At 65.9% G+C, this 42,167-nt stretch carries 31 protein-coding genes and 2 pseudogenes; 20 read left to right on the top strand and 13 right to left on the bottom strand.

The window, feature by feature from the left end; all coding sequences use genetic code 11:
- The 4 genes from BST40_RS30860 to BST40_RS15240 all read right to left on the bottom strand — a co-directional run.
- On the bottom strand, positions 1-80 hold an 80-nt coding region (locus tag BST40_RS30860), incomplete at its 3' end, for a PPE domain-containing protein (RefSeq protein WP_142276736.1).
- A gap of 173 nt (positions 81-253) precedes the next feature.
- Complete coding sequence (locus tag BST40_RS15250; protein ID WP_075548570.1) at positions 254-997, bottom strand: glycine-rich domain-containing protein; 744 nt, start codon at positions 995-997, stop codon at positions 254-256.
- 246 nt (positions 998-1,243) lie between these two features.
- Entirely contained in the window at positions 1,244-2,125 is an 882-nt protein-coding gene (locus BST40_RS15245; RefSeq protein ID WP_131808341.1) for a hypothetical protein, read from the bottom strand.
- An 803-nt stretch (positions 2,126-2,928) separates the two neighbouring features.
- Positions 2,929-3,213: a 4a-hydroxytetrahydrobiopterin dehydratase gene (locus BST40_RS15240; protein WP_075548572.1), complete on the bottom strand. Its 285-nt coding sequence runs from the start codon at positions 3,211-3,213 to the stop codon at positions 2,929-2,931.
- Here BST40_RS15240 and BST40_RS32880 point away from each other — a divergent pair.
- From BST40_RS32880 to BST40_RS15195, 9 genes are all read left to right on the top strand, one after another.
- On the top strand, positions 3,098-3,820 hold the full coding sequence (locus tag BST40_RS32880) for a DUF3761 domain-containing protein (RefSeq protein WP_306770979.1): 723 nt from the start codon (positions 3,098-3,100) through the stop codon (positions 3,818-3,820). The genes BST40_RS15240 and BST40_RS32880 overlap by 116 nt on opposite strands.
- Complete coding sequence (locus BST40_RS15230; protein WP_075548573.1) at positions 3,708-4,124, top strand: (deoxy)nucleoside triphosphate pyrophosphohydrolase; 417 nt, start codon at positions 3,708-3,710, stop codon at positions 4,122-4,124. The genes BST40_RS32880 and BST40_RS15230 overlap by 113 nt, the downstream gene beginning before the upstream one ends.
- Before the next feature lie 262 nt (positions 4,125-4,386).
- Complete coding sequence (locus BST40_RS15225; protein ID WP_075548574.1) at positions 4,387-8,094, top strand: nitrate reductase subunit alpha; 3,708 nt, start codon at positions 4,387-4,389, stop codon at positions 8,092-8,094.
- 2 nt (positions 8,095-8,096) lie between these two features.
- Positions 8,097-9,686 carry a nitrate reductase subunit beta gene (narH, locus tag BST40_RS15220; protein ID WP_075548575.1) on the top strand — a complete coding sequence of 530 codons (1,590 nt, stop codon included), beginning with the start codon at positions 8,097-8,099 and terminating at the stop codon, positions 9,684-9,686.
- On the top strand, positions 9,683-10,345 hold the full coding sequence (narJ, locus tag BST40_RS15215) for a nitrate reductase molybdenum cofactor assembly chaperone (protein ID WP_075548576.1): 663 nt from the start codon (positions 9,683-9,685) through the stop codon (positions 10,343-10,345). Before narH ends, narJ begins: the two co-directional genes overlap by 4 nt.
- On the top strand, positions 10,338-11,069 hold the full coding sequence (narI, locus tag BST40_RS15210; protein WP_075548577.1) for a respiratory nitrate reductase subunit gamma: 732 nt from the start codon (positions 10,338-10,340) through the stop codon (positions 11,067-11,069). Before narJ ends, narI begins: the two co-directional genes overlap by 8 nt.
- A 172-nt stretch (positions 11,070-11,241) precedes the next feature.
- Complete coding sequence (gene typA / locus BST40_RS15205; protein WP_075548593.1) at positions 11,242-13,116, top strand: translational GTPase TypA; 1,875 nt, start codon at positions 11,242-11,244, stop codon at positions 13,114-13,116.
- A gap of 97 nt (positions 13,117-13,213) precedes the next feature.
- Positions 13,214-15,103 (top strand): ABC transporter family substrate-binding protein, encoded by a 1,890-nt coding sequence (locus BST40_RS15200; RefSeq protein WP_083154625.1) that lies wholly within the window; start codon positions 13,214-13,216, stop codon positions 15,101-15,103.
- A gap of 226 nt (positions 15,104-15,329) precedes the next feature.
- Positions 15,330-17,039, top strand: a complete 1,710-nt coding sequence (locus tag BST40_RS15195; protein ID WP_083154619.1) for a PE family protein — start codon at positions 15,330-15,332, stop codon at positions 17,037-17,039.
- Positions 17,040-17,071: 32 nt separating this feature from the next.
- Here BST40_RS15195 and BST40_RS15190 read toward each other — a convergent pair whose 3' ends face one another.
- The gene (locus BST40_RS15190) at positions 17,072-17,668 is read right to left on the bottom strand and encodes a TetR/AcrR family transcriptional regulator (RefSeq protein WP_075548579.1); all 597 of its coding nucleotides are present in this window, start codon (positions 17,666-17,668) and stop codon (positions 17,072-17,074) included.
- A gap of 367 nt (positions 17,669-18,035) precedes the next feature.
- Here BST40_RS15190 and mshB point away from each other — a divergent pair, with 367 nt between their 5' ends.
- Together mshB and BST40_RS15180 are read left to right on the top strand one after the other, a co-directional pair.
- The gene (gene mshB, locus BST40_RS15185; protein ID WP_075548580.1) at positions 18,036-18,932 is read left to right on the top strand and encodes an N-acetyl-1-D-myo-inositol-2-amino-2-deoxy-alpha-D-glucopyranoside deacetylase; all 897 of its coding nucleotides are present in this window, start codon (positions 18,036-18,038) and stop codon (positions 18,930-18,932) included.
- Positions 18,933-19,024: 92 nt separating this feature from the next.
- Positions 19,025-19,489 (top strand): hypothetical protein, encoded by a 465-nt coding sequence (locus BST40_RS15180; protein WP_075548581.1) that lies wholly within the window; start codon positions 19,025-19,027, stop codon positions 19,487-19,489.
- A gap of 13 nt (positions 19,490-19,502) precedes the next feature.
- Here the strand turns inward: BST40_RS15180 and BST40_RS15175 are convergent, their stop codons facing one another.
- A complete protein-coding gene (locus BST40_RS15175) occupies positions 19,503-20,375 on the bottom strand; it encodes a PE family protein (protein ID WP_075548582.1) in 873 nt (290 codons plus the stop codon).
- Between the two features lie 183 nt (positions 20,376-20,558).
- On the opposite strand from BST40_RS15175, the gene BST40_RS15170 reads away from it, so the two are divergent.
- Positions 20,559-23,153, top strand: coding sequence for a bifunctional FO biosynthesis protein CofGH (locus tag BST40_RS15170; RefSeq protein ID WP_075548583.1), 2,595 nt, complete (start codon positions 20,559-20,561; stop codon positions 23,151-23,153).
- A gap of 57 nt (positions 23,154-23,210) precedes the next feature.
- On the opposite strand, the gene BST40_RS15165 is transcribed toward BST40_RS15170, so the two are convergent.
- Both BST40_RS15165 and BST40_RS15160 read right to left on the bottom strand, forming a co-directional pair.
- Positions 23,211-23,543, bottom strand: coding sequence for a hemophore-related protein (locus BST40_RS15165; RefSeq protein ID WP_075548584.1), 333 nt, complete (start codon positions 23,541-23,543; stop codon positions 23,211-23,213).
- Between the two features lie 239 nt (positions 23,544-23,782).
- Positions 23,783-25,807, bottom strand: a complete 2,025-nt coding sequence (locus BST40_RS15160; protein WP_075548585.1) for an NADPH-dependent 2,4-dienoyl-CoA reductase — start codon at positions 25,805-25,807, stop codon at positions 23,783-23,785.
- A gap of 277 nt (positions 25,808-26,084) precedes the next feature.
- Here BST40_RS15160 and fdxA point away from each other — a divergent pair, with 277 nt between their 5' ends.
- Both fdxA and dapC read left to right on the top strand, forming a co-directional pair.
- On the top strand, positions 26,085-26,411 hold the full coding sequence (gene fdxA / locus BST40_RS15155) for a ferredoxin (protein ID WP_075548586.1): 327 nt from the start codon (positions 26,085-26,087) through the stop codon (positions 26,409-26,411).
- A gap of 32 nt (positions 26,412-26,443) precedes the next feature.
- A complete protein-coding gene (gene dapC, locus BST40_RS15150; protein WP_075548587.1) occupies positions 26,444-27,529 on the top strand; it encodes a succinyldiaminopimelate transaminase in 1,086 nt (361 codons plus the stop codon).
- A 6-nt stretch (positions 27,530-27,535) separates the two neighbouring features.
- On the opposite strand, the gene BST40_RS15145 is transcribed toward dapC, so the two are convergent.
- On the bottom strand, positions 27,536-30,358 hold the full coding sequence (locus BST40_RS15145; RefSeq protein WP_083154617.1) for a DEAD/DEAH box helicase family protein: 2,823 nt from the start codon (positions 30,356-30,358) through the stop codon (positions 27,536-27,538).
- A 104-nt stretch (positions 30,359-30,462) separates the two neighbouring features.
- Here BST40_RS15145 and BST40_RS15140 point away from each other — a divergent pair, with 104 nt between their 5' ends.
- Positions 30,463-32,847: an amino acid permease gene (locus BST40_RS15140; RefSeq protein ID WP_083154623.1), complete on the top strand. Its 2,385-nt coding sequence runs from the start codon at positions 30,463-30,465 to the stop codon at positions 32,845-32,847.
- 39 nt (positions 32,848-32,886) lie between these two features.
- Here the strand turns inward: BST40_RS15140 and BST40_RS15135 are convergent, their stop codons facing one another.
- Positions 32,887-34,041 carry a PPE family protein gene (locus BST40_RS15135; RefSeq protein ID WP_082275557.1) on the bottom strand — a complete coding sequence of 385 codons (1,155 nt, stop codon included), beginning with the start codon at positions 34,039-34,041 and terminating at the stop codon, positions 32,887-32,889.
- Positions 34,042-34,089: 48 nt separating this feature from the next.
- On the bottom strand, positions 34,090-35,271 hold the full coding sequence (locus tag BST40_RS15130) for a PPE family protein (protein ID WP_083154622.1): 1,182 nt from the start codon (positions 35,269-35,271) through the stop codon (positions 34,090-34,092).
- Positions 35,272-36,319: 1,048 nt separating this feature from the next.
- Between BST40_RS15130 and BST40_RS15125 the strand changes: the two genes are divergently transcribed.
- The 5 genes and pseudogenes from BST40_RS15125 to BST40_RS15105 all read left to right on the top strand — a co-directional run bounded on the left by BST40_RS15125 (position 36,320) and on the right by BST40_RS15105 (position 40,890).
- The gene (locus BST40_RS15125; protein WP_075548590.1) at positions 36,320-37,768 is read left to right on the top strand and encodes an MFS transporter; all 1,449 of its coding nucleotides are present in this window, start codon (positions 36,320-36,322) and stop codon (positions 37,766-37,768) included.
- Positions 37,769-38,153: 385 nt separating this feature from the next.
- The gene (locus BST40_RS15120) at positions 38,154-38,324 is read left to right on the top strand and encodes a hypothetical protein (RefSeq protein WP_371687254.1); all 171 of its coding nucleotides are present in this window, start codon (positions 38,154-38,156) and stop codon (positions 38,322-38,324) included.
- Positions 38,321-39,544, top strand: a complete 1,224-nt coding sequence (locus BST40_RS15115; RefSeq protein ID WP_083154615.1) for a PPE family protein — start codon at positions 38,321-38,323, stop codon at positions 39,542-39,544. Before BST40_RS15120 ends, BST40_RS15115 begins: the two co-directional genes overlap by 4 nt.
- A gap of 130 nt (positions 39,545-39,674) precedes the next feature.
- A pseudogene (locus BST40_RS15110) lies at positions 39,675-40,276 on the top strand (DUF222 domain-containing protein); the annotation flags it as partial.
- 182 nt (positions 40,277-40,458) lie between these two features.
- A complete protein-coding gene (locus tag BST40_RS15105) occupies positions 40,459-40,890 on the top strand; it encodes a phospholipase D-like domain-containing protein (protein WP_075548592.1) in 432 nt (143 codons plus the stop codon).
- Between the two features lie 179 nt (positions 40,891-41,069).
- Here BST40_RS15105 and BST40_RS15100 read toward each other — a convergent pair whose 3' ends face one another.
- Positions 41,070-41,612, bottom strand: a complete 543-nt coding sequence (locus BST40_RS15100) for a hypothetical protein (RefSeq protein WP_244174386.1) — start codon at positions 41,610-41,612, stop codon at positions 41,070-41,072.
- An 82-nt stretch (positions 41,613-41,694) separates the two neighbouring features.
- Positions 41,695-42,167 (bottom strand): annotated as a pseudogene (locus BST40_RS31135) (hypothetical protein); the annotation flags it as partial.

Here is a 42,167-nt window from a genome sequence, read left to right as displayed (position 1 = left end):
CGCAGCGAACCCGAGCCTGCACCGGTATACATCCGGGCCGAATTGACCTCTGGCGGTAACAGCGCAAAATCAAACACCATCGCTCCATGCCTGGTAGGGGTTTATGGGATGTCGCTGACCTTGGTGCCCGCCGGGGGCGCGGCGACCGGATCGCCGATGCGTCAGTACGACGCGTCAGTAGATGAAAAATGTTGCGGCTCGGCATCAATCGCTCGTCCCGTGCCGCGCCGACGGCCTATTCGTGCTCAACGTCTCAGGCCGCGATTCTGACCGCGCCGCATCGGGCTAGCGCCTGGGTGAGGCCGACCTTTTCCTCGTCGGTGAGCTCCCCGGGCAGTTCCCGGACGTAAAAGGCGCCGGTGGCGAGGATGAATTGCAAAGCGGGGTAAGCCAGCTCGTTGACGCTAACCAGGCTGGCACCGTTGGGGCGGCGCAGCTCGACACAGCCGTCATGGCGAGTCAGACTCAGCGGGCCGACCCGGCCCTCGCGGATCATCCGCCGGCTTGGGCAGATGCAACGCTCGTCATACCAGACATCCGGCAGGGGGCGTTGGAAGAGTGTTTCGTAGCGGCAGCGGAAGTCAAGGAACGTCGCCTTCCGCCTGAGCCGACCACGGCTGTGCCCGGCTCCAACAGAGGGCCTGGACTCGACAACGGCGGGGGAGTGAGCCAGATAGTGACCAAAAAATCGCTGACCGTACTCGATGTATTCTGCGGTGAACAAAATAAACGCATGCCAGGCCGCATCGACTAGTCCCGAGTACATACCAATTGCCGTGTCCGGACTGAGTTCGCACAACACCAAATACTTCTTGGCTTCGCTGAACAATTCCTGCGCCTGGCAGCGAGTGTCCACGACACCCTCGCTCAGCAGCCGGTCCAGCACATAGGGCGCCTCAAACTCCAACGCCAGAGCCCACCTACTGTCCAGCACCGCAATACCCGACGCGGCGTCGCTGCGGAATTCCTCGATCGAACCGGCAACATCGCCTGTCACCGGTGGGACATCAATTGATTGAGACATGCGCACAACAACAACTTTCTTGTAGATCGTCTGGTCGCCTTTTCGGCTGCCGACTCCGAATAACCCGCGCAGAACATCTCGAAGAACAGGCGCCGCGACTACCGGGCCAACAGATCCCACGTCGCTCGAGTCGAACTCACAGGCAAAGAATCGGCTCCACGGTGGGTCGGATCCAACAAGCCCCGTAGCGACAGAGCGGCTTCCGGCCCGTCGCGCGCCCTAGCCGTAACAGGACATCAGCCTCAATTTGAACTCCAGATTCTCCCTGGTGATGGCATCGATATCGTTATTATCATTAATTACATTTTCGTTGTTATCGTCCAGATAAAATTCTAAGTTAGAGTTTGGATCATAATGATCAGCCGCGTTCGGTTGATAATCACCGATGTTCAGCTTGTCATTGTTATAGCGCTCGCTGTAGTTATCAACAAAGTACGGAACAGTGCTGCTATCGCCGCTGGAATCTTCGCTGTCGTCGCCGCCAACCCAGAACGTGCCGCTTCGCGTAAATCCGGGTGGCAAACCCTCATCGCCGCCGCCGACGAAGATTGTGCCACCGCGTTCGAAACCTGAGGGGGGGACCGGAGTATGTTCGATCGGCGTAGTATACGTATATTCTTCGGGCAGACTTAGCTGATTATTGTCGTAATTAGTCGACTCGTTGCTGCCAGTCTGCGTGCTGTCGGAATTGGAGATGCTGGTACTTAGATCTTGAGTGGTGTCGTAGGTAGTCGTACCGGTGCCGGACGTCTGAGTGCTATCAGAAGTGGTTGTACTGGTGCCGAAATCTTGAGTCGTGTTGGACGTGGTGGAGCTATTGCTGGAACCATTGCCGTCGCTGTAACTGGAACCGTTGGTCGTACATGTGTCGAGTTTGAATCCGCCGTGTGCAGTCAAGGTGATGGCGAGCCTGCCGGCGCTGATCTGAGTGCCATCCCTGGTGGCATCGATGGCGGCGGTGACACCGCTGGTCAAGGCCAGCGCGCCCAGCGCAGCCGCCGCACCCCGTTTGCCGCGCCGCCCCTTCGCTGCCCTGGGCGCGGGACGAGGCATGTCAGATTCAGCGACGCCGCCGTCGTCGGTTAATGGGTCACGGGACACTCGAGCCATTGAATAAATCGCCTTTCTTCTTGCCGGCGCGAATACAAAATGAAATGCAAATTCGAGTAAGACTGCCTCAGATTAAGAGACGTTGACAGCATAAGACGGATAGCAGACATCAACTCGTCAAGCCGGCACCGGGCTGCTCCAATGTCTAACGGCTCACTCCTTGAAAACCATGCGGCGCTTCCAACAATTCGCGTTTCACAGGTTATGCGACCATCAGGCCAGCAGGCTGGATGGGACGCGAAACCGCTCGCAGAGAGCACCAACTTTGCTCGGCGTCGGAAACGATAGACGAAGCCAATTATTGCCCGCCAATCAAACGTGTCGATAAAACCATAAGCACCATTTATCAACGTTAATGTTTCACGGAATCCGGGTTCTGTTCTGGATCAGAGCTCCGGCATCGTTGACTTCCCACGTTCTGGGCTGAGGAAACAGCCTGGATCTGCTGGTGCTTCTGTGGGTCCGGACTTGCGCGGTACGGCCGGGCAGTAGTGGGCAGAGTCCACCTCGGGTCAGCAGTTGCTGCATGCCCACAAGCTTTCCGGTGAACGGGGTCGGCGTGGTCGGCAGGGAGTCGCCTGCCTAATAGGTATCCGGCCGGGGTGCGCCGGCAAACGTGTTTCGCGGCCGCGATCGGGTAAGCCCTGCTGCGTCGATGCCACCAACGGGATCCGTGGTTGCCTCGACAATGGCTCGGCCCGCCCTGAACACGGATCAGCGCGCGGTCGACTGAACTTTGCCAGCTTGCCGGACAGCCCCGGCTGGCGCGGCTGGGAAGGGGCGCTAGCTCAGCGCTAGCTCCCGATAATCCGGTCGATATCGCGTGCCATGTCGATATCGCGTTGGGTGATCCCGCCCTCTGAATGCGTGACCAACGCGAAAGTTACCGTCCGCCAGCGGATATCGATATCCGGGTGGTGATCCTTGCGTTCCGCGTGCTCGGCCACCCGGCGCACCGCGTCGATGCCGTCGAGGAACGCCGGAAACTTGACGGACCGGCGCAGGGCACCGCCGGCGCGTCCCCAGCCGTTGAGGTCGGGCAGTGCGGCGTCTACTTGCTCATCCGTTAACACAGCCATATCGCGACGGTACCCCGGTCGCAGCGAATCTCCCCAAATTGGCCACGGCGGCACGGGCAAGCCGGTAGGGTCGCCCGCATCGGGCCATCTTTGTCAACCGCACCGCATCTCGGACGTTAAGTGTTTGGGGCCCGGCATGTTTCGCTCGTTAACAGTCTCGTTAGCAGTCTCGTTAGTAGTCTTGGTAGTAGTCTCGGTAGCAGTCGAAGCGGGACCGGCCGGTGCCGGCGTCGTCGCTCAGGCGTCGACAGCCTCAGCCGCCGGGTTGTGCCCGCCGGGTCGCTATCAGAATTCAAGCGGCGTTTGCGTTCCCTCTCCCGACAACTCGAACGACGACGTCACCGCGATATGCCGGGACGGTTCGCATTCGCACAGCCAACACCACAGCGGCACCTGCTCCCGTCACGGCGGAGTCGCTCAATGGTGCCCGTGCACTTTCGGGTCCGGCCACTGGCAGCCTGCGCCAGGGCCGCGACGGTATACCGTGATTGCCCATGCCGGCGCAGATCGTCGTGGCGGGAGCCATCATCTGTGGTTCGACGGTCTTGGTGGCGCAACGGGTAAGGCCGCCGGAGCTGGCCGGGCGCTGGGAGCTTCCCGGCGGTAAGGTCGCCGCGGGTGAAAGCGAGCGCGCCGCACTGGCCCGGGAGCTGGCCGAGGAGCTGGGGCTCGACGACATCGCCGTGGGTGACCGCTTGGGCGACGATATTGCGTTGGGCGGCAACGTGATACTGCGGGCCTACCGGGTGCGGCTGCTCAACGGTGAACCGGACGCGCGTGACCACCGTGCGCTGCGTTGGGTGACGGCGGAGCAACTGCACCATCTGGATTGGGTGCCGGCCGACCGCGGCTGGCTACCCGATCTCGCGAAGGCGCTGTGGCGACAGGTTCCACAGCCGCCTTTCAGCTAATGTCCAGGTCCGCTCAAGGTCGCCGCCGTCCACTGGAAGAAGGACGTGACAAACCACTAACCTGGGATTTGCATGCCGGTAGCGATCGCGGCGGTCCGCTGCACGTCAGTGGCCGGCTGCCATGCCGATGTTGACGCGAATTTCAGCCAACGCACCGCGCGAGCCGATTATCGTCGGCCACGCGCCGATTCCAGCTGGCCCACGAGCGCGATCGACTGGCTACTGCCCGGCGCCGGGTCGTCCATGACAAGGAGGGTCACTGTTGACCATCACACCGCACGTCGGCGGAGCGATCGAGGAGCTGCTGGAGCGCAGCGGGCGATTCTTCACCCCGGGGGAATTCTCGGCCGATCTGCGCACCGTAACCCGGCGCGGCGGGCGGGAGGCCGACGTTTTCTACCGTGACCGGTGGAGTCACGACAAGGTGGTCCGCTCCACGCACGGCGTCAACTGCACCGGATCCTGCTCATGGAAGATCTACGTCAAAGACGGCATCATCACCTGGGAAACCCAGCAGACCGACTACCCGTCGGTGGGCCCGGACCGCCCCGAGTACGAACCACGCGGCTGTCCCCGCGGCGCGTCGTTCTCCTGGTACAGCTATGCGCCGACCCGGCTTCGCTACCCGTATGCCCGCGGGGTGCTGATCGAGATGTACCGGGAGGCCAAAGCCCGGCTCGGCGACCCGGTGCTGGCGTGGGCCGACATCCAGGCAGATCCGCAGCGCCGCCGTCGTTATCAGCAAGCCCGCGGCAAGGGCGGACTGGTCCGGGTCGGCTGGGCCGAAGCGACCGAGCTGATCGCCGCGGCCCACGTGTACACCATCAAGACCTACGGTCCGGACCGGGTTGCCGGCTTCTCGCCGATCCCCGCGATGTCGATGGTGTCCTATGCCGCCGGCTCGCGGTTCTTCGAGTTGATCGGCGCCCCCATGACGTCGTTTTACGACTGGTACGCCGACCTGCCGGTCGCCTCGCCGCAGGTGTTCGGAGACCAGACGGACGTGCCCGAGTCCGGGGACTGGTGGGACGCGGCCTATCTGATGATGTGGGGTTCCAACGTGCCGATCACCCGGACCCCGGATGCGCACTGGATGGCCGAAGCCCGCTACCGCGGCACCAAGGTCGTCACCGTCAGCCCCGACTATGCCGACAACACCAAGTTCGCCGACGAGTGGATGCCGTGTGCGGCCGGCGCCGACGGGGCGCTGGCCATGGCGATGGGTCACGTCATCCTGTCGGAATGCTATGTGCAAAAGCAGGTTCCGTTTTTCGTCGACTTCGCCCGCCGCTACACCGACCTGCCGTTCCTGATCAAACTGGAGCAACGGGGCGAGATGCTGGTCCCGGGCAAGAACCTCACGGCCGCGGATCTGGGCGAGGCCGATAAGAACTCCGAGAACGCGGCGCTCAAGCCCGCGCTGCTGGACGAAACGACCGGCACAGTCGTCGTGCCGCACGGCTCGCTGGGATTCCGCTACGGCGAAGACGGTGTCGGGAAGTGGAACCTCGATCTGGGTGATCTGCTGCCGGCGCTCAGCGTGCAGGGCGCGCACCGCGTCAACGGCGAAAACAGCACCGCGCTCATCCACCTGCCCAACTTCGACACGGTCAACGGCGAAGGCACCACAGTCGCCCGCGGCGTCCCGGTGCGCCGCGTCGGTAAGCACCTGGTGTGCACGGTTTTCGACCTGATGCTGGCCCACTACGGCGTGGCGCGTCCGGGCCTACCCGGCCAATGGCCGACCGGCTACGACGATCCCGCCCAACCCAACACCCCGGCCTGGCAGGAGCCGATCACCGGGGTGTCGGCCGGGCAGGCTATCCGGGTTGCCCGCGAATTCGCCCGCAGCGCAGAGGAATCCGGCGGCCGGTCGATGATCATCATGGGTGGCGGCATCTGCCATTGGTTCCACGGCGACGCCATCTACCGGGCGGTGCTGGCGCTGTTGATGCTGACCGGCTCGATGGGGCGCAACGGTGGCGGGTGGGCCCATTACGTGGGTCAGGAGAAGATTCGTCCGCTCACCGGATTCCAGACGATGTCGATGGCCACCGACTGGGTGCGCCCGCCGCGGCAGGTGCCCGGCGCCTCGTACTGGTATGCGCACGCCGACCAATGGCGTTACGACGGCTACGGAGCCGACAAGTTGGCCAGCCCGGTGGGGCGGGGCCGGTTCGCCGACAAGCACACCATGGACGTGCTGGCCTCGGCGGTGGCGATGGGGTGGAGCCCGTATTACCCGCAGTTCGACCGATCCAGCCTGGATCTCGCCGACGAGGCGTGCGCCGCCGGTCGTGAGGCCGGTGAGTATGTCGCCGAGCAGCTGGCGCAGCGCAAACTCAAGCTCGCCGTGACTGATCCCGACAACCCTGCCAACTGGCCGCGGGTGCTGACGGTCTGGCGGGCCAACCTGATCGGCTCGTCGGGTAAGGGTGGCGAGTATTTCCTGCGCCACTTGCTGGGAACCAATTCCAACGTGCAGGCCGGGCCGCCGGCCGACGGGATCCGGCCCGTCGATGTGGTCTGCGACGGCGACATTCCGGAGGGCAAGCTCGACCTGATGATGTCGATCGACTTCCGGATGACCTCCACGACGCTGGTATCCGATGTGGTGCTGCCGGCGGCGACCTGGTACGAGAAGGCCGACATCTCCAGCACCGACATGCATCCCTATGTGCACGCGTTCAGCGCCGCGACCGATCCGCCGTGGGAAACCCGCTCGGATTTTGACGCTTTCGGCGCTATTGCCCGGGCTTTCAGCGCCATGGCCAAGGGGCATCTGGGCACCCGCAGCGATGTGGTGCTCACCGCACTCGAGCACGACACCTCGGCTGCGATGGCATATCCCGGCGGCGTCGAAAACGATTGGCTGCATACCGGTGCAACGCCGGTACCGGGGCGCACGATGGGCAAGATCACCGTGGTAGAGCGCGACTACCCGGCGATCTACGACAAGTGGGTGACGTTGGGTCCGCTCGTCGAGAAGTTTGGGCTGACCACCAAGGGTGTCACGGTGCATCCCTTCCAGGAGGTCGAGGAACTCGGAGCCAGATTCGGAGTACTGAATTCCGGTGTCGCGGCGGGGCGTCCGGCCATCACCACCGCGGCGCGGATGGCCGACGTGCTGCTGCTGCTGTCCGGGACAACCAACGGCCGCCTAGCCGTCGAAGGCTTCCGCGAGCTGGAGAAAAGGACCGGTCAGCGGCTCGCGCATCTGGCCGAGGGCAGCGAAGACCGCCGTATCAGCTATGCCGATACCCAGGCGCGTCCAGTCCCGGTGATCACCAGCCCGGAGTGGTCGGGCAGCGAAACCGGCGGGCGCCGGTATGCGCCGTTCACCATCAACATCGAGAACCTCAAACCGTTCCACACGCTGACCGGGCGGATGCATTTCTACCTGGCGCACGACTGGATTGAGGAACTGGGCGAACATCTGCCGGTTTTCCGCCCGCCGCTGGACATGACGCGCCTGTTCGGCCAGCCCGAACTCGGCCCGGCTGACGACGGAATCGGGCTCACCGTACGCTATTTGACGCCGCACTCGAAGTGGTCGTTCCACTCCACCTACCAGGACAACCTGTACATGCTGTCGCTGTCCCGCGGCGGTCCCACCATGTGGATGAGCCCGGCTGATGCAGCGAAAATCCAAGTGCGCGACAATGATTGGGTCGAGGCCAGCAATGCCAATGGCATCTACGTGTGCCGGGCCATCGTCTCCCACCGGATCCCCGACGGCGTGGTGTTCGTCTACCACGTGCAAGAACGCACGGTGGACACACCGCGCACCGAGACCAACGACAAGCGCGGCGGTAACCACAACGCGCTCACCCGCATCCGAATCAAGCCCAGCCACTTGGCCGGTGGTTACGGTCAGCACGCGTTTGCGTTCAACTATCTGGGCCCGACAGGCAATCAGCGCGACGAGGTGACCGTAGTGCGCCGTCGCAGCCAGGAAGTGCGGTACTGACAATGAAAGTCATGGCGCAGCTCGCGATGGTGATGAACCTCGACAAATGCATTGGCTGCCATACCTGTTCGGTCACCTGCAAGCAGGCCTGGACCAACCGCACCGGCACCGAGTACGTATGGTTCAACAACGTCGAAACCCGTCCGGGACAAGGCTATCCGCGCACCTACGAGGACCAGGAGCGCTGGCGCGGCGGCTGGATACGCGACAACAAGGGCCGGTTGCGGCTGCGTGACGGCGGCCGCTTCCACAAGCTGTTGCGGATCTTCGCCAACCCGAAGTTGCCGACCATCGACGAATACTACGAGCCGTGGACCTACGACTACGAAAACCTGACCACCGCACCGGCGGGTGACACCTTTCCGACCGCGGCGCCCCGAAGCCTGATCAGCGGCAAAACGATGAAGGTGTCGTGGGGGCCGAACTGGGACGACAATCTGGCCGGCTCGCCCGAGATCCTTGCCGACGACCCGATCTTGAAGAAGGTCAACGAGGAGGTGAAACTCCAACTCGAAGAGACCTTCATGTTTTACCTGCCCCGGATCTGCGAGCACTGCCTCAACCCGTCCTGCGTGGCGTCGTGCCCGTCGGGTGCGATGTACAAGCGCAGCGAGGACGGCATCGTGCTGGTCGACCAGGACCGCTGCCGCGGCTGGCGGATGTGTGTGTCCGGATGTCCTTACAAGAAGGTCTATTTCAACCACAAGACGGGCAAGGCCGAGAAGTGCACACTGTGCTATCCGCGGATGGAGGTTGGCCTGCCGACCATCTGCTCGGAGACCTGCGTGGGCCGGCTGCGCTATCTGGGCCTGGTACTCTACGACGTCGACCGGGTGCTCGAGGCGGCGTCGGTGGAAAACGACATCGACCTGTATCAGGCTCAACGGCGAATCCTGTTGGATCCCAACGATCCTGAGGTCATCGCCGGTGCGCGCGCGGAAGGTATCTCCGAGGAGTGGATCGAAGCGGCGCGACGCTCTCCGGTCTATGCGCTGATCAACACCTACCAAGTGGCGCTGCCGTTGCATCCGGAGTATCGGACGATGCCGATGGTCTGGTACATCCCACCGCTGTCGCCGGTGGTCGACGCCGTCAGCCGCGACGGTCACGACGGCGAAGAGGTGGGGAACCTGTTCGGTGCGCTGGAGGCGCTGCGCATCCCGATGCAGTACCTGGCCGAACTGTTCACCGCCGGCGACACCGGCGTGGTGGAAGCGGTGTTACGGCGGCTGGCGGCGATGCGCTCCTACATGCGCGACATCAATCTCGGTCGGGAGACTCAGCCCCACATTCCGCAGTCGGTCGGGATGACCGAAGAACAGATGTACGACATGTATCGGCTGCTCGCCATCGCGAAATACGAAGAGAGGTATGTCATTCCGACGGCGTTCAGCCCGCAGGCCCGCGAGCTGGAGCAGATGGGCTGCTCGCTGACCGGCGACGGCGGCCCCGGTATGTATGAAGACGGCGCACCGGTGCCGGTTTCGGTGCAGACATTCCATGCCCACCAGCGTTCGACCCAGGTGGACCTGCTGACCTGGAACGGCGACCAGCCGCCGGTCGGGATGTTCCCGGAAAAGCAGCAGCGATGAGGCTGCGCTCCCGATCCCGTGAACCGGCGCTGCGCGACCGGCTGGTGTGGCAGGCGGCGTCACTGCTGCTGGCCTACCCCGACGACGGGCTGACCGAGCGCCTGGACACCGTCGAAGGTCTGCTGGCGCACCTGGACGGGACCGTCGCCGACCTGCTCGGGCGAACGGTCGCCGCGCTGCGCGCCGCGGAACCGATGGCCGCCGCCATGGACTACGTCGCCACGTTCGACATGCGCCGGCGCGCCACGATGTATCTGACGTACTGGACCGCAGGGGACACCCGCAACCGCGGCCGGGAGATGCTGGCCTTCGCCACCGCGTACCGGGCCGCGGGAGTGGAGCCGCCACGCAGCGAGGCGCCGGATCATTTGCCGGTCGTGCTCGAGTTCGCCGCGACCGTCGCACCCGAGGTGGGACGGCGGTTGTTGACCGAGCACCGGGTCCCCATCGACGTGTTGCGGTCCGCGTTGGCCGACGCCGAGTCGCCGTATCAGCACACCGTGGCGGCGGTGTGCGAGACGTTGCCGGTGGCCACCGACCAGGAGGTGCGCCGGGCGCGGCGTCTGGCCGAAGCCGGGCCGCCCGCGGAAGCCGTTGGGCTGCAACCGTTTAACTTGACCGTGCCGCCCCGTCGCCAAGAAAGAGCGCCCGATGTTTAGCAACGTACTGTTCTGGGACATCACCCCTTACGTCACGCTGGCGGTGTTGGTGGTCGGCCTCTGGTGGCGATACCGCTACGACAAGTTCGGCTGGACCTCCCGCTCCTCGCAGATCTACGAGTCGCGGCTGCTCAGCATCGCCAGCCCGATATTTCACTTCGGCATCCTGGCGGTGTTCGCCGGCCACGTGATGGGGTTGTTCATCCCGCCGCGGGTGACCAAGGCGCTTCACGTCAGCGACTACGTCTACCACCTGCAAGCGGTGATCGCCGGATCCATTGCGGGTTTCGCGACGCTGGTGGGCGTGGGTTTGCTGATCTACCGGAGGCTCACCCGTCCGGCAGTGTCGGCGTCGACCACCCGCAGCGACAAGGTGATGTATGTGGTGCTGGTGCTGGCCATCGTGGTGGGGCTCTACTGCGACCTGATCGGGACGGGGCCGCACGGCGGCGAGTTCCACTACCGCTACACGGTCGGGATGTGGTTCCGGCGGATCTGGTTGTTCCAGCCGCACGGGGAGGTGATGATCAACGCACCGTTGGACTACCAGCTGCATGCCCTGATCGGGATGGTGCTGTTCACGCTGTGGCCGTTCACCCGGCTGGTGCATGTACTGAGCGCCCCGATCGCCTACCTGTTCAGGCCCTACATCGTGTATCGCAGCCGCGAGGTGGCCGCCACCGACCAACTGGTCGGTTCGGCGCCGCCCCGTCGAGGCTGGTAGCGCCATTCCACGGCAGTGTCGGCGCGCGCCCAGACTGTGCACAGCGCGTCGAGACTGCGCCCAGCGCGCGGCTCGGCCGCCCGCGGTAGCGCTGTATGCAGAATCGATGTTCGGAACGGCCGCCGGACGCTGGTTTTCGCGAACCGGCCACCGGGCTGCCACAATCACCGACGTGCCATTCCGCAATGTCGCCATCGTCGCGCACGTCGACCACGGCAAAACCACGCTGGTCGACGCCATGCTGCGGCAATCCGGGGCGCTGGCCGAACGCGGGGGGCTGCAGGAACGCGTGCTGGATACCGGTGACCTGGAGCGGGAAAAAGGGATCACCATCCTGGCCAAGAACACCGCCGTGCACCGCCATAACAGCGATGGCACCGTGACTGTGATCAATGTCATCGACACGCCCGGACACGCCGATTTCGGCGGCGAGGTGGAGCGTGGGCTATCCATGGTGGACGGGGTGTTGCTGCTGGTGGACGCGTCCGAGGGGCCGCTGCCGCAGACGCGGTTCGTGCTGCGCAAGGCGCTGGCCGCCCATCTGCCGGTGATTCTCGTCGTCAACAAGACCGACCGGCCCGACGCGCGCATCGCCGAGGTCGTCGAGGCCAGTCACGACCTGTTGCTGGACGTGGCCAGCGATCTCGACGACGAGGCAGCCGCAGCCGCCGAGCACGCGCTGGGCCTGCCCACGCTGTTCGCATCCGGACGCGCCGGGGTGGCCAGCACCGCCCAGCCGCTCGACGGCCAGGTTCCCGACGGCGACAACCTCGATCCGCTGTTCGAGATCCTCGAAGAGCACGTGCCGCCGCCCCACGGCGACCCGGACGCGCCGCTGCAGGCGCTGGTCACCAACCTCGACGCGTCGACGTTTCTGGGCCGGCTGGCGTTGATCCGCATCTACAACGGACGCATCCGCAAGGGCCAACAGGTCGCCTGGATACGGGAAGCGGGCACGGCTACCGCCAAGATCACCGAATTGCTGGCCACCGAAGGGGTGGAACGCAATCCGACGGAGGAGGCCGTCGCCGGCGACATCGTGGCGGTCGCCGGCCTGCCCGAGATCATGATCGGCGACACGCTCGCCGACCTGACGAATCCCGTTGCGCTGCCGAGGATCGCCGTCGACGAGCCGGCCATCTCGGTCACCGTCGGCACCAACACCTCGCCGCTGGCCGGCAAGGTGGCCGGTCACAAGCTCACCGCCCGCATGGTCCGCAACCGGCTGGATGCCGAGCTGGTGGGCAACGTGTCGATCCGGGTCCTCGACATCGGTGCGCCGGACGCCTGGGAGGTGCAGGGCCGCGGCGAGCTGGCGCTGGCCGTACTGGTCGAGCAGATGCGCCGCGAGGGCTTCGAATTGACCGTGGGCAAGCCGCAGGTGGTGACCAAGACCATCGACGGCAGGTTGCACGAGCCGTTCGAGGCGATGACCGTCGACTGCCCGGAGGAATACGTCGGTGCGGTCACCCAATTGATGGCCGCGCGCAAGGGCCGCATGGTGGAGATGGCCAACCACACCACTGGTTGGGTCCGGATGGATTTCGTGGTGCCCAGCCGCGGCCTGATCGGGTGGCGCACCGACTTCCTCACCGAGACCCGCGGCACCGGCGTCGGGCATGCGGTGTTCGACGGGTACAAGCCGTGGGCGGGGGACATCCGGGCCCGCCACACGGGATCGCTGGTCTCCGACCGGTCCGGCACCATCACCCCGTTTGCGTTGCTCCAGCTCGCCGATCGGGGCCAGTTCTTCGTCGAGCCCGGCCAGGACACCTACGAGGGCATGGTCGTCGGCGTCAACCCGCGCCCGGAGGACCTCGACATCAACGTCACCCGGGAGAAGAAGCTGACCAACATGCGCTCGTCGACCGCCGATGTCATCGAAACCCTGGCCAAGCCGCTCGAACTCGACCTGGAGCGGGCCATGGAGTTCTGCGCGCCCGACGAATGCGTCGAGGTGACCCCGGAGATCGTGCGGGTCCGCAAGGTCGAGCTGGATGCCACCTCCCGCGCCCGCAGCCGGGCGCGGGCCAAGGCCCGGGGTTAGCTTGGGGCCGCCCGGGGCGCACCAGCGTAACGCCACGGCGAAACCCGCCCCGGTTTTTCGCCGTGACATCACCGCCGTGGGTCACCTCGATACCCTGATGGGCGTGCTGCACCGAGCCCGTCACGTCCTGGTGACGGTCGGTGTGCTGATTTCGACGTTGGGGGTGGCGCTGTCCGGTTGTACCGTGAGCCCGCCGCCGGCGCCGCAGAGCACCGATACCACGCACGTCACACCTCCGCCGCCGCCGCATCCCACCCAGATCATCATGGGCATCGACTCGATCGGCGCCGGGTTCAATCCGCATCTGCTCTCGGATCTGTCGCCGGTGAACGCCGCGGTCAGCGCGCTGGTGTTGCCCAGTGCGTTCCGCCCGGTGCCCGATGCCAGCTCGCCGACCGGTTCGCGCTGGGAGATGGACCCGACGTTGCTGGTGTCGGCGGACGTCACCAGCGAAAACCCGTTCACGGTGACCTACAAGATCCGGCCCGAGGCGCAATGGACCGACAACGCGCCCATCGCCGCCGACGACTTCTGGTACCTGTGGCGGCAGATGGTCAGCCAGCCGGGCGTCGTCGATCCGGCGGGCTATGACCTGATCACCGGTGTGCAATCGCTCGAAGGCGGCAAGCAGGCCGTGGTGACCTTCGCGCAGCCATACCCAGCCTGGCGGGAGTTGTTCAACAACCTGCTGCCGGCGCACATCGTCAAGGACGTGCCCGGCGGTTTCGCCGCGGGGCTGGCCCGGGCGCTGCCCGTCACCGGCGGGCAGTTCCGGGTGGAGAACATCGACCCGCAGCGCGACGAGATCCTGATCGCCCGCAACGACCGGTACTGGGGGCCGCCTGCCAAACCCGGCCTGATCCTCTTCCGGCGGGCCGGGGCACCCGCGGCGCTGGCCGATTCGGTGCGTAACGGCGACACGCAGGTGGCGCAGGTGCATGGCGGTTCGGCCGCTTTCGCGCAGTTGTCGGCCATCCCGGATGTGCGGACCGCGCGGATCGTGACACCGCGGGTCATGCAGCTGACGCTGCGGGCAAACGTGCCGAAGTTGGCCGACACGCAGGTCCGCAAGGCGATCTTGGGGCTGCTGGACATCGACCTGCTGGCTGCGGTGGGCGCCGGCAGCGACAACACCGTGACCCTGGATCAGGCGCAGATCCGCTCGCCCAGCGACCCGGGCTATGTGCCGACCGCGCCACCGGCGATGACGACCACCACCGCTTTGGGGTTGCTGGCCGCATCCGGATATGAGATCGACAGCAACTCGGCGTCGACCGCGCCGTCGGGACCGGGTTCGACCACACCGGTGAGCACCGGGCCGCCGGAAGTGATCCGGGGCCGGGTCAGTAAGGACGGCAAACAGCTGTCATTGGTCGTCGGGGTGGCGGCAAACGACCCGACGTCAGTGGCCGTCGCCAATACCGCGGCCGACCAACTGCGCAACGTCGGGATCGACGCGACCGTGCTGGCCCTGGATCCGGTCATCCTTTACCGGGACGCGTTGAACGACAACCGGATTGATGCCATCGTCGGCTGGCATCAAGCCGGCGGAAACCTGGCGACATTGCTGGCCTCGCGTTATAGCTGTCCCGCGCTGCAGGCCACCCAGGTCCCGCCACCGGCCTCGCCGGCGGTTACCCCCACCGGCGCCACGCCGACCGTGGCTCCCGACACGGTTACGCCCACGCCGCAGCCCGGCCCGCCGGCCGATCCGAGCGCGCTGGTCAAGGCGCCGTCGAACCTTACGGGGATCTGCGATCGCAGCATCCAGTCGAACATCGACGCCGCCCTCAACGGCACCAAGAACATCAACGACGTGATCACCGCCATCGAACCGCGACTGTGGAATATGTCAACCGTGCTGCCGATATTGCAGGACACCACGATCGTCGCAGCCGGCCCGAGCGTGCAGAACGTCAGCCTGTCCGGCGCGGTGCCAGTCGGCATCGTCGGCGACGCCGGCCAATGGGTCAAGACCGGGCCATAGCAGATCTCGGGACGCATCGTTCGGGTAAACCCATGGGCGGTAGCCCTTTTCACGCGCTCACGGGATCGCCCGCGGAAACCCACACGAATTGCCCGAGTGGCAAATTGTTACTAACGGTTTGCATCGAAACGGCTGAAGCGGCTCGCAGCTCGCGATACGCTCCGCTGCGGGCTGCTCTGATCGGGCCAGGGATAGCCAGCAATGACGCACGGTTGAGAGGCCCGAGATGTCTTTTGTACTCGCAGACGCCGCGCTATTTACAGCGGCGGCAACGGATTTAGCAAACATTGGCTCGACGATCAGCGCGGCCAGCAATACCGCGGCATCCGCGACCATCGGCGTGCTCCCCCCGGCTCTTGATGAGGTATCGGCGAGCATCGCAGCGTTGTTCGGTGCGCACGGCCAGGCATACCAACAGCTCAGCACGCAGCTGGCACTGTTTCATGACCAGTTTGTGCGGACGCTGAAGGCGGGTGCGGCGGCGTATGTCGGCAGTGAGGCCGGCAATGTGGCGGCGATGCTCTCGGGTGGCCCGGCGGGCGCGCTGCTGGAGCAGGCCGGCCAGGCGCGGGCCGCTGTCACCGCCGACCTGGCTTGCGCCGAGCTCGCGTTCAACGAGACCTTGGTCGCCGGTGAAACCGCGTTGGGGCAAGCGGTCGCCGGCGTCAACGGCGCACTGGGCGCTGTGCTCAACGCCGGCTTCAACGCCGCCAACGCTCTGGTATATGCCGGCGAGCAGTTCGTCAACACCGTCGCGGGTGTGCCGGTCGCGCCGAATCTCAGCGCCAGCCTGGTGATCGGCGGTTCGGTGCAAGGCGGTGGTCAGTTTCTTGCCGGAATGATCCCGACGGGTCAGCTGCTGACCGGCGGCTTCGACAGTGCGATCAACGGTGTGGCCGCGCAGTTGGGTGCTGCCCTGCCGCCCGGTATCGGCGGTGGGCTCGGTGAGCTTTCGGGGCTGGTGGCCACCGGCGGGACGCTTGCGGCCGGCGTGCACAGCGGGTACACGGGGCTGATGCGGGCCGTGGTTCCCGGCCCGGTCAGGGCGGTGCTGACGGGCTCGTCGGACAGTGTGTTGCAGCACATTGCGCACGCTGAAGTCGCCGTTGGTTCCGCCGTGGTCAACGGTGAACTGGCCTTCAACCACGCTCTGGTCGCCGGGGAGACGTCGTTGCGGCATGCCCTTTTCGGCACCGATGCCGCGCTCAATGGGGTGGCCAACAATGGCTTTGGCATCGTGAACTCGTTGGTGGGCACCGGCGAGCAATTCGTCAACACCCTGTTGGGTGTACCGGTTCCGGACGGCTTCCATTCCAGTCTGGTCGTCGACGGGTTGGTGGCGGGCGAAGCCCAACTCGGCGGTATCGCGGGCGCGATCACTCAAAAACTCATGCTGGACGCCAACTTGATCGGCCTGACCGGCGGCGTGGTGACGCCCGCGCTGGTGGCGTTGGGTGTCGATCCGACGCCCGCGCAGGCCGCCCTGGGCGCCCCGGCTGGTTTCGTGGCGCAGCTGGAGCACGGGCTGGTCGGCTTCAACGCCAATCTGATCGGTGCCGAACTTGCCCTCAACCATCGGTTGGTCGCGGCTGAAATGGGCTTGGAACGGGCCGTTTTCGGCACCAACGGCGCCCTCAACGGAGTCCTCGACCGCGCCTTCAACATGGGCAATCTGGCGTTGGGTACCGGTGAGCAGTTGGTCAACACCGTCCTGGGCGCACCCGCTCCGGCAGATTTTTACGCCGACTTGACCATCGGTGGTGACGGGCAGGTCTTCAGCGACGGTCAGGTCGGCGGCCTGTTGGGCGCCGTGCAGCAGAAACTGATGCTCGACACGCAGTTGGTCGGCCTGGTTCTCGGCGGCGGACCGGTCGATGTCTCTACCGGTGTCGAAGTCGGTGGCGGCGGTGAAATCGGCGGCGGCGGAACGTACTGACCGCGGCGGTCCGTTGCCGGCAACTGCAACGTCTAGGACGTCTTTCGCGGGATCACCGTGTCGACGATGAGTTCCAGCTCTCTACGGTTTGGCGGCGTTCCGGTCAACATCAAGTGCTGGTTGATCAGGGCGGGCCCGACCCGCGCCGTCAGCGGGGTGAGCAGGGACGCATCGATCTGGCCGTCGCGAACAGCGGCCTGCAGTATCGACTCGACGATTTTCAGCCGCGGAGCTATCACCGCCTCGGTGAAGATCGCCCGCAGCTCGGGTTCGTGGATCAGCTGACCGATGATTTCCAGGCCCGGAAAATCGGTCCTACCGGCCAGCACATCACGCTGAGCGGTGAAAACCGTCAGCAGGTTTTCCCGTGCTGACCGGCCGGGGCGCGGGTCCTCCAGCGGCGGCACAGCGTGTCGCAGGGCGGCGTGGACCAGGTCATACTTACTGGGCCAGCGCCGATACAGTGCGGCCTTGCCGGTTTGAGCGCGTGCCGCAATCCCTTCCATCGTCAGGCCGCCGTATCCGACGGTCGCCAGCTCGGCCAAGGTGGCCGCATAGAGCGCACGTTCGAGCACCTCGCCGCGCCGGCGACTGCGGACGGTCGACCGGTCGTGGGTGGGTTGGGCCATGGTGTGATAGTAGCCGCTCGCGTTCCTACCTGTTGCTCGTAGAGCCGGCCGTTCAGCATCCGGCCCGGCGCGCGGCCACTTCCGGGCCCGGCCCGGCGACCGGCCTGGCGACCGGCCCGTCCGTAACGCTCACAGCGGCAGGCGGTTTCGTCCTCGGCGCGGGCCTGAGGCGGGACGACTACCCGAGTGGCACATTATTGCCAACAGATTCTGTGGAAATAGTCATCTAAGTCCCTGGATCGCGATACGCTCCGCTTTGGTCACCCGATCGGGGCGGACGGCCGGTAGGGGGCTGCCTGCGGTCCGTTGCGGTAGGTCCTTGGTCGGGGCTGGATGCCGCGGCGTCCGGCGGTTAGGGTGCTAGCCGATGCCTGAGACGCCGCGGCTGCTGTTCGTGCATGCCCACCCCGACGATGAAAGCCTCAGCAACGGCGCAACGATCGCCCACTACACCGCCCGGGGCGCAGCGGTCCATGTCGTCACCTGCACGCTCGGTGAGGAGGGCGAGGTCATCGGCGACCGGTGGGCCCAACTCGCCGCCGACCACGCCGATCAACTCGGCGGCTACCGCATCGCCGAACTCACCGCCGCACTGCAGTTGCTGGGGGTGAGCGGACCCCGCTACCTGGGCGGCGCGGGCCGTTGGCGTGACTCCGGGATGGCCGGCACCGAGCAGCGCAGCGAGCGCAGATTCGTCGATGCCGACGAACGGCAGGCGGTGGGAGCATTGGTCGGGATCATCCGCGAGGTCCGTCCGCATGTCGTGGTGAGCTACGACCCCGGCGGCGGATATGGACATCCCGACCACGTGCATACCCACAAAGTCACCGCCGCCGCGGTGGCCGCAGCGCACACCTCAGACTTCCCGGGCGACCCATGGACGGTGCCGAAGGCTTACTGGACTGTCTTCGGGCTCAGCGCATTTCGCGCGGCCAAGCAGGACCTGGCCGCCGAGGACCTGCGGCCCGAGTGGGTGCTGCCGCCGGACGACGTGCCCTTCGCCTTTCCGGACGAGCGGATCACCGCCGTCGTCGAGGGGGACTCGCACGCGCAGGCCGCCAAGGCCGCGGCGCTGGCGGCGCACGCCACCCAGGTCAGCGTCGGGCCGACCGGCCGGGCCTGCGCCCTGTCCAACAACATGGCGTTGCCGATCGCGGCCCAGGAGCACTATGTGCTTGCCGCGGGCGTCGCGGGGGACCGTGATGAACGTGGCTGGGAAACAGATCTGCTCGCCGGTCTGGGCTTCACCGGTTACGGCACGTAGGCTGCCAATCAGGCAGCCACGGAAGGAAATCGCATGGACCCCGACCTGGACCCTAACCTGCAGCATTGGCAGGACCGGCTGGACAGCCTGCAGTGGGTCATCGGTTCGATCCTCTCCCAGATCGACAGCGTCCCAACCTGACCGAAACTCAGCCGCGCGCCGTCTCGAGTGAAGAGACCGCCGCCACCACCGACCCCGCGATACGTGTCGTTGTCCTGGCGTTGCTGGCCGTCGACGGGGTGTTATCCGCACTAGCCGGGGCTCTGCTGCTGCCGTCCTATATCGGTTCGGTGCCCTTCCCGATCAGCGCTGTGGTCAGCGGCCTGCTCAATGCGGCGCTGGTGTGGGCGGCCGCGCGATGGACCACGTCGCCGCGGGTGGCCGCGTTACCGCTGTGGACATGGCTACTGACGGTGGCAGTGTTGAGCCTCGGCGGTCCGGGCGACGACGTTGTCCTCGGTGGACGTGGGCTGATGGCCTTTGGGGCGTTGATCCTGATCGGGGCGGGAGTCGCGCCGCCGGCATGGGTGCTGTGGCGGCGCCGAATCCACCCCTGACGGTTACGGCCGGTTACGGCAGCGGTGGCCAAGGCGGGAGGAAGCCGCGGATCCAGCTGATCTCGGTGTTGATGAACTGGTTGACCGACGCCGTGGTGGCCGACCAGAAGTTGCTCAGCCCCTGACTGAAGGTGATCGTCCCGTCCAGCCAGTCCAGCGTATTGAACAGGCCGCTCTGCACCATCGGCTCGAACAGGTAGTAGAAGAAGTTGATCTGCGGCGCCAAGATCCCGAGATACGGCACCCAACCCGCCGCCCAGGAGGCGACGCTGAAGCCCCACTGCACCCACGGCTCGGCCCAAAGATAGAAATTCTCGATGGCAGTGGCCACCGACACCGGTATGACCGCCGCCGGAGCCGCGGCGCCGCCGGCCAACGGCCGCAGCAGCGCGCCGCTGCCCGCCAGAGCGCCGAGTCCGCCGGTGGGCGGCAGCGCCAGCGCGCCGGCCGCCGCGTTCCCACCGAGCGCGCTGGAGCCCAGCGCACCGGACAGGGCGCCGGGCGCCGGGCTCACCGCGTTGGGCACTAGGCCGGTGGGCCCGATCAACGGGTGTCCCAGCAGTTTCTCGACGGGCGCGTTCACCGCACCCAACAAGGTCTTGGCGGCGTTGGCCTCGGCCGACGCATAGGCGTTGGCGCCGGCGCTCAGGGCCTGCGCAAACTGGTCGTGAAACGTCGCCAACTGCGCGCTGAGCCGCTGGTACACCTGACCGTGTGACGAGAACAGTGCGGCGACCTGCGCCGAGACGGCGTCGGCGGCCGACGCGGTGATTCCGGTCGTCGGAACCGCCGCCGCGGCGTTGGCCGCGCTGATTTCCGATCCGATGCCGGCGACATTCGAAGCCGCCGCTACCAGCGCCTCCGGCGCCGCGGCCAGATACGACATCGCGTCTGCACCCCCGTTCCACCGTGGTTTGGCTAGCGTATCTCGATCGGGTGCCAATCGTGGTGGATCGGCCAAGACGCAGCCCAGGCCGGTCAGTGGCGGACCCGGTCCTGCCGCTACTGTTGCGAATATGGCACCCGCCGAGTTTCGGACCAATGACGCGCGGACGGAAGTTGTACCAACGTGCCACTGACTTCGCGCCAGGAGTCCGCCGCTCTGCCTCACGCCGTGGTGCCGCCCAGACCCGACGCGTCGGCGCTGCGGCGGGTGTTGCGGCGGGCTCGTGACGGGGTTTCGCTGAATCTCGATGAGGCGGCCGTCGCGATGACGGCGCGCGGCGCCGACCTGGCCGACCTGTGTGCCAGCGCGGCGCGGGTACGCGACGCGGGTCTGGAGTCGGCCGGGCGGCGCGGCCCGGGAGGTCGGCTGCCGATCACCTACTCGCGCAAGGTCTTCATCCCTGTCACCCACCTTTGCCGCGACACCTGCCACTACTGCACCTTCGTCACCGTTCCGGGCAAGCTGCGCGCTCACGGCGCCGGGATGTACCTGGAACCCGGCGAGATCCTCGACGTGGCTCGGCACGGAGCCGAACTGGGTTGCAAGGAAGCATTATTCACACTCGGGGACCGTCCGGAGGATCGTTGGCCGGAGGCGCGGGAGTGGCTCGACGAACGCGGCTATGACTCCACGCTGTCCTACGTGCGCGCCATGGCGATACGGGTGCTGGAAGAAACCGGACTGCTTCCGCACCTCAACCCCGGGGTGATGAGCTGGTCGGAGATGTCGCGGCTCAAGCCGGTGGCGCCGTCGATGGGCATGATGCTGGAGACAACATCGCGGCGGTTGTTCGAAACCAAGGGTCTGGCTCACTACGGCAGCCCGGACAAAGACCCTGCGGTGCGCTTGCGCGTCCTGACCGACGCTGGCCGGCTCTCCATCCCGTTCACCACCGGCCTGCTGGTAGGCATCGGCGAGACGCTGGCCGAGCGCGCCGATACCTTGCATGCAATTCGCAAGGCGCACAAGGAGTTCGGTCATGTTCAGGAAGTGATCGTGCAGAACTTCCGGGCCAAGAAGCACACCGCCATGGCTGCGGTTCCCGACGCCGGAATCGACGATTACCGCGCGACGGTGGCCGTTGCGCGGCTGGTTCTCGGCCCCGGCATGCGCATTCAGGCGCCACCGAACCTGGTGTCCCGGGACGACTGCCTGGCGCTGATCGCCGCCGGTGTCGACGACTGGGGCGGCGTATCCCCGCTGACACCCGACCACGTCAACCCGGAACGGCCCTGGCCCGCGTTGGATGACTTGGCCGCCGTCACCGCGGAGTCCGGCTACGAGCTGGTGCAGCGGCTGACCGCGCAGCCTAGGTATGTGCAGGCGGGCGCGGCCTGGATCGACCCGCGGGTGCGCAAACATGTTGCCGCCCTTGCCGACCCGGCGACCGGCTTCGCGCGTGACGTCAAGCCGGTGGGCATGCCGTGGCAGGAGCCCGACGACATGGCATCTGCCGGCCGGCTGGATCTCAACGCGGCGATCGACACCGAGGGCCGTAGCACCGAAGCCCGCAGTGACCTCGACAGCGCCTTCGGCGACTGGGACTCCATCCGTTCGCAAGTGCAAGATCTGGCGGCTCGCGCACCCGAGCACATCGACACCGATGTCCTTGCCGCACTGCGTTCGGCGGAACGGGACCCCGCCGGCTGCACCGACGAGGAATACCTCGCCTTGGCCACCGCCGACGGTCCGGCGCTGGAAGCTGTTACCGCGCTGGCGGATTCGTTGCGTCGCGATGCCGTCGGCGATGACGTGACCTTCGTGGTCAACCGCAACATCAACTTCACCAACATCTGCTACACCGGCTGCCGGTTCTGTGCCTTCGCCCAGCGGAAGGGCGACGCCGACGCATACTCGCTGTCCGTCGACGAAGTCGCCGACCGCGCCTGGGAGGCCCATGTCGCGGGCGCTACCGAGGTGTGCATGCAAGGCGGCATCGACCCGGAGCTGCCGGTCACCGGGTACGCCGACCTGGTGCGCGCGGTCAAGACCCGGGTCCCGGAAATGCACGTGCACGCGTTTTCGCCGATGGAGATCGCCAACGGCGTGACCAAGAGCGGACTGAGCGTTCGCGAGTGGCTGATCAGCCTGCGCGAAGCCGGGCTGGGCACCATTCCCGGCACCGCCGCCGAGATTCTCGACGACGAGGTGCGCTGGGTGCTCACCAAGGGCAAGCTGCCGACGTCGCTATGGGTCGAGATCGTGAGCACCGCACACGAAGTGGGGCTACGGTCGTCGTCGACCATGATGTACGGGCACGTCGACACCCCCCGGCACTGGATCGCCCATCTCAACGTGCTGCGTGAAATCCAGGACCGCACCGGCGGCTTCACCGAGTTCGTGCCGCTGCCGTTCGTTCACCAGAATTCACCGCTGTATCTGGCGGGGGCGGCGCGGCCCGGGCCCACGCAGCGCGACAACCGGGCGGTGCACGCCTTGGCGCGGATCATGCTGCACGGCCGTATCGCCCACATTCAGACCAGTTGGGTGAAGCTCGGGGACAAAGGTACCCAGACAATGCTCAACGGCGGCGCCAACGACCTGGGCGGCACGCTGATGGAGGAGACGATCTCGCGGATGGCCGGCTCCGAACACGGCTCGGCCAAGACCGTCGCCGAACTGGTGGCCATCGCCCAGGGGATAGGCCGGCCGGCGCGCCAGCGCACCACGACCTACGCATCGCTGGCCGCGCAACAGCGCATAACAGCGCGGGCGTAACGCACACAAGATCCCCGGGTGGGAGTCTTGCGTGGCGCTACGCCCGCACGCCCAGAATCAGTAGTTGTTGCAGGACGCCGCGACCGACTCGACCAGCCCGACGTACTGCGCAGCCCCCGGCATCGCCTGCACCTGCGCGGCCATCTGCGCGCGCCGTGGCGGCGCCGCGGCCAGGAACGAATGCAGCCAGCCCTGCGCGATCGGCGAGGCGTTGAACTGAGCAGCGGCCCCCGGATCGGTGGCGTTCAGCGCCGCCATCACCTGGCCGTAGTTACAAGTAGTGTTGATGACCGCGTCCAGCGGGTCTGCGGACGCGACTCCGGCGCCAGCGCTCAGCGACAATGCCAACGCGCCGGCAGCGACAGTCAGTCCCTTCAACGACAGCCTCATGTTCGGACACCTTCCCAGTTATTGCACCGCCAACAAGACGTCGACGGCATCTGCCCAGCGGGTTGCCGTCTTCGGTCAAGATTAGCAGCCTCCGTGGGCTAACTCATATCAAACGTCTTATCGAGAACATCCTTCCCGGCGTAACTATCCGCAGGTCAGCGCCCTAATGGCGGCGATTTCACGCTCAGTGAAATCGGGCCCATCCGGTCCTGGCAGGGTCCCCGAGGGTCCCGCCCGGGTCACAGCCGGGCGGCAAGCTCGGTGCCCTGCTTGATGGCGCGTTTGGCGTCCAGCTCCGCGGCAACGGCCGCACCGCCGATGATGTGCGGGTCGACACCGCCACGTCGCAGCGCGCCTTCCAGATCCCGGACCGGCTCCTGGCCGGCGCAGACCACCACGGTGTCCACTGCCAGCACCCGGGGCCGCTGCCGGCGCGCGCCAAAGCTGATGTGCAGGCCCTCGTCGCCGATCCGCTCGTAGTTCACCCCGGAAAGCTGGTGGACGCCTTTGGCCCGCACCGACGCCCGGTGTACCCATCCGCTGGTCTTGCCGAGCCGCCTGCCCTGCGGACCTTTGGTGCGCTGCAGCAGGTAGACCTCGCGCGCCGGCGGGGCCGGTCGCGGCGTGGTCAGCGCTCCCCGGGCCTCCGGCGGGTTCGCGGCGCCCCATTCCTCCTTCCACAGCTTGAGGTTCAGCGTCGGCGAATGGTCGGTGACCAGGAGTTCGGTGACGTCGAATCCGATTCCCCCGGCGCCGATCACCGCCACCGCCTTCCCGACCGGCTTCGCGCCGGTGATCGCCTCGGCATAGGTCAGTACCCGTGGGTGGTCGATCCCGGGAATGGCCGGAATGCGCGGCACCACACCGCTGGCCAGGACGACGACGTCGTAGCCTGTCAGTTCGTCGGCGGTCGCCCGGGTGCCCAGCCGGACCGCGACGCCGTGCTTGTCGAGCATCGTCGAGAAGTAGCGGATCGTTTCGCTGAACTCCTCTTTGCCCGGGATGCGGCGGGCCAGATCGAACTGTCCGCCGATGAAGTGGTTGGCCTCGAACAGCGTGACCCGGTGGCCCCGCGCGGCGGCGTTGACCGCTGCCGCCAAACCGGCGGGACCGGCCCCGACCACGGCCACCGAGCGGGCGCGCCGCGTCGGCGACAACACCAACGTCGTCTCGTGTCCCGCCCGTGGATTGAGTAGGCACGACACCGCCTTCTTGGCGAATGCGTGGTCCAGGCAGGCCTGGTTGCAGGCGATGCAGGTGTTGATCTCCGCGGCTCGGCCCGACTCCGCCTTGGCCACCCATTCCGGGTCGCTCAACAGCGGCCGGGCCATCGAAATCAACCGCACCGGGGTCTCGGCCAGAATGTGTTCGGCGGCGTGAGGCATGTTGATCCGGTTGGAGGCCGCCACCGGGATGCTGACCTGTTCGGCGATGGCGCTGCTGATGTCGATGAACGCGCTGTTGGGCACCGAGGTGACGATCGTCGGCACCCGCGCCTCGTGCCAGCCGAAACCGGAGTTGATCAGGGTCGCGCCGGCAGCTTCCACTTCGGTTGCCAGCGCAACGATTTCGTCCCAGCTTTGGCCATCCTCGACGTAGTCGGCCATCGACATCCGATAACAGATGATGAAGTCGGCGCCCACCGCCGCGCGGGTGCGACGCACGATCTCCACCGGGAACCGGCGACGATTGGCCGGTGTGCCGCCCCAGGAATCGGTGCGTTTGTTGGTGCGCGGTGCCAGAAACTGGTTGAGCAGATACCCTTCGCTGCCCATGATTTCGACACCGTCGTAGCCGGCTTCGCGGGCCAGCTGCGCGCACCGCACGAACTCCGCGATGGTGGACTCGACACCGCGCGCCGACAGCGCCCGGGGCCGAAACGGGTTGATGGGAGCCTTGATCGACGACGCGCTGACCGAAAGCGGGTGGTAGGCATAGCGTCCGGCGTGCAGGATCTGCAACAGGATCTTGGCGCCCGCATCATGGACGGCGCCGGTGATCCGGCGGTGTCTTCGGGCTTGCGCCGTCGAGACCAGCTCCGAGGCGAACGGCAGCAGCCAGCCGGTGCGGTTGGGTGCGTAGCCGCCGGTGATGATCAGTCCGACCCCGCCTCTTGCGCGTTCGGCAAAGTACTCGGCGAGCCGGTCGGTACTGCCGACCCGGTCTTCCAGCCCGGTGTGCATCGAACCCATGACCACCCGGTTGCGCAGCGTGGTGAAACCGAGGTCTAACGGCGACAACAGGTTCGGGTACTGGCTCGTCAACGGGTACTCCTGCGGTAGTCGAGCTGCTCATCGAACCGGTCGCCGGCGACGAACGCGTGGGCCAGCCCCACCGGGGCAGCATAAATGTCACTCGGCCGCTGCGCGGCGCGGTGCAGACCGGCCGTGCCCTGACCGGCGTGCCAGTTGATTGACGTGTATGTGCAACGTCTAGTATCAGTAACCGAACGCTTCGCCGATCAGCGGCCCGAAGCCCGCGGTAAGGCAAGCAGCAGCCCCACACTGAGCAGTAGCTGAAGTACACGTTGAGGAGACGTCCGTGACATACGTGATCGCCGAGCCTTGCGTCGACATCAAGGACAAGGCATGCATCGAGGAGTGCCCGGTTGACTGCATCTACGAGGGTGCCCGGATGCTCTACATCCATCCCGACGAATGTGTCGACTGTGGCGCCTGTGAACCGGTTTGCCCGGTTGAAGCGATCTACTACGAAGACGACGTGCCGGATCAGTGGGGCCAGTACACGCAGATCAACGCCGACTTCTTCGACGAGCTCGGTTCGCCGGGCGGCGCGGCCAAGGTCGGGATGACCGAGAATGACCCGCAGGTGGTCAAGGATCTGCCGCCGCAGGGCGAAGAAGACTGACCGGGTCCCTAGCGCCCCGGCCTGGCCGGCGGGTGTCGGCGTCCCTGCCGGACTTTCCCTGGGACACCCTGGCCGACGCGAAGGCTCGGGCCGCCGCCCACCCGGACGGAATCGTCGACCTGTCCGTCGGTACCCCGGTGGACCCGGTCGCGCCGCTGATCCGGGAAGCGTTGGCGGCCGCCGGTTCCGAGCCGGGCTATCCCGCCACCGCGGGGACCGCGCGGCTGCGTGAGGCCGCGGTTTCGGCGCTGGCCCGCCGCTACGGCATCACCGGGCTGGCCGAGGCGGCGGTCTTGCCGGTGATCGGCAGCAAAGAGCTCATCGCCTGGTTGCCGACGCTGCTGGGTCTGGGTCCGCGCGACGTGGTGGTGGTGCCCGAGCTGGCGTACCCGACCTACGACGTCGGCGCCCGGTTGGCCCGGGCGCAGGTGCTGCGGGCCGACTCGCTGACCCAGCTCGGACCGCAAACCCCGGCACTGCTGTATCTGAACTCCCCGAGCAACCCCACCGGACGGGTTCTCGGGCTCGATCATCTGCGCAAGGTCGTGGGCTGGGCCCGCGACAGAGGCGTCCTGGTGGCATCCGACGAGTGCTACCTGGGTTTGGCCTGGGACGCGCAGCCGTTCTCGGTGCTGCATCCGGCGGTGTGCGACGGCGACCACACCGGTTTGCTTGCGGTGCATTCGCTGTCGAAGACGTCGTCGCTGGCCGGCTACCGGGCCGGTTTGGTCGCCGGGGATGCGACATTGGTCGCCGAATTGCTGGCGGTGCGCAAACACGCCGGGATGATGGTGCCCACACCCGTGCAGGCAGCCATGGTGGCCGCCCTGGACGACGACGACCACGAAAAGCGCCAGCGGGAGCGCTACGCCAACCGGCGTGGCGCACTGCTGCCGGCCCTGCGCTCGGCGGGTTTCGCCGTCGACCATTCCGAGGCCGGCCTGTACCTCTGGGCGACCCGCGGCGAGCCGTGCCACGACACGGTCGCATGGCTGGCCGAGCGCGGCATCCTGGTGGCGCCCGGTGATTTCTACGGACCGCGCGGTGCCCAGCACGTGCGGGTCGCGCTGACCGCCACCGACGACCGCATCGCCGCCGCGATACGGCGGCTCAGCTGAGTGGGCTCACCGCCAGGTCGTGCGCAGCTGGGTGGTGAGTGCCAGCGGGTTGTCGCCGCGGAACAGCTCGAGGATCGCCTGGCCCTCGGGGGAGTCGGCTCGCAGGTGCCGTGGTGGACCGATGTGCAATCGCCAGGACTGCAGCAGACACTCCAGTCGATCCTTGCGGCGGGTGAACCACTGCGGCACCCCGTGCCAGGCGATGGCGCCGGGCAGCGGCAGGCCGACGACGGCGCGGGCCGCGAACAGGCCCCGCGCAACGCGCCCGGTGGGCAGGGTGAGCATCTTGCGCCCGATGAGGTAGCGCGGTTCGGTCAGCGGGGCGAGTAGCTCGTCGAGGGCGGCGGTGAACCGCTGCGACTGCTCGGTGGGCACCCCGCCGAGTTCGCAGCGGATCCAGCCGTCGGGATCCACGGTGATTCGCAGCGCGTCGGATCCTCGGTGCGCACCGCCGGCGGCTTTCAGTGCATCCGCGACGGCCGCGGCCAGCTGTTCGAGCGCGTTGGGCGCCTGCGCCAGGCGACGGCTTTGGACACCGGCGGCCGCCACGAGTACGCCGGCGCCCGTAGCGATGATGGCTCCGGCCGCGGTGGCACCGGCGAGCGGGCCTGACCCGATCTCGGCAACCGCGACCGCTGTCCCGGCGCCGGCGCCAGCGACGTACATGCCCGCGACGGCAGCCGCTGTGCGCAGCGGATTACGTTGTCCCGGTACGGGTATGGCCAATGCCGACGCGCGGATGCCAGGTGCGGCGACCCCGGGAGAGCGATGGGATCGGATGCGGATGGTCGCGACGTCGACGCCTTGGTATGGCTCCCCGATGCGCCACCAGGCCCTGGCCTGGTCGCGTTCGGCGATGCGCTGCAGGGCTCGGGCGGTGATGGCGCCGGCGTCGGCAGCCGGGGGCCCGTAGGGCGACAGCGACAGGTCGCAGTGCGTCACACCCGACTCGATGACCGCCTGCGGACTTGCGGCGAAGTACGCGTCGTGTTTGCGCACCAGCCGCAGGTAGTCGGCGTCGCCGCGCGGGTGGTCGGGGCTGACGCAGCACACCGTCCAGTTGTCGGCCACCTTGTCGGCGTCGGCGGGATCTTTGCGCAGTGCCCGGCCGCGCATCTGGGTGATCGCTCCGGGGGTCGTCGCACTGGTCAAGTCCACGGTGACGTTGACCGCGGCGCAGTCCCAGCCCTCGCCCAGCAGGGCGCGGGTGCCGACCAGCACGCGGGCGCGTCCGGTCAGGAAGTATTCCGTGGCCAGCGTGACCCAGGCGCGGGGGCCGAAGGTGCCGTTGCCGCGCACGATCCGCAACCCGGGATGGGCCTGCAGCGCCTCGGTGCGCACCAGCGCGCCCCGGGCGGTGCAGAACGCGATCAGGTCGTCTTCGATCGCGGCCGGACAGGCGAAGGTTTGACCCGTCACCAGCAGGGGACGCAGCGGGGTGCCGCGCCGATTGTCGGAGGCGGCAAGCATCGCGGTGACTAGCTGTGCCGACCCGGACAGGTCGTTGACGGGTGCTCCTTTCAACGATGTGGGCAGCGTGCCGGTCATCGATTCGAAGTCGCACAGCACCAGGGCCCGCAACCTCGCTCCGAGCACGGCGTCCTCGGCATCGAGGATGTGGGTCGTCGCCGCGACCTTGGACTCCGACAGAGCGCACACCCGGTCCACCGGTGAGGTCGCGACCCGCACCCCGCGGCTGGTGAGCCGGTAACCCAGGCCGGGCAGCACCCGTTTGATCGCGGTCAGCGCCTGCGCGTCACGCGGATCGTCGCTGTCTTGCAGGTGGCCGACGGCGAAGTCGGTCAACACGGTGACCCAGTCGCGGGCGTCGGGCGCAACCCGGTGCTGTTCGCGCAGGCGGGCGCCATCGGGTAGCGGGATGAGGCCGTCGAAGGCGAAGCGCAACCCGCTTGCGGCAAGGGTGGGTTCGGCGCGTTCGAACGTCGACCACGCGATCTGGTTGCCGTCGCGCGTCGACCGGTCCACGATCCGGGTCCGCAGCCAGGCGGCCAGCGACATGCTGCCCACTTGTTGGTCGACCAGCGCCAGCATGAGATCGGCGAACCGAGCACGTTCGGTCGCCATCCAGGCCTGCTCCTCCGGTGTTGGCCCGGTCAGGTAGACCAGCTCCTGATAGGGGGCCAGGTCGCCTTCTTTGACCAAGGCAGGTGTGGGGACGACGAAATCGGCCGTGCCGAACAGCTCGTCATGCAGGGCGCGCTGCCACTCGGTGAGCGCGGTCGCCGGGGTCGCGGTCAGTCCGATCAGCGCTGTCCGTGGCCCCAGCACCGACACCAACGCCCCGACCAGCGCCCCCCACGCCGCCAGTAGGTGATGACACTCGTCGAGCACCAGCGTCCACGGTCCCAACGATGCGGCCCGCTCGATCAATGCCCTGCCGTTGGGGTGCAGCAGGTCCAGCAGGGCACGGCGGTCCCGAGTGCGCAGGATCGCCCGCCGCACCGTGGCATCCGTTTCGCCGTCGATGACCGCCAGCGACTGATACGTCAGCACGTTCATCGCCGAGGTCAGGGCACGGTCGGTGCCGCAGGCCGGCGCCGACGGATCGGGTGGCGGGAACCTGGTATTCCACGCCGCGGCCCACTGTGCCTGCACCGCCGTGTTGGGAACCAGAACCAGGGTGCGCCGTCCCACCCGGCGCGCAGCTTCCAGGCCGATCATCGTCTTTCCGGCGCCCGGCGGCAGCACCAGATACGACCGCTTGTCGCCGGTGGCGACGTCGGCGTCGAACGCGTCCAATGCCTGCTGCTGGTACCGTCGCCATTCGCCGACGAAGCCGCGGGAGTGCAGGTCACGGCCGGGCTCCACGAGTGCCCACCCTAACCAACCCTCAAACAGGCACCGGCTTGGCAGAATGCACCGAACGTATCGCCAGCGCTCAGCGAGCGCTGCGCCTCGGGTAAGGAGTGGTCGTGACCGCATCGGCTGGTAATCCGGCTGCCAAGCCGGCGATCCCGCTGTCGCTCGGCGACATAGTCAAGCGGGTCTTTCTGGGCAAACCGCTCATCACCGAGAATCTGGCAGCCGAGAAGCTATCGAATCCCGTTGCGCTGGGCGCACTCTCGCCGGATGCCATCTCATCGACGGCCTATGGTCCGGAGCAGATCCTGATCGAGCTGCTGCCGAATGCCGGGCTGGCGGCCTTCGCGTTGCTGTTGCCCACCACGGGCGTCATCCTGCTGATCCTGGTGCTGGTCACGGCTTCGTATCGGCAGGTGGTGATCGCCTACACCCGGGCCGGTGGTTCCTACATCGTGGCGCGGGAGAATTTCGGACCGCGCGTCGCGCAGATCGCGGCGGCGGCACTGCTCATCGATTACGTGGTTACCGTCGCCGTGCAGTCGGCGGCCGGGACCGTCGCGGTGGTGTCAGCCATCCCGGCGTTGGGTCCCTACAGCCTGGAAATCACGGTCGGTGTGGTGATTGTCATCTGTTACGCGAACCTGCGGGGCATGCGGGAAGCCGGACTGCCGTTCGCGGCGGCGACGTACTTCTTCGTCATCATGATCGCCTTGACCATCATCACCGGTGTCGTCCGCCAAATATTTTGGGAATTACCGATGTACGATCCCGCGCAGCTACCGGGGACGGTACCCGTCCACCAGGGGAACGGGTTGGTGATGGGTGCAACCATCCTGGTTGTGCTGCGCGCATTCGCCAACGGCGGTTCGTCGCTGACGGGCGTGGAGGCAATCTCCAATACCGTCGATGTATTCCGGAAACCGCAGGGCCGCAATGCTCGTCGGGTTCTCACCACGATGGCCGGCATCCTCGGTTTCCTGCTGGCCGGTGTGGCCTACCTTGCCTACGCCACCCACGCGACTCCCTACCGCACTGAATATCCGTCGGTGCTTTCCCAAATCGGGCGAGCGGTGTTCGGCACCGGGGTGATCGGACACGTCTTGTTCATTCTGGTCCAAGCCTCGACCGCGGCAATCCTGTTCACCGGCGCGAACACCAGCTTCAACGGGTTTCCGGCGCTGGCCAGTTTCGTCGCCGAAGACCGGTTCCTGCCCCGGCAGCTGACCAAACGTGGTTACCGCCTGGTGTTTTCGAACGGCATCATCACCCTGACGGCGCTATCGGTGGCGCTGCTGGTGATCACCGGCGGGTCGGTCAACGCGCTGGTCCCGTTCTACGCGATCGGCGTGTTCACCGGGTTCTCGATGGCCGGTTACGGGATGACCAAACACCACCTGACTCAACGCGAACCCGGATGGCGTTACCGGTTGGCGATCAACCTGTCGGCGGGAATCTTGTCGACGGTCGTGGTGGGCATTTTCGCGGTGGCGAAGTTCACCGAGGGTGCCTGGCTGGTCGTCGTCGTGTTTCCGATACTGGTGTTCTTCCTGATGCGGCTCAACCGCGAATACCGGGCCGAGGCGGCCATTCTCGAGATGTTCCGCACCGACCGTCCCGAGGTGGTGAGGTATGCCCGGCACCGGGTGTATGTCCTCGTGAGCTCGGTCGATCTCTCGGTGCTCGAGGCGTTGCGGTACGGAAAAGGACTTCGGGCCGACGAGCTGATCGCGGTGCATTTCATGGTCGATGCGGCCCACGCGGCGCAGCTGCGTAAGCGCTGGGATCACTTCGACCTCGACACCCCGTTGCGGGTGGTGGACTGTCCGGATCGGCGCATCAACCGGGCGGCGCAGCTGCTGGTTGCCCAAGCGCGCGATGAACATCCAGATACCAACGTGACGGTGTTGTTGCCACGCCGAACCTTCGCGCCGGTGCTGGGGCGGCTGCTGCACGACCGCACCGCGGACAAGATCGCGCGGGCTGTCAGCCTGATCCCGGACGCCGCGGCCACGATCGTGCCCTACGACGTCCAGTCCCGGATCAGGGAGGCCTACCCGGACGGCTTCGAGCAACGGGTGGCACGAGTCCTGGACAGGTTCGAAGCGTGGGTTTCCCGGGGCGACGGGTCGGCCGGCTACGCCTACGAGCATCCCGAGCGGCCGTCGTCGGTGATCACCGTGGAAGGGCTGATTCCCGGGCAGCGCGCCACCATCGAAGGGCGGGTCAGTCAGGTCGAGGACATCAGCAAACGCGGGCGAACCCAGCGATGGATTCTGGTGGGCGACGAGAGCGGGGACATCCGGATCGCGTTTCGCGATGGGCGCGGCGGCGCCGACATCCAGCCGGGCCAGCTGGTGCGGATCACCGGCAAGGCCCGCCAGAGCGGCAACCGGCCGATGTGGATGCTCGAACCCGGCTACCACGTGCTGGAGGAGCCGCCGACGAACCCGGATGCCGGAAACGCCGGAGCAGCGCAACAGGTCGGCAGACGGTAACGGGCACATGTGCCCGCCGGCGGCACCCAGTGCGCCGGGCTATCCGCCGGACAGCGGACGCGGCATCGTGAAACGGCGACGCCCCGTCCGCAACACCGGGGTGCCGACGCGTCGAGCGACGTTGCCGCTCATCGGCCCCATGCCGGGCAGCCGGTTGGAGCTGGCGCGCGGTGAGTCTTGGCTGCCCGCCGGAACAGCGCGCAGACCGGTTCCGCGGGGCTGCGGCAGCGTATCGCCAACGCTGGGCTGCGAGCTGGCCGTCGTCCAGCTCTGCGGGACGGACAAGCGTCCCACGGTCGCAGCGCGCCCCACCCCGGCAAGTACGACACCGTTTTGTCCGGCGCGCACGGTGGGTGCCCGGGTAATGGGAAGGGCCTTGGCTTCGGCCTGGACGTCGGAGCGGTAAAGCCCGGTACCGAATCGCCCCGCCGAGGTGACGGTGCGGCTGAGGGCGGCGGCAAGATTCGCCGGGCCGGTGAGCGCATTGAAGTCGCCGACGAGCGTAACCAACAAGGTCGGCCAGAACATCCATCGAGAGTCCGAATGCCCCGCTGTTGCCAGGGTTTGCAGCAGCTGGGCCACCATTTGGCACAGCTTGGCGTGTTCGGCGCTCGAGGTGGCAACCAGATGCGCCGCCGCGGCCACTTCGTCAGCTAGTCCGCCGCCGGTTGTGCTCTGCGGCGGAGCGCTGAGCGGCACCGGTTGCGTGGCAACCAACGACGAAGCGGCATAGCAGTACATCGCTGTCGCGTCCTGAGCCCACATCTCCACGTAGGCGGCCTCGGTGGCGGCGATCATCGGGGTGTTCTGACCGAAGAAGTTGGTTGCCACTAGCGTCGCAAGCAGGATGCGGTTGGCAGCCACCACTTCCGGCGGCACCGTCGCGGCGTAGGCCGCCTCGTACGCGGCCGCCGCTGCCCGAGCCTGATTGGTGATGTGTTCAGCCTGCGCCGCCGTCGTCAGCGCCCACGCCACATACGGTGCGACGGCGCCGGCCATGGCGATCGCCGCGGCGCCCGACCAGCTGGTGTCCAGCAGCTCCGACAGCACTGTGGAATACCCGGCCGCGAACAGCTCCAGTTGCGCGGCGAGCGCCGCCCACGCCGACGCGGCGGCCAGCAGCGGTCCCGAGCCTGGCCCGGAATACATTCTGGCCGAATTGATCTCGGGAGGCAGTATCCCGAAATCAAGCATCGGCACCCTTTCTGTGCATGGACGGTCCGGGTTTGGGTAACCGACGTACTAGCCGCCGAGCGACGGGCGTGGCATCTTGAACCGGCGCGGCTCTACGCGCAATACGCTGCCGACGGTGGGACGCGTCGAGAACCCCGCTATCGGCCCCATGCCCGCCGTCGGCGGCCCGGTGAGCATCTCCGGTGTCTCCGACCATGACGGGCCGCCGTCGAGTTCGCTGTCGGAAAACCACATCGGCTCGTCGGCAGCCGCCACGGCGGGTGGATTTGCCGTCGCCCAGCCCTGCGGAACAGACAGCCGCCCGACCGGTGTCGCGTTACCCACACTCACCGTCACCTGGCCGCGAAGGGTTGCCGGGCCAACCGATTCCGCGCCCTTGGCGATCGCTTTCGCGGCGCCGCCGCCGGCCTGAATCCCGGATCGGTAGGCCCCGGTCAGGAAGCTTCCGGCCGACGTGCTGGTACGGCTGAAATTCGAGGCCAAACTCGCCGGGCCGGCCAGCGTGTTGAAGGCGCTGAAGGCCGCAAGTATCGTCGATGGCCCCAGCCACCAGGAATGGGCCGAATGACCACCCGCTGCCAGGGCTTGCAGCTGTTGTGACACCGTCGACATCAATTGCGTCAGGCTGGTCTGAGCCTTGCCGGCGGCCGATGCGGCGCCGGCTTGGGCCACCGCGGCGGATTGGGCCGCTTGCCCGGTGACGTTCGTGGTCTGGGGTGGGTCCCGGAAAGGAATCAGTTTGGTCGCCGCCGACGACGCGGCGGCGTAACCGTACATCGCCGCCGCATCCTGCGCCCACATCTGCTCGTACTCGGATTCGGTCGCGGCGATGGCCGTGGTGTTCTGGCCCAGAACATTGGTTGCCACCAGCCGCGCCAACTGGTCGCGGTTGGCGATCACCAGCGCCGGCGGCACCGTCGCGGCGAACGCAGCCTCATAAGCGGCTGCTGCCGCACGCGCCCCGCCGGCAGCCTGCTCGGCCTGTGCTCCCGTTGACGCCGCCCATGCCAGGTATGGTGCGACGGCACTGCCCATTGCCGCCGACGCACTGCCCGACCAACTTTCGCCTTGCAGCTGCGAGATCACGACGCAGTACCCGCGCGATGTGGACTCCAATCCTGCGGCGAGTGCCTCCCAGGCTGCGGCGGCCGTCAGCATTGACGCCGAGCCAGGACCCGAATACATTCTGCCCGAGTTGATCTCGGGCGCCAGGGCCCCGTAGTCAAGTATCAGTTTTTTCACCTTCCTCAGTTCCGCCTCAGTTCCGATCGGGTCGCGACAAGCCGAGCCGCGGGACTCGCTGAGCGCGCGTGGCTAGGTCAGGCAATCGGCGGCTGACCGGGATGTTGCCAAACACAACGGACGCCCCTGCAGCGGTTGTGTTGCAACGATTGTGGCTGTCAACGACGACCACGCGCAGTCAAGGGCGAGCAGGGCTGCCAACGCATTGTTGACCATCCGCCGCGTCCTCACCTCGACGGCGCACGTCTCACTGACCAGTCAATAGTCGCATGCAATTATTGCATATGGACATCAAACCCTGACGATGCACAGCAGATTTACAGCTAGCCTTCGGGTGTAACGATGCGATCTGAAGGCCCGGCGTCGAAGAGCTTTCTGGAAAGCCTGACCGGCATGGCACGAATTGCATTGGGGGTGGAAGTATTTCGAATCGCGGATTGCCGGCGGCGGGACATGTCCCCGGCGACTCTGTCTCGGCAGTGTTTGACGACTGGGTTTCAATGTAGTACGCAAGTTCGGATATCATTGTGCAGCAAGCTATTTCGACGCATCAGGAGAGTGCCGCAATCCGGCTGAGGGCTACATCGGCGGAAAGCGGTGCGGCTCTGCATCATCGCCGCTGCTGGAGCGTCGGCCGTGGCTAAGACGAACCGGGCCGAGCCGCGTCCGAGTGATGTCCTGAGTGAGGTGAAGCCTCAGCTCGACTGGCAGTCCTGGCCAAGTGAGCTGAAAATCTCCTGTGCGTCAGTGATGTCCAGTTGTCGGGTGGCCGCGATTGGGCTTCACTGTCGGGTGGTCGGTGTGACGGCGTGCAGCGGTGCTCGTGTTCGTCATTGCCCAGGTGTCACCGGTCGTCGTCAAAACCCCCTTAGAACCGCATTGCGTGGCTGTCCGATCGGGTAGTCATTCGTGACGCGGAGGAAGAGCAAGCGCACCGACTCACTGTTGCCTGATCTTCCTGAATGAATGCACACTAAGCCACCAGGTATTGCCGCTCGGTGGTACGCCGACATCGTCTGTGAAAGGTAAGTACCGTATGGCGCGACCACACCGCATCGCGGATTGGGATGCGGAGGACGCCGCCGCCTGGCGCGACGGCAACGACGTGATCGCCCGTCGCAATCTGTTTTGGTCGAACGTGACCGGGCACATCGCCTTCTCCATCTGGTACCTCTGGTCGGTGATGGTGCTGTTCATGCCGGAGAGCGTCTACGGTTTTTCGACCGGCGACAAGCTGCTGCTGGCGGCCACCGCAACGTTCGTCGGGGCGATCGTGCGCATCCCGTATGCGATGGCGACCACCAGGTTCGGCGGACGCACCTGGGCCGTGTTGTCGTCACTGGTGTTGCTGATCCCCACCGTCGGCGCGATGGTGTTGCTGGCTAACCCCGGCTTGCCGTTGTGGCCATATCTCGTGTGCGCCGCGCTCACCGGATTGGGCGGCGGCAACTACGCCGCATCGCTGGCGCACATCGAAGCCTTCTACCCGCAGCGGCTCAAGGGCTTTGCGCTGGGCTTCACCGGGGGTTTCACCAACCTGGGGTCGGCGGCCATTCAGGCAGTCGGGCTCGTGGTGCTGGCGACCGCCGGCCACCAGGCGCCCTACTTGGTGTGCGCCGTTTACCTGGTGCTGCTGGCCGTGGCGGCTGTCGGCGCGGCACTTTTCCTGGACAACCTCAGCCACGTGATCGACGTGGGCCACGTGCGATCGGTTCTGCGGGTTCCCGACTCGTGGGCAATCTCGTTTCTCTACCTGTGCTGCTCCGGATCGTTCCTGGGCTTCGCGTTCGCTTTCGGGCAGGTGCTGGTACATAATTTCGTGGCCGCGGGGCAAACCCACGCGCAGGCGTCGCTGCACGCGGCGGAGATTGCCTTCATCGGCCCGCTGTTGGGATCGGTGGCGCGGATAGTCGGCGGCAGGTTGGGCGACCGCTTTGGTGGCGGCTACGTCACCCTCAGTGCGTTGGCAGCCATGGCGGGAGCCGGTGGGTTTCTGGTCGCGGTCAGCACCCACGACGACCTCACTCAGGGCACTCGCGGAGGGCCCACCGTTCATACGATGATCGGCTACGTCTTTGGCTTCATCACGCTGTTCATCTGTTGCGGCATAGGCAAGGGCTCGGTGTTCAAGCTGATCCCGTCGATTTTTCAGAATCGCAGTCGCGCGCTGAACGTCACCGCCGCCCAACGCCGCGACTGGGAGCGAGTGATGTCGGGAGCGTTGATCGGGTTCGCCGGGACACTCGGCGGGCTGGGTGCCATGGGGGTCAACCTGGTGCTGCGGCAGTCGTATGTGAGCGCCGGCACCGAAACCCCGGCATTCTGGGTCTTCCTGCTCTGCTATATCGGCGCCACGACGTTGACCTGGTGGCGCTACGTGCGGCCGCACGGTTCGAGCCCGCCGATATCGAAACCCCCGCGACGAATGGGCCGCAATCAAAACGGAGTGGGAAATGCCGCTACCGAAGCGACTACCGCCGGCTAAGGCCGCTTTTCGCAGTGAGGACGATGGGGCTGCATGGTGAGCCGGTCACGAGTGTTGGCTTGGTGACGAGACCACGTCCTTCGGAAAGGTAGTCGGCATATTCCGGTCGTCATCGATGGGTGTGCGTGACCGGGCCGCTTTCCACCGGTCCGCGGTGTGGCCTCAAGCTGGCGCGATGGGTTGCTCTTGCGCAGTTTGGGCGCCATACACCGAGTAATTCTTGGTTACCAGCCGGACACTCATTCTGAACCGTTGTTGACGTATCAGTATTGCTGCTTCAATGATAACTAATCCTTATGAACCTATTGACGGTATCGATCGACGGATTCACCCAAATTCTCCTAATGTTGGCGCGTTCAGGACAACGAGCCGAAAGGTGTGGGGATTGGCATTGTGGGCGGTTCACGAGGGGTTATCTCCGCAGGTGGCGATCGCTGCCCAAGGAGCAGAAGAGCTGGATCTGGCTGGAATCGATGTAGCTGAAGCCGCCGCTAGCTGCGCCGCCGGCGACGCGCTGGCCGCGGCGTCGTATCTGGCGTCGGGCGGTGCGTCGTGAACTCTGCGCTGTGGATGGCTGCGCCGCCGGAGGTGCATTCGGCGTTGTTAGCAGCCGGTCCAGGGCCTGAGCCGCTATTGGCGGCCGCGGGTTCGTGGACGTCCTTGAGCGCTGAATACGCTTCTGTGGCAGACGAACTCAGCTCGGTTCTGAGCGCCGTGGCGACCGGGGCATGGCATGGTCCCAGCATGGACAGCTGCCTGGCCGCGTATGTGCCGTACGTGGACTGGCTGATGATGACCAGCGCCGAATGCGCCGAAGTGGGGGCCACCCACGAGACAGCCGCCACAGCCTACGTCAGTGCGCTGGCCGTGATGCCGACCCTGGGTGAGTTGGCCGCCAATCATGCCACCCACGCGGTGTTGTCGGCGACCAATTTCTTTGGCATCAACACCATCCCGATTGCGCTCAACGAGGCTGACTACGTGCGCATGTGGATCCAGGCCGCGGCCACCATGAGCGTGTATCAGGCAGCGTCTGTTGCGGCGCTGGTGTCCGTGCCGCACACCATCCCAGCGCCAGTGGTGGTCAAGCCCGGCGCTGGCACTGCCGGCAACATTGCGGCCGCCGGCGAGCAGACCCTCACGCCATTCCCATGGCAACAAATATGGGACTATATACAGCTTATGTTCGCTTTTATGAAGATGGATTGGGAATTTATCGGGTTGGACTGGGGCTTCATCAAGTTACTAATCCCACTGGTAATTCAAGACATTATTCAGTGGAATCTTTCAGCAGCTCTTGCTGGATTAAAGCTGATTGCCAGCGATTTGTGGCAGATCGGCACCCACTTTTTCAACATCATATACACGGCGTGTGAGATTCCCCTGGGCGTCGCCAACATGGTCATTCAGTGGATTGCGCAGAATTTGTTTGTTGACGCTGGGATAGTCGCGTTGGCCGGTAGCGTTGCCCCGAGCATGAACGCGTTGACGGGCGTATCCGCGATGGCTGAGGTTGGTCTGCTCCCGGCAGCTGCGGTTGCGGTCAGCGGTGTAGCTCCGGCGGGACTGGGCGCTTCGGCATCGGTGGTGCCGCCGGCGCAGTTGGCGTCGCTGGCGGCCTCGGGTAATGGCGGGGGCGCGGTGGGGTTTGCCGGGACTGCGCCCACTGAGTCCGTCGGGCCGGCTGGCGGGTTGGTCGCCATTGGTTTTGGCGAGGGTCCGACGGTGCCGATGCTGCCGACGGCCTGGAACCCGGATATGGCCGGCGTGCACTAGGCATGCACCACGCAGGCCGGCAGATCAAGTGAAGGACAGCCCAGCAGGGCGTCAGTCATACCCAGGGTCACGACCTACGAGGTAACGCTCTTTCATCATCGATGTCAGACCCGGCTGCGATGGCGTGGTTATGTCTTCGACCGCCTCCTTGGGCTGTGCGCCGATGCTGCCGAAGGAGCGTTCGGCGGTGTTGTTTGCGGAGTTGGCGGAGTTGGCCGGTCAGCGCAATGCGATTGATGGGCGCATTGTGGAGAAGATCGCCGCGGAGATGGATCGCGACCAGCTGTGCGCGGGATGAGGGGGGCGCGGTCGGTGGCGGCGTTGCTGGCCTGGAAGCTCGGCTCGTCGTCGACCAATGCCCACACGATCACCACGGTGGCGGGCCGGCTCGAGGAGTTCCCACGGTGTGTGGCGGGCATGCGGGAGGGTTGGTTGTCGCTGGATCAGGTCGGGGTCATCGCGGTTCGCGCCGGTGCGGGATCGGAGGAGCATTACCTGCAGCTGGCCCGGGTGGCCACGGTCAACCAGCTGCATACCGCGGTCAAACTGGAACCGCGACCCCAACCCGAACCTGGGCCGCAGCCGCCGCCCTCGATCACCAAGACCACCATCGAGCAGGGCAGCTGCTATCGGATCAAACTTGCCCACCACGACGCAGCGAAATTCGACGCCGCGCTGGCGTCTTATCGTGTGGCGCTGATCGGCGAGTGGAACCACGATCACCAGCGTGCGATCCATCAAGAGATATCAACGCGGGGAGAACCCGCGGCTCGGTGAGGCCAAGCAAGTCGCCGATGCCCTCGACTGCGACCTTCATGAGGTATGGCCCGACAAATCCCGGTGCCGTCCCCGCCCAGTTCAGCGACCGTCGCGGTCAGTGTGTACGGCAGCCGGGCCGATGTCCCGGTCAGCGTGTGGAAGGAGCTCTTTTAAGAAACGCCGTCGAGCACATCGACATCCTGGTCTACGGCGGCACATTCTTGTTCGACGGCCTGCCCCGCTTCACCAAGATTCTGGCCGCCGCCACCAAACGCGGCGTGGCGGTCCGCTTCATCATCGGTGATGCCAAATCCACCGCCGTCGCGCAGCGCGGCGAAGAGGAACGCATCGGAGCCGCCCTGGCCGCGCGTTGTCAGATGACATTGGCGCGCCTGCAACCGCTTTCGGACACTCCCGCAATGGAAATCCGCACTCACACCACACCGCTGTATACATCTATGTTCCGCGCCGATGACACGCTTATCGCCAACCCGCATCTCTACGGCGCGCCCGCCAGCGACAATCCCGCCATCGTCATCAAACGCGACGACGCCCCAGACCTATGGAACAACCACAACTCGCCTTGAACGGGTTTGGAACACCGCCCGGCCCATCCCGACGCAACCGTAACGACCCCACCCGCCAACGCCAGGAAGCCAGATGGCTGACTCCAACGCCGTATACCAATACTGCGCCGATTCAAGCGCTCCCTCTTCACCCGCGACGGCTTTGAAGTCGAATCCCGGCCACAACACTTCGCAGAAGCTCAATCCCAGCAGATTGAAGAAGACAAGAATAGACCCCAGATGAATCGTGCACCGTAATGTTCTCCATTCCAAAAAAAGTCGTACTCCTCGTATGCGGGCAAGAACTCATCGAATAGAGGCCACTTGCCGCGAAGAGTCATGGGGCCAAACTGCTCTGCGAATTCGGCGATGTCCACGCTCCAAGTTAGCAGCTCGGTAGGGGAATCAACGCAAGGTGAATCGCGCCTCGTGTGCCAGTAACCCGCCGATTCAAGTACTCCTTCGTCGCCGGCGATGGCGTTGAAGTCGAATCCAGGCCACAATATACTGTTGTATTTCAATTCTGCGGAGTCCTGGTCAGCAACGCCTAGCAGCTTTTTCATGTTCTCATAACGGGAAGCTTCGTCGCCAAGTGCTCTTGCTATTCGCTCATGTATAAGTTCCGCATCTTCCAAGGAGAGCCCGTGTTCGGCCAGTTTGGCTTCTAGTTGAGCTTCCTTGTTCGCCATTGACATTCTTAGCCTCATGGTCATGAGCAGGTAGACATCAAAATCAATGATCACTGGATATGAGGATACGTTCATCTCTCCACGCTTCATCGGCCAATGTACGGCAAGAATTTGTGAAGGTCACCCACAAAAACTGTTACCGATCCGTCAGGATGTACCACCATTGCTCTCCATAGGCTAAGTCCGCGGGCAGCACCACTTTTGTTCCGTCGGGCACGTTAACAATTCCCCCAGTTTCACCAAAAGCGGCCTTAGCGGCGATGTCTGTTGCTTCGACAGCCTCTTCCTGACTAACGTGCAGACCCGTAATCCTGTCCGCCAGAGTATCCAGCCTGGTTCCTCTCGGGAGAGTCGAGACTTCCCTACCGATTTCTGTGGCCCGATCGGCAATACTTGGGCTTGAGGGCAGCGCCTCACTGGCCACCGTCATCCCGGCCGACACCGACTGCGCATCAGAAAACACCCCCCGCGCCGCGGCATGCTCAGCAGCAGTGCTCACATACGCTGCTCCCACCTCGGCCAGCGCCGCAGCAAACGCCGCCGAATCGCCATCCTCGCCCATCGGCATCACCCCCACCAACATCGGCGCACCCGCGGCAACCCCCACAC

The organism is Mycobacterium persicum, assembly GCF_002086675.1.
GTDB lineage: Bacteria > Actinomycetota > Actinomycetes > Mycobacteriales > Mycobacteriaceae > Mycobacterium > Mycobacterium persicum.
Note: the sequence above shows the minus strand (reverse complement) of the source record. Positions and strands in the feature narration are given on the sequence as shown.

Excerpts from the sequence above, each read along its gene's own strand:
- BST40_RS15240 (WP_075548572.1), bottom strand. The coding sequence starts at position 3,213 with ATGGCTGTGTTAACGGATGAGCAAGTAGACGCCGCACTGCCCGACCTC.
- narI (WP_075548577.1), top strand. The coding sequence starts at position 10,338 with ATGTTTAGCAACGTACTGTTCTGGGACATCACCCCTTACGTCACGCTG.
- BST40_RS15125 (WP_075548590.1), top strand. The coding sequence starts at position 36,320 with ATGGCGCGACCACACCGCATCGCGGATTGGGATGCGGAGGACGCCGCC.
- BST40_RS15165 (WP_075548584.1), bottom strand. The coding sequence starts at position 23,543 with ATGAGGCTGTCGTTGAAGGGACTGACTGTCGCTGCCGGCGCGTTGGCA.
- BST40_RS15230 (WP_075548573.1), top strand. The coding sequence starts at position 3,708 with ATGCCGGCGCAGATCGTCGTGGCGGGAGCCATCATCTGTGGTTCGACG.
- BST40_RS15175 (WP_075548582.1), bottom strand. The coding sequence starts at position 20,375 with ATGTCGTATCTGGCCGCGGCGCCGGAGGCGCTGGTAGCGGCGGCTTCG.
- BST40_RS15190 (WP_075548579.1), bottom strand. The coding sequence starts at position 17,668 with ATGGCCCAACCCACCCACGACCGGTCGACCGTCCGCAGTCGCCGGCGC.
- BST40_RS32880 (WP_306770979.1), top strand. The coding sequence starts at position 3,098 with ATGCCGTCGAGGAACGCCGGAAACTTGACGGACCGGCGCAGGGCACCG.
- mshB (WP_075548580.1), top strand. The coding sequence starts at position 18,036 with ATGCCTGAGACGCCGCGGCTGCTGTTCGTGCATGCCCACCCCGACGAT.
- narJ (WP_075548576.1), top strand. The coding sequence starts at position 9,683 with ATGAGGCTGCGCTCCCGATCCCGTGAACCGGCGCTGCGCGACCGGCTG.
- BST40_RS15135 (WP_082275557.1), bottom strand. The coding sequence starts at position 34,041 with ATGCTTGATTTCGGGATACTGCCTCCCGAGATCAATTCGGCCAGAATG.
- narH (WP_075548575.1), top strand. The coding sequence starts at position 8,097 with ATGAAAGTCATGGCGCAGCTCGCGATGGTGATGAACCTCGACAAATGC.
- BST40_RS15195 (WP_083154619.1), top strand. The coding sequence starts at position 15,330 with ATGTCTTTTGTACTCGCAGACGCCGCGCTATTTACAGCGGCGGCAACG.
- BST40_RS15200 (WP_083154625.1), top strand. The coding sequence starts at position 13,214 with ATGGGCGTGCTGCACCGAGCCCGTCACGTCCTGGTGACGGTCGGTGTG.